Annotated in this window: 35 protein-coding genes (1 of these 35 running past the window's edge); 11 read left to right on the forward strand and 24 right to left on the reverse strand. The window is 59.1% G+C overall.

The genetic code is table 11. The features are described from left to right. From OS242_RS14380 to rsgA, 4 genes are all read right to left on the reverse strand, one after another. The coding region (locus tag OS242_RS14380) for a condensation domain-containing protein (protein ID WP_267152387.1) at positions 1-1,846 on the reverse strand (1,846 nt) is incomplete at its 3' end. Between the two features lie 38 nt (positions 1,847-1,884). Next, positions 1,885-6,837: a non-ribosomal peptide synthetase gene (locus tag OS242_RS14385; protein ID WP_267152388.1), complete on the reverse strand. Its 4,953-nt coding sequence runs from the start codon at positions 6,835-6,837 to the stop codon at positions 1,885-1,887. Positions 6,838-6,892: 55 nt separating this feature from the next. Continuing rightward, positions 6,893-16,741 (reverse strand): non-ribosomal peptide synthetase, encoded by a 9,849-nt coding sequence (locus OS242_RS14390; RefSeq protein WP_267152389.1) that lies wholly within the window; start codon positions 16,739-16,741, stop codon positions 6,893-6,895. 276 nt (positions 16,742-17,017) lie between these two features. After that, positions 17,018-18,085, reverse strand: coding sequence for a ribosome small subunit-dependent GTPase A (gene rsgA, locus OS242_RS14395; protein WP_267152390.1), 1,068 nt, complete (start codon positions 18,083-18,085; stop codon positions 17,018-17,020). Between the two features lie 312 nt (positions 18,086-18,397). Between rsgA and OS242_RS14400 the strand changes: the two genes are divergently transcribed. Continuing rightward, positions 18,398-19,405 carry an ATP-grasp domain-containing protein gene (locus tag OS242_RS14400; protein WP_267152391.1) on the forward strand — a complete coding sequence of 336 codons (1,008 nt, stop codon included), beginning with the start codon at positions 18,398-18,400 and terminating at the stop codon, positions 19,403-19,405. Between the two features lie 32 nt (positions 19,406-19,437). Here OS242_RS14400 and OS242_RS14405 read toward each other — a convergent pair whose 3' ends face one another. From OS242_RS14405 to OS242_RS14420, 4 genes are all read right to left on the reverse strand, one after another. After that, positions 19,438-19,980: a peroxiredoxin gene (locus OS242_RS14405; protein WP_323372956.1), complete on the reverse strand. Its 543-nt coding sequence runs from the start codon at positions 19,978-19,980 to the stop codon at positions 19,438-19,440. Positions 19,981-20,033: 53 nt separating this feature from the next. Beyond that, complete coding sequence (locus OS242_RS14410) at positions 20,034-21,311, reverse strand: FAD-dependent oxidoreductase (protein ID WP_323372957.1); 1,278 nt, start codon at positions 21,309-21,311, stop codon at positions 20,034-20,036. 57 nt (positions 21,312-21,368) lie between these two features. Continuing rightward, positions 21,369-24,185, reverse strand: coding sequence for an S-layer homology domain-containing protein (locus OS242_RS14415; protein ID WP_267152392.1), 2,817 nt, complete (start codon positions 24,183-24,185; stop codon positions 21,369-21,371). 112 nt (positions 24,186-24,297) lie between these two features. Next, on the reverse strand, positions 24,298-25,590 hold the full coding sequence (locus OS242_RS14420; protein WP_267152393.1) for a M48 family metallopeptidase: 1,293 nt from the start codon (positions 25,588-25,590) through the stop codon (positions 24,298-24,300). Between the two features lie 97 nt (positions 25,591-25,687). Here OS242_RS14420 and OS242_RS14425 point away from each other — a divergent pair, with 97 nt between their 5' ends. The 6 genes from OS242_RS14425 (at position 25,688) to OS242_RS14450 (ending at position 31,542) form a co-directional block, all read left to right on the forward strand. After that, positions 25,688-26,095: an acyl-CoA thioesterase gene (locus tag OS242_RS14425; protein WP_267152394.1), complete on the forward strand. Its 408-nt coding sequence runs from the start codon at positions 25,688-25,690 to the stop codon at positions 26,093-26,095. 184 nt (positions 26,096-26,279) lie between these two features. Next, positions 26,280-27,551, forward strand: coding sequence for a GNAT family N-acetyltransferase (locus OS242_RS14430; RefSeq protein ID WP_267152395.1), 1,272 nt, complete (start codon positions 26,280-26,282; stop codon positions 27,549-27,551). Positions 27,552-27,823: 272 nt separating this feature from the next. Then, on the forward strand, positions 27,824-28,627 hold the full coding sequence (cysT, locus tag OS242_RS14435) for a sulfate ABC transporter permease subunit CysT (RefSeq protein ID WP_267152396.1): 804 nt from the start codon (positions 27,824-27,826) through the stop codon (positions 28,625-28,627). Then, the gene (locus OS242_RS14440) at positions 28,624-29,436 is read left to right on the forward strand and encodes a sulfate ABC transporter permease subunit (protein WP_267152397.1); all 813 of its coding nucleotides are present in this window, start codon (positions 28,624-28,626) and stop codon (positions 29,434-29,436) included. The genes cysT and OS242_RS14440 overlap by 4 nt, the downstream gene beginning before the upstream one ends. Continuing rightward, entirely contained in the window at positions 29,423-30,526 is a 1,104-nt protein-coding gene (locus OS242_RS14445; RefSeq protein WP_267152398.1) for an ABC transporter ATP-binding protein, read from the forward strand. The genes OS242_RS14440 and OS242_RS14445 overlap by 14 nt, the downstream gene beginning before the upstream one ends. Then, positions 30,523-31,542 (forward strand): sulfate ABC transporter substrate-binding protein, encoded by a 1,020-nt coding sequence (locus tag OS242_RS14450; protein WP_267152399.1) that lies wholly within the window; start codon positions 30,523-30,525, stop codon positions 31,540-31,542. Before OS242_RS14445 ends, OS242_RS14450 begins: the two co-directional genes overlap by 4 nt. 57 nt (positions 31,543-31,599) lie before the next feature. Here OS242_RS14450 and OS242_RS14455 read toward each other — a convergent pair whose 3' ends face one another. Then, complete coding sequence (locus OS242_RS14455; protein WP_407702116.1) at positions 31,600-33,981, reverse strand: immune inhibitor A domain-containing protein; 2,382 nt, start codon at positions 33,979-33,981, stop codon at positions 31,600-31,602. A gap of 222 nt (positions 33,982-34,203) precedes the next feature. On the opposite strand from OS242_RS14455, the gene OS242_RS14460 reads away from it, so the two are divergent. Then, entirely contained in the window at positions 34,204-34,776 is a 573-nt protein-coding gene (locus OS242_RS14460) for a CHAP domain-containing protein (protein ID WP_267152400.1), read from the forward strand. 252 nt (positions 34,777-35,028) lie between these two features. After that, on the forward strand, positions 35,029-37,299 hold the full coding sequence (pepF, locus tag OS242_RS14465) for an oligoendopeptidase F (protein WP_267152401.1): 2,271 nt from the start codon (positions 35,029-35,031) through the stop codon (positions 37,297-37,299). A 37-nt stretch (positions 37,300-37,336) separates the two neighbouring features. Here pepF and OS242_RS14470 read toward each other — a convergent pair whose 3' ends face one another. The 5 genes from OS242_RS14470 to OS242_RS14490 all read right to left on the reverse strand — a co-directional run bounded on the left by OS242_RS14470 (position 37,337) and on the right by OS242_RS14490 (position 43,436). Continuing rightward, positions 37,337-38,281, reverse strand: coding sequence for an aminoglycoside phosphotransferase family protein (locus tag OS242_RS14470; protein ID WP_267152402.1), 945 nt, complete (start codon positions 38,279-38,281; stop codon positions 37,337-37,339). A gap of 88 nt (positions 38,282-38,369) precedes the next feature. Beyond that, complete coding sequence (locus OS242_RS14475) at positions 38,370-38,579, reverse strand: hypothetical protein (protein WP_267152403.1); 210 nt, start codon at positions 38,577-38,579, stop codon at positions 38,370-38,372. Positions 38,580-38,676: 97 nt separating this feature from the next. Beyond that, positions 38,677-39,615, reverse strand: coding sequence for a carbohydrate kinase family protein (locus OS242_RS14480; RefSeq protein ID WP_267152404.1), 939 nt, complete (start codon positions 39,613-39,615; stop codon positions 38,677-38,679). A 165-nt stretch (positions 39,616-39,780) separates the two neighbouring features. Then, a complete protein-coding gene (locus OS242_RS14485; protein WP_267152405.1) occupies positions 39,781-42,153 on the reverse strand; it encodes an immune inhibitor A domain-containing protein in 2,373 nt (790 codons plus the stop codon). 182 nt (positions 42,154-42,335) lie between these two features. Then, the gene (locus OS242_RS14490) at positions 42,336-43,436 is read right to left on the reverse strand and encodes a HupE/UreJ family protein (RefSeq protein ID WP_267152406.1); all 1,101 of its coding nucleotides are present in this window, start codon (positions 43,434-43,436) and stop codon (positions 42,336-42,338) included. 174 nt (positions 43,437-43,610) lie between these two features. On the opposite strand from OS242_RS14490, the gene OS242_RS14495 reads away from it, so the two are divergent. Then, complete coding sequence (locus OS242_RS14495) at positions 43,611-45,497, forward strand: DUF2334 domain-containing protein (RefSeq protein ID WP_267152407.1); 1,887 nt, start codon at positions 43,611-43,613, stop codon at positions 45,495-45,497. A 208-nt stretch (positions 45,498-45,705) separates the two neighbouring features. Beyond that, positions 45,706-46,923, forward strand: a complete 1,218-nt coding sequence (locus OS242_RS14500; RefSeq protein ID WP_267152408.1) for an FAD-dependent monooxygenase — start codon at positions 45,706-45,708, stop codon at positions 46,921-46,923. 64 nt (positions 46,924-46,987) lie between these two features. On the opposite strand, the gene OS242_RS14505 is transcribed toward OS242_RS14500, so the two are convergent. The 10 genes from OS242_RS14505 to OS242_RS14550 all read right to left on the reverse strand — a co-directional run. Then, positions 46,988-47,287 (reverse strand): hypothetical protein, encoded by a 300-nt coding sequence (locus OS242_RS14505; RefSeq protein WP_267152409.1) that lies wholly within the window; start codon positions 47,285-47,287, stop codon positions 46,988-46,990. A gap of 41 nt (positions 47,288-47,328) precedes the next feature. Beyond that, positions 47,329-47,757: an HNH endonuclease gene (locus OS242_RS14510; RefSeq protein ID WP_267152410.1), complete on the reverse strand. Its 429-nt coding sequence runs from the start codon at positions 47,755-47,757 to the stop codon at positions 47,329-47,331. 14 nt (positions 47,758-47,771) lie between these two features. Further along, positions 47,772-48,713: an ROK family glucokinase gene (locus OS242_RS14515; protein ID WP_267152411.1), complete on the reverse strand. Its 942-nt coding sequence runs from the start codon at positions 48,711-48,713 to the stop codon at positions 47,772-47,774. A gap of 106 nt (positions 48,714-48,819) precedes the next feature. Further along, positions 48,820-50,751 carry a glycoside hydrolase family 15 protein gene (locus OS242_RS14520; protein ID WP_267152412.1) on the reverse strand — a complete coding sequence of 644 codons (1,932 nt, stop codon included), beginning with the start codon at positions 50,749-50,751 and terminating at the stop codon, positions 48,820-48,822. A 4-nt stretch (positions 50,752-50,755) separates the two neighbouring features. Then, positions 50,756-51,598: a sugar ABC transporter permease gene (locus OS242_RS14525; RefSeq protein ID WP_267152413.1), complete on the reverse strand. Its 843-nt coding sequence runs from the start codon at positions 51,596-51,598 to the stop codon at positions 50,756-50,758. A 16-nt stretch (positions 51,599-51,614) separates the two neighbouring features. Further along, a complete protein-coding gene (locus OS242_RS14530) occupies positions 51,615-52,520 on the reverse strand; it encodes a carbohydrate ABC transporter permease (RefSeq protein WP_267152414.1) in 906 nt (301 codons plus the stop codon). Between the two features lie 72 nt (positions 52,521-52,592). Next, the gene (locus OS242_RS14535) at positions 52,593-53,864 is read right to left on the reverse strand and encodes an extracellular solute-binding protein (protein WP_267152415.1); all 1,272 of its coding nucleotides are present in this window, start codon (positions 53,862-53,864) and stop codon (positions 52,593-52,595) included. A 201-nt stretch (positions 53,865-54,065) separates the two neighbouring features. Continuing rightward, positions 54,066-55,175, reverse strand: coding sequence for an ABC transporter ATP-binding protein (locus OS242_RS14540; protein ID WP_267152416.1), 1,110 nt, complete (start codon positions 55,173-55,175; stop codon positions 54,066-54,068). Between the two features lie 99 nt (positions 55,176-55,274). Then, the gene (locus OS242_RS14545; protein WP_267152417.1) at positions 55,275-56,258 is read right to left on the reverse strand and encodes a PucR family transcriptional regulator; all 984 of its coding nucleotides are present in this window, start codon (positions 56,256-56,258) and stop codon (positions 55,275-55,277) included. Between the two features lie 102 nt (positions 56,259-56,360). Continuing rightward, on the reverse strand, positions 56,361-57,671 hold the 3' portion of the coding sequence (locus OS242_RS14550) for an MATE family efflux transporter (RefSeq protein ID WP_267152418.1). Its footprint extends 48 nt past the window's final position; the window shows 1,311 of its 1,359 coding nt (coding positions 49-1,359); its start codon lies beyond the right edge, outside the window; its stop codon occupies positions 56,361-56,363.

Below are 57,671 nucleotides of genomic sequence, written 5' to 3' on the forward strand. Positions count from 1 at the left end.
CTCCGGCGATCCGCTCCCATTCGCTGTCGAGACAGATCATTTCGGCGGTGTGGCCGGTGAGCAGTCCGCGCAGACGCTCTTGGGTGAGCAACACCGGGAACGCGGTGTCTTCCGCCACGTAGGTCAGACGGTCGACCGGGTAAGACGGGTCGAGCGGCACATAGGCCCCGCCCGCCTTCAAAATGCCGAGCAGCGAGACGACCATTTCGACAGATCGCTCCATCAGCACGCCGACCGCCACGTCAGCCCCGACGCCGCGTTCGCGAAGGACGCGGGCCAGTTGGTTCGAGCGGGCGTTGAGTTCGCGGAACGTGACGGTTGCCCGGTCGTCTGAAACGGCGACCGCGTCCGGCGTGCGCGCTGCTTGTGCTTCGAACAGTTCGTGCAGCACCGCGTCCTGCGGGTAGTCGGCGCGGGTGTCGTTCCATGCGCTGAGCACTTCGCTGCGCTCCGATGCTGTCAACAACGGCAACTCGCACAAACGCGTCTCCGGTCGTTTGACAATTTCTTGCAACAGAGTTTGGTAATGACCGAGGAACCGTTCCATCGTCGCTTCCTCAAACAGGTCGGCGCTGTAGGCGAGGCGCAATACCACACCCTCTTCACGCTCGATCGCCATCAAGGTCAGGTCAAATTTGGCCGGTTCATCGTCCGACTCAAGGATCTCCATCGACAGACCGGACAGTTGGAGCGACGGCAAAGGTGCATTTTGCAAGACGAACATGACTTGGAAGAAGGGCGAATCGTTGCGGCTCCGCTTCGGTTGCAGTTCCCGAACCAACACTTCGAACGGGATCTCTTGGTGCGCGTAGGCGTCGAGCGTCGCAGTGCGCACATCATGCAGAAGTTCGAGGAAGGAAGTCTCCGGTTCAAACGTCGCACGCAAAGCCAGCGTGTTGACGAAAAATCCGATCAGCCCTTCCACCTCTTCTTGATTGCGCCCGGCAATCGGTGTGCCGATGGTGATGTCGGTCTGTCTGGAGTATCGGAAGAGCAAGGCGTAAAACGCGGCCAACATCGTCATGAACAGCGTGCTGCCCTCGCGGCGGCCGAGCTCTTGGACAGGTTTCATCCACTCTTTTGACAGGGCCAGCGTCTTCACCGCTCCCTGATGTGTCGGTTGCGGTTTGCGCGGCCGGTCGGTCGGCAACTCCAGCACCGGCGGATCATCGCCCAAGCGTTGTCGCCAGTGAGCGAGTTGTTCGTCCAATACTTCCTCGCTCAGCCACTCCTGTTGCCATTCCGCGTAGTCCCCATATTGGATCGGCAGTTCCGGCAATTCCACCGGCCGCCCTTGCACAAAGCCTTCATATAATACGGCGACCTCGCGCACCAACACCCCGGACGACCAACCGTCCGAGATGATGTGGTGCATCGTCAGGACCAGCAGGTGGTCCTGTTCACCGAGTTGTACCAGCAAGGTGCGCAGCAAGGGGCCCGCTTGCAAATCGAAAGGACGGGCTGCCTCCTCCGCCGCGATCTGCATCGCGGCCGCTTCCCGCTCTTCAGCGGGAAGATGCAGCAGATCAATCCGGTTGAGCGGCACGTCGAGGGCGGGAGCGATGAACTGCATGAGTTCATCCTCTTCCCGACCAAAGACGGTACGCAGTGTCTCGTGTCGCCCGACGATCTCGGCAAAGCACGCGGCCAACGCCTCTGTGTTGAGGCTCCCGCGCATCCGTACCACTTTGGGAATGTTGTACAACGGGCTGCCGGGGTACAGTTCATCGAGCAGGTACATGCGCTGCTGCTGATGAGAAGCCGGGAACATATAATACTCGTGATCCGTTTGCTCGACTCGCTCCTGATCGTCATCCGACGAAGCGGTCCAGTTCGTTGAAGTCAATGCGTCTCATCCTCTCCCCAGAAATTTCGTAAAGGGAATTATCGTCTTACCCGGCGATCCGCACGGGAGCGGGCCGCGATCTTCGGTGCGGCGGAGGAACCGCCGTCCTGCGACTGCGCTTTGACGATCACTTCAGCCAAGAAGGCGACCGTCGGCTGCTCAAACAGGCTGCGCAGCGGCACGCTGACTTGGAACTCTTGCCGAATGCGAGAGATCACCTGTGTGCCGAGCAACGAATGTCCCCCGAGGTCAAAGAAATTGTCGAGCACGCCGATGCGCTCCAGACGCAACACGTCTGCCCAGATCCGAACGAGACGCTCTTCGGTCTCGTTGCGCGGCGCGACATATTCGGTCGCCAGTTCGTCGCGGCCGCCTTCCGGTGCGGGCAGCGCACGGCGATCGACTTTGCCGTTCGAGGTGAGCGGCAAGACTTCGAGCGGAACGAAAGCGGAAGGCACCATGTAATCGGGCAATTGTTCCTTCAATTCGCGACGCAAGGCCTGCAAGTCAGGCTCCACCCCTTCAGCCGGTACGAAATAGGCCACCAATCGCTTGTCGCCAGGCGCATCTTCGCGCACCAGCATGGCCACCTCGCGCACAGCCGCGCTGTTGAGAATCACCGAAGCGATCTCGCCCAGTTCGACGCGGAAGCCGCGGATCTTCACTTGGTCATCGATCCGACCGATGTATTCCAACTTGCCGTCCGGCAAATAGCGAGCCAGATCGCCCGTCTTGTACAGGCGTTCACCCGGTGCAGCAGCCAACGGAGAGGCGATATATTTTTCAGAAGTCAACTCGTCTCGACGCAGATAGCCGCGGGTCACCTGTGCCCCGCCGACGTGCACCTCGCCCGCGATACCGGGCGGCAACGGTTGACCGTTCGGATCGAGCAGGTACACCTGCACGTTCGGAAGCGGACGTCCCAGCGGCACGGTCGCCGAGCGGCGCTCTGCATCGAGCTCGACACGATGGGTCAGCACTCCGACCGTCGTCTCCGTCGGGCCGTAGTGGTTGTACACTGCCAGTTCCGGCGCGAGTTCACTGATCTGCTCGACCAGTTGCCAAGACAAAGCTTCCCCGCCGAAGATCAGCCGCTGCTTGGGCAGCACGCGTTGCAGCGCAACACTCATCAGCGCGGCAAAATGGGACGGTACGATCTTCAGGCAGTCAATCGGATGCCGCTCCATGTACTCCGCCATCGCATCGGCGTTCGACACGCGCTCTTGGGACAGCACATGCAGGGTGCTGCCTGTGCACAGTGCCGGGAAGATCGAAGTGTTTCCAAGGTCGGCTGCCAGCGTCGAGACGGTGGCATAGCTCGCCTTGGAAGGCAGATCGAGTGCGCCGATCACGCTCTGCACGTAGTTAAGCAAGTTGCGATGCTCGATCACAACCCCCTTCGGCTGCCCCGTGGAACCGGAGGTATAGATCACATAGGCAGCCTGTTGCGGCTCGACAGCGACTGTCGGTTCTGCTGCACTTTGTCCAGCCAGATCGTCGCCGTCGAGGAGCAGGATCTGTGCTTGGTGTGACGGCAGCGCGGCCAGAAGGCTCGATTGGGTCACGAACACCGGTGCAGCCGTGTCTGCCAACATGTAGGAGATCCGATCTTCCGGGAAGGACGGATCGAGCGACACGTAGGCAGCGCCCGCCTTCATGATGCCGAGCAGTCCGACGATCATGTCGCAGGAGCGTTCTACGCAGAGCGCGACGAGGTCTTCCGATCCGATCCCAAGCCCGATCAAACGGTGAGCCACTCGGTTCGCCTGCTCGTTCAGCTCGCGGTAGGTCAACTGCGCGTCTTCGTACACGACAGCGACCGCATCCGGCGTTGCCAGCGCCTGATTCGCGATCAGATGCGGGACCAACAGCTTTTGATCAAACGCACGCTCGGTGCGATTCCATTCACCCACCACCAGATGGCGCTCCGACTCGGTCAGCAACGAAAGCTGTCCGATCTCCGTCTCCGGCGCGTGCGCGACCTGCTCAAGCAGCAGCAAGAAATGCTCCGCCATCCGCTCGGCCGTCGCCGCATCAAACAAATCGGTGTTGTATGTGACCATGCCGAGCACGCGGTCTTCGTCCTCGACCAAGCTCATCGTCAAGTCAAATTTGGACGTGCCGCCGTCCGCCCGCAGCAGTTCCAGAGACAACCCCGGAACGTCCAGCCCGGCCAACGGATTTTTTTGCAGATCGAACATGACTTGGAACAAAGGCGTATAGCTCAAGTTGCGCTCCGGCTGCAATTCCTCAACCAATTTTTCAAACGGCAGATCTTGATGATCGTACGCCTCCAACGTCCCGCGGCGCACGCGATCCAACAGATCGGTAAACTTCATCTCGCCTGTCACGCCTGTGCGCAAGACGAGGGTGTTGACGAAAAAGCCGATCATCCGCTCGATTTCACTGCGGTTGCGGTTGGCAACAGGCGTGCCGACGAGCAGATCTTCCTGTCCCGTGTAGCGATGCAGCAGTGCTTTAAAAGCGGCCAGCAACGTCATGTGCAGCGTCGCGCCTGCGCTGCGGCTCTGCTCGTGCAAACGCGCAGCCAGAGCCGGCTCGATTTCAAAACGATGCATCCGGCCCTGCGAGCCCAGCACTGCCGGACGGGGGCGGTCTGTCGGAAGTTGCAGCACCGGCAATTGGCCTCCGAGCTGCTGTTTCCAGTACCCAACCTGCTCTTCCAGCACCTCGCCTTGCAGCCAGCCGCGTTGCCAATGAGCAAAATCGGCGTACTGAACGGCGAGCTGCGGGAGCGTCGTCTCGCGGCCTGCTTCTGCCGCTTGGTACAGCGAGAGCATTTCCTGCACCAAGACGTTCAGCGACCAGCCGTCCGAAATGATGTGGTGCATGGTCAAGAGCAGCACGTGTTCCTGTTCCGACAGCCGGACCAGACCGGCGCGCAGCAGCGGGCCTGACGTGAGGTCAAACGGCTTTTGCGCCTCTTCCGCCACCAGTCGACGCGCCTCCGTCTCCCGCTCCTCAGCCGCGAGGTCGATCAGGTCGACCACCGGCATCGCCAGCTCCAACTGCGGATGAATCACCTGCACCGGGTTCATGTTGAATTCGGTGAACGTGGTGCGCAGCGATTCATGACGGGCGACGACTTCGTTCAACCCGCGTTGCAGCAGATCGGTTCGCAGTGCGCCGCGCAGCACGACGGAGGTGGCGATGTTATAGGCCGGGTTGCCCGGCTCCAACTGATCGAGCAGCCACATCCGCTGTTGCGCGAAGGACAGCTCGCAGTTCGACCGATCCAAAAGCACCGGAATGGTCTTTTGCACAGCCGCTTGCTTGTCTCCGGAGAGATTGTCCACATGTTGAGCCAAATCTTTCAGTTTTGGATTGGCGACCATGTCCTGAATCTCTACCCGAATGCCGAGTTGCTCTCGAATGCGGGTCTGAACTTGGATCATGTTCAGCGAATCGCCGCCGAGATTGAAGAAATGACTCTGTGGTCGGACGTTGCGAGCGCCGATGACATCCCGCCAATAGCCTGCGATCACAAGTTCAGTCTCGGTCAGGTGTGCCGCTTCACCCGGATGATCCGCCTCGACCGGCATGACCTCGCTCGCGGCCGCCGTCTCCAACACGGCGCGGCTCATCGTGCGTTGCGTCTCGATCCAGTACGATCTGCGTTCAAACGGATAGGTCGGCACATGGACGCGCCGCCGTTTGAAATCAGCGTCAAACGCCCGCCAGTTCACATCGCCGCCCTGCGCCCAGTACGCGCCGAGATGCGCAAGGATCGATTGCCAGGCATCCTCGCCGCGGCGCAGCGAGCCGATGCACAACGCGCTGTCCGAAACCCCGTGATCGGCGAGCATCCGGCCGACGAGACGAGTCAAAACGGTGTGCTGCCCGATTTCAATATAGACGTTGACCCCTTGCTGCATCAGACGTTGCAATCCTTTTGCAAACCGCACCGGCTGACGGGCATGCTCGCACCAATAATCGGCATCGAGCGCGCGCCCCTTGATCACATCGCCTGTCAGATTCGAAACCAGCGGAATCTGCGGCTCCTGCATGGACACCGCTTCCAGATGGGAGCGAAACTCCTCCATCATCGGTTCGACCAGCGGGCAATGAGACGCCCGGGTACCGCCAACCCGTTTATGCACCACTTCCATCTGTTCCAACCGTTCGCACAACTGCTCGATGTGCTCTGGACGCCCTGAGACCACAACTTGATCGGATGCGTTGATGTTGGTGATCCACAGTTTCCCTTCAAAATCCCGCAGATAGCCTTGCACCGTCTCCTCATCGGCGAGCAGCGACACCATCACGCCCGGCTCACAGCGGTCATTCAGCAGATAGCCGCGGCGCATCACCAGCAGCAGCGCGTCATGCAACGACATCGAACCCGCGATGCATGCAGCGGCGAACTCACCGAGACTGTGTCCGATCAGCACTTCGGGCTGCACACCCCACGACATCCAAAGCCGTGCCAGCGCGACTTGCAACATGAACTGCAACGGTTGCGCGATGTGCATTTCCTGCAGCGACTCTTCGTGGCGTTCGTCGAACAGATACTCCAAAAAAGGTACCGGATAGTGCGTCCGCAAGATCTCCGCGCACTCATCGAATGTATGGCGGACCAGGGTCGAGCTCTCATAGAGGCTGCGACCCATCCCGCTGTATTGAGCGATCTGCCCGGTGAACAAAAATGCGACTCTTGCTTGCCCCTGCCATCTCGCGTCACCTGCCGCAAGACCTGCGCTTTGCGTGCCGTCCCACGGCGACACCGCCGCCTCGGCGAGCAGTTCATGCAGTTCGGAGCGGCTGCCCGCAACGACCGCAAGGCGGTGATCAAAGGCACGCTGCCCGACATGGAGCGTATGAGCGAGATCGCCGAGCGGCTGCTCCGGCTCAAATCCGAGATGCCGCTGGAGGTTCCGCGCTGCCTGCCGCACCGCCCGATCACTCCGGGCGGTCAGCGTAAACAGGTGGTGCGAGCGCTCAGGCATCCGCACATGATGATCGACTTTCACAAAGGTTCCTCCTCCGTCTGTGGAAATTTCCGCTCTTGCTTGGCCTTGGCTGCGATCACTCGACATCGCGCGGTGCCTCCTCCAAGATCACATGCGCATTCGTGCCACCGATCCCAAACGAGCTGACCCCGGCCCGGCGCGGGTGCGCTTCTGTCTGCCACGGCGTTGTCGCCGTGTTGACATAGAACGGGCTGTTCTCCAGATCGAGCTTCGGATTCGGCTCGGTAAAGTTCAGGCTCGGCGGAATCTCCCCGTATTTCAAGGCCAGCGCGGCTTTGATCAGGCCGGCGACCCCGGCGGCCGCATCCAGATGCCCGATGTTCGTCTTGAGCGAACCGATCGCGCAATACTGTTTACGCTCCGTCTGTTGGCGGAACACCTGCGTGAGCGCCGCCACTTCGATCGGATCGCCCAAGTTCGTGCCTGTTCCGTGCGCCTCGATATACGTGATCGTATCCGGGTCGACGCCTGCTGCTGCCTGCGCCTCTGCGATCACATCGATCTGACCTTGGATGCTCGGCGCAGTGTAGCCGATCTTCATGTTGCCGTCGTTGTTGATCGCAGAACCCTTGATCACGGCGTAGATCGGGTCTCCGTCATGCTGTGCGTCCGACAGACGCTTGAGGAAGATCACACCTGCGCCGTTGCCGCTGACCGTCCCGGCAGCCGATGCGTCAAACGCCCGGCAATGGCCGTCCGGCGAGTAGATAAAGTTCGGTTCATAGAGATAGCCGGTCTTTTGCGGCACTTGCACGGTCACGCCGCCCGCCAGCGCATAATCGCTGCGACCGGAGAGCAAACTCTCGCAGGCCAAGTGAATCGCCACCAGAGAGGTGGAGCACGCCGTGTCCACCAACATCGCTTCTCCCCGCAAGTTCAATTTATAAGCGACGCGAGTTGCCATAAAGCGCGGTTGGGCTGCCATGTACGCTTGGTACATGTCGCCGATCGACGTGCCGAGCGCATCCGGCTGCAGGTAGGTGGCATATCCGCTGCCTCCATACACGCTCACCTTCTCCTCGATCTCGTCCACGTTGTAGCCCGCGTTCTGCACCGCTGCCCAGGCACATTCCAAGAAAATGCGCTGCTGCGGATCGAGCAGACGCGCTTCCCGCTCGGAGATATTGAAGAACTCCGCATCAAACTTGTCGATGTCGTCCAGGAACGCCCCGTAGCGCAACAACTTGTCTTGGTTGGCCGGGTCTTGATTAAAGAAGCTCGGCTCCAGCTCTTCCATCGGGAACTCGCGGATGCTCGCTTTCCCGTCGCGCAGGTTTTGCCAGAACTCGTACACGTCGTTCGCATCGGGCAAACGCAGGCCGATGCCGATGATCGCGATGTCACGATCCTCCTCCGACGATTTGCGGATCGGACGCGCCGTCCGCTCTTTTTCCGCTTGTGCGGCGGACGGATCAAACGCCTCTGCCAGCGATTTGACTGTCGGGTAGCGGAACAGTTCGGTGATCGGAATGTCCAGACCGAGTTCCTTTTGCAGGGCGTCGCGCACCTTCATCACAAGGATCGAATGTCCACCGAGATCGAAGAAGTTGTCGTGCACCCCGACTCGATCCAGTTTCAAAATACGGGCCCAGATCGCTGCGATCTGCTCTTGCAACGATGTTTTGGGGGCTTCGTACTCCACAGACGCTGTTTCGCGGTGATCGGCGGCGATGCGCTCCAACGCTTTGCGGTCGATCTTGCCGTTTGGCGAAAGCGGGATCTCATCGAGTCGCACCAGCGACGGCGGGATCATAAAGTCAGGCATCGTGCGGGCGAGGAACTCTTTCAGCACGTTCGCCGTCACCGCTTGCTCTCCGGTGTAGAACCCGATCAGCGTCACGCCGCCATCAGGAGCTTTGCGGACGAGCACGGCCGCATGATCGACTTGCGGATGCTCCAGCAAGCCGTTTTCAATTTCGCCCAGTTCGATGCGATAGCCGCGCACCTTCACCTGATGATCGAGACGGCCGAGGTATTGCAGGCTTCCGTCCGGCAGGTAGCAGGCGAGGTCGCCCGTCTTGTAGAGGCGGCCGCCGGTTTGAACGAACGGATCGGCGAGGAAACGCTCCTCCGTCAGCTCCGAACGGTTGTGATAGCCGCGCGCGACTTGAATCCCGCCGATATGCAACTCGCCCGGTGTCCCCATCGGGACCGGCCGCAGCCAGCGGTCGAGCACATGCATCTGCGTATTGGCCACCGCATAGCCGATCGGCACAAAGCCGAGCGCATGGCCTTGCTCGCACGCCCAATACGTGACGTCGATGGCCGCTTCTGTCGGACCGTACAGATTGTGCAGTTCAACGTGCGGAAGTCGATCAAAGAAACGCTCTTGCAACTCGAACGGCAAGGCCTCGCCGCTGCACATCACGCGGCGCAGACTGCGGCATGCCTCCACCTCATCGTCCTCAAGGAACGCCTGCAGCATCGACGGAACGAAGTGCATCGTGGTGATCCCTTGCTCCTCGATCAGCCCGATCATGTAGCGGCTGTCTCGGTGCCCTTCCGGACGGGCCACCACCAACCGCGCACCGACGAGCAGCGGCCAGAAGAACTCCCAGACCGACACGTCAAAGGAGAACGGCGTTTTCTGCAAGACGGCATCCTCCGCCGTCAGCCCATACTCATCCTGCATCCACAGCAGGCGGTTGACGATCCCGCGATGCTCGTTCATCGCCCCTTTCGGCAGGCCGGTCGAGCCGGACGTGTAGATCATGTACGCCAGATTCTCGGCCACCACGTCTGTCTGCGGGTTTTCCGCCGATTCCGATGCGAGCGACTCCTGCGCCGTGTCCAAGCAGATCGTCCGTCCTTGGTAAGCGGGCAGTCCGTCGATCAGATGCGACTGCGTCATCAGCACCGAAACGCCGGAGTCTGCCAGCATAAACTCCACGCGATCTTGCGGATAGGTCGGGTCGATCGGCACGTAGGCAGCCCCTGCCTTCAACACGCCGTACAGGGCGACGACCATCTCCGGCGAACGCTCCATGCAAACGCCGACAAACTGATCCGCACCGACGCCGTTTTTCAGCAGATGATGCGCGAGTCGGTTGGCCCGCTCGTTCAACTCCCGGTAGGTCAGTTGCTCTTCGCCAAACACCACTGCCGTTGCGTCCGGAGTGCGTTCCACCTGCGCTTCGAACAGGCGATGCAGGCAGACGTCTGTCGGATACTCGCGATGCGTGCTGTTCCACGCGGCCAGTTCGGCCAACTCTTCAGCCGCCATCAGATCCACCGTCTGGTAATGTCCCTCCGGCTCAGCCGTCATGCCGGCAAATGCCCGTTGGAAATACCCGGCCATCGCCTGCATTTGCATATCGTTAAATTCTGCAGCCATCCATTGCAGGCGCATTTGCACGTCGCCTGCGCCGTCGACGCTGAACTCGACTGCGAACGGGAAATCGGTGTAGATAAAATCGCGCTGGTTCAGCACTTCCAGATCGCTCATCTCACGCAGCGAATCGTACACGTGGAAGTTGATGTAGTTGAACAGCGACTCAAAGAGAGCCTGTCCGCCGTGATCCTGTTGCATCTGCGCCATCGGATAGCGGCGATGCGGCAGCGCCTCCAGATCCTTTTCAAACACCTCGCGAATCAAATCGATCCACGTGCCGCCCGCCAATTCAAAGCGGTACGGCAACGAGTTGAGATGCAAGCCGATAACCCGCTCCCCGTCGGCCGTCTCCGGTCGACCGTTGGCGACCACGCCGGTTACGACGTCGGTCTGCCCGCTGACAAAGCTCATCACGCGCAGGTGAGCGGCCAGCAAGACATGCTTGAGCGGCACGCGAGCTGACTGCGCCAACTCCTGCAAACGGCGAGACACATCGGCTCCGAGCGGCACATCCAAGGTCAGCAATTGACCGTTCGCACCCTGTTGCTCGGCCGTCTGCGGCAAACGCGGCAGTTTCGTAAACGAGTACCCGGCCAGCCAGTCGCTCCAGTAGCGCTTCGATGCCTCCGACTGCAAAGCCGCTTGTTCCAAGTGGATGAAGTCACGGTACGACACGGTCGGCGCGTCGCCGATCGGCAACGCCTCCCCTTTTGCCAGCGCAAGATAGGCGCGGAAGAATTCGGTAAACAGGGACGCGATACTCCAACCGTCTGTGATCACATGATGTTCGGTGAATGCAAATTGGAACGTGTCCTCCGAGCGGCGATGAATGGTAAAGCGCTCCAGCGGTGCCTGACTCCAATCGAAATGGCGCTTGCACTCCGCATCGAACCACTCTTGCAAATAGATCTCCTGCTCTTCGTTCGACAGGTGTCGGATGTCTTCCACCACCAGCGGCAATTCAACCGACTCATGTACCAGTTGCAAAGACTGGCTGTAAGTCGTCAGATCGAACGAACTGCGCAGGTTCGGGTGACGGTCGATCACGAGCCGCACCGCCTCGGTCAGGGCTGTCTCGTCAAACGGCGCTTTCACTTGCACACTGATCACGTTGTGATAGACAGACGACTCCGGCGTCAGAGCGCTTTGGAACAACATCCCTTCCTGCAGTTTGGCGAGCGGGAACGCATCGACGATGCCGTCCGGCAACGCAGCGCGATCGGCCGGCAGCAACAAATCAAACGGTTTGCTCATCGGCGCGGATGCCGCACCCTGCTCGAAAGGACGCACGACCTGTGTCAGCTCGCGAATCGTCTGGTGCTGGAACATGTCTTGCAACTCAAATGTCAGTCCGCGCTCCTGAGCCTTGGACAGGACCTGAATGCTGCGGATCGAGTCGCCGCCCAGTTCAAAATAGTTGTCATCGAGACCGACGCGCTCCATCCCGAGCACCGACGCCCACACTTCGGCGAGCGAAGCCTCACGCTCATCGCGAGGCGCGACATACTCCACAGCCGCACGCTGGATCTCCGGTGCGGGCAGTGCCCGGCGTTCGACCTTGCCATTGGGCGAGAGCGGCATCTCCGGCAACGTCACGAAAGCGGACGGCACCATGTACTCCGGCAGAGTCGCGAGCAGATGTCGGCGCAGTTCGGACACCGGCACGTCGCAGCCCGGCGTGAACACCACGTAGCCGACGAGACGTTTGTGTCCCGATCCGTCGTCATACGCGGTGACGACCGACTGGAGCACCTCTTCATGCTGGTCGAGCACGGCCTCGATCTCGCCGAGTTCGATTCGGAAGCCGCGAATCTTCACTTGGAAGTCGAGACGGCCGAGGTATTCGATGGAACCGTCAGGCAGATAGCGCACCAAGTCGCCCGTCTTGTACAGACGCCCGCCCGACACGCCGCCGAACGGATCGGCGATAAACTTTTCAGCGGTCAGATCCGGACGGTTGTGGTACCCGCGCGCGACCTGAATCCCGCCGATGTGCAGTTCGCCTGCGACGCCGACCGGCACCGGTTCGAGGTGGCGGTCGAGCACATAGACCTGCGTGTTGGCCACCGGGCGGCCGATCGGCACCAGACGACGCTCATCCTCGCGGTCGCACGCCCAGTAGGTCACGTCGACAGCAGCCTCCGTCGGGCCGTACAAGTTATGCAGTTCAACGCCGGACAGTCGCTCAAAGAACCGCTCCTGCAGATCGTACGGCAACGCCTCGCCGCTGCACATGACGCGGCGCAGACTGGAGCAGCGCGTGATCGACGGCTCTTCGAGGAACACTTGCAGCATCGACGGTACGAAGTGCAGCGTCGTCACTTGCTCCGATTCGATCAATCGCGCCAGATAAGCGGCATCCTTATGCCCTTCCGGACGGGCGATCACCAAGCGGGCTCCAGCCAGCAACGGCCAGAAGAACTCCCAGACCGACACGTCAAAGGAGAACGGCGTTTTCTGCAAGACGGCATCCTCCGCCGTCAACCCGTACTCATCCTGCATCCACAGCAGGCGGTTGATGATCCCGCGATGCTCGTTCATCGCCCCTTTGGGACGGCCGGTCGAGCCGGACGTGTAGATCATGTAGGCCAAATGAGTCGGGAGCACACCGCTCGTCACATTCCCGTCTTCCTCGACGGCGATCTGCACCCAATCGGTATCCAGTTTCAACACGGTCGCTCCGTGCTCCGGCAGTCCGTCCGCCAGATGCGACTGCGTCAGAAGCATCGGCACGCCGGAGTCCTCCAGCAGATAAGCGAGACGATCCTGCGGATACGTCGGGTCGATCGGCACGTAAGCCGCCCCCGCTTTCAAAATCCCGTACAGTGCCACGACCATCTCCACGGAACGCTCCATGCAGACGCCGACCAGCACGTCAGGGCCGACTCCGCTCCGTTGCAGATGACGGGCCAATTTGTTAGCCCGGCTGTTCAATTCCCCGTAGGTGAGGCATTCCTCCCCAAAGACGAGCGCCGTCGCTTCCGGCGTGCGCGCCGCCTGCTGTTCGAAGAGTTGGTGCAAGCACACATCTCGCGGATACTCGCGAGCCGTGTCGTTCCAAACAGTCAGCAGATCTTGCCGCTCGACAGCGGTCACAAGCGGCAAACGATCCACCGTTTGCTCCGGATCGGCCGCGATCCCGGTCAACAGCGTGGCAAACCCCGTCGCCATCCGCTCGATGGTCGCCGCTTCAAACAGATCGGTGCTGTATTCGATCACACCGTGCAGTTCACCGTCCGCCTCACCCATCAACAGCGTGAGATCAAGTTGCGAGTAGCGCGTGCTCAACGCCTCCGACGTCATGCTCAAACCGCCGAGGTCGACCGTCACACCGGCATCGCCGAGCGCGAGCCGCGTCATGCGCTCATCCTCGCCCGCCTGTGCCCGTTGCATCGTAAACATCGCTTGGTACACAGGCGAGTGGCTCAAGTCGCGCTTGTTCTGCAATCTGTCAGCGAGCAGTCCAAACGGATACGCTTGATGCTCCATTGCCGCTAGTACCGTGCGCCGCACCTGATCGAGGAAGCGGCGGAACGGCAACGCTGCCGAGAGATCTCCCCGCAAAACGACCGGGTTGACAAAATATCCGACGACATCCGCTTCCTGCGCCCTGCTGCGACCGACGGTCGGGCTGCCGACAAGGATGTCATCCTGCCCGCTGTATCGATGCAACAACACTTGGAACGCGGCCAGCAGCGTCATGTACAGCGTCGAGCCGTTCTCCTTGGCAAGCTCCTTCAGAGCCGTTGTCAAAGACGGCGGCAGTTGGAAGCGATGCGCTGCCCCTCGATAACTCTGCACGGCCGCACGCGGACGGTCACTTGGCAAACTCAACACCGGCAGTGCTCCGCCGAGCTGTTCCCGCCAATAGTTCCACAGTCGCTCACCTTCCGAGCCGGCCAGCATCTCCGCTTGCCGCGCCGCATACTGCGCATATGAACCTGCCGCAGCCAGTTCCGGGGTCTCGCCGCGCTGCAACGCCTGATAGGCCGTCCCAAGGTCGCGGGCGAATACGCCGAACGACCAGAAGTCGGTGGCGATGTGGTGGACCGTCAACAACAACACCACGCCTTCAGAGCCGCGAAGATAGAGAGAAGCGCGCAGAGGTGTCTCCCGCTCCAAATCGAACGGACGATTGGCCTCCTCATCGAGTTGCGCCCGCAACTCCGCCTCGTCCCACAATCCTGCATCCACCTCTTGCCAATTCAAAACTGCCGACTCTGACACGCGTTGCACCGCGCCGCCGTCTGCCGCATGGTAGGTCGCACGCAGCAACGGGTGACGGCGCACGACCGCCTGCATCGCTTCGCGCAACAACTCCCTGTCAACACCCGCGTCGAGCCGCACCGCCCGCGAGATGTTGTACGGTGCGCGATCCGGCGCCAAACGCTGCAGGAAGAACAGCGACTGTTGCCCGCTCGTCTGCGGGAACTCACCCGGCTCGACCGTTTGAACCGCTTCGGTCACTTGCTGCTTCGAGACGGGGGTCTCCCCTGCCCGTGCGAGCACTTCCGCTGCTGCGCCCTTTAACGTCAGCCCGTCCAAAAACCGCGAAAGCGGCAGGTCAACGCCAAAGCGCTCTTCCAGATCATTTTTCAACTCCACCGCCATCAGCGAATCGATCCCAAGGGCGTACAACGGCTGCTCCAACAGCTCAGGAGCCGCTGCCATCCTCAACACTTCCGACGCCTTCGCCAGCAAATAACCGTCCAGCGCCGCCTCTCGATCCGATTCAGGCATCGCCAGCAATTCCGCCTGCGTCAATTCCGCTGCGACCGCGACCGTCGCCTCAGCAGCCGAAGCGGCTTCTTGCACATACAGATCGGCCGCCTTTGCAGCCTCGCCTTGCACACTGCGGTACACCTCTTCCAGCGTGCCGTCCCCATACTTTGCTTTGCAGGCATGACGCTGGATCTTGCCGCTCGAAGTCTTGGGAATGCTCGTCGGACGAATCAGCACGATCGCATAGACCGGCAGTTGATGTTGCTCAGAGATCGCGCGGCGGATCGCCTGCACAACCTCCTCCAGATTGGCTTTGCGGAACGAACGCTCAATCTCATGGACGATCACCAGTTGCTCCTCGCCCTCCGCTTCCACAGAAAAGGCGGCGCCGTTGCTCGACGCGACGGCCGGGTGAGACTCCTGCACAGTGAACTCCAGATCCTGCGGGTAGAAGTTTCGCCCGCGGATGATGATCAGGTCCTTCAATCGACCTGTCACATACAGTTCGCCATCCTGCAGGAATCCAAGGTCGCCCGTGCGCAGAAACGGACCTTCCCCGCTGTCTGCCAGATACGCGTGGAATGTGCTCTCCGTCTGCTCCACGCGCCGCCAGTACCCCTGCGCCACGCTGTCTCCCTTCACCCAGATCTCCCCGACCTGCTCTTCCGCGCAGGAAGTCAGCGACTCCGGATGCGCAATCACCACACGTTGCGGTGTCAAGGCCGGACGGCCGCTGCTGACCAGCGTCACAGCGTTCTCGCCTTCCGCCTCGGCCGCCACCGCACGGTGCAGTTCCAACTCATCCGCCGCAAAAGTGCGTTTGATCGGTTGTTCAGATGGCGAACCGCCGGAGACGAACAGCGTCCCTTCGGCCAGACCGTAGCAAGGGTAGAACGCCTCTTTGCGGAATCCGTTGGCAGCAAACGTATCGGCAAACCGTTCCAACGTCTCCGCCCGCACCGGCTCAGCCCCGCTGAACGCACTCTGCCAGGAACTCAAATCGAGTGCCGCTCGTTGCTCCGGCGTGATTTTACGCAGGCACAGATCATACGCAAAGTTCGGACCGCCGCTGACCGTCGCCTTCGTACGAGAGATCGCTTCCAACCAACGAGACGGCTTTGTAATAAAATCGACAGGCGCCATCAAAGTGACCGGATATCCGTTATACAACGGCTGCAAAATCCCCCCGATCAAGCCCATGTCATGATAAGGCGGCAGCCAAATGACACCCCGGCTCTCCCGTGACGTGGCAAAGCTCGCCGTGATGATCTCCAAATTATGTAACAGGTTGCCGTGCGACAAGACGACCCCTTTCGGCAGCGAGGTCGAGCCGGACGTATATTGCAAAAAGGCGATCGAGTCACTGTCGAGCGCAGGCTCTTGCCACAAGTCCGCCCCTTCCTCAGCCAGTTCGTCGGTGTTCACCCAGTGAAGCCCGGCGAGCGCCTCCGAGTCGGCAAAGCGGCGCACGATGCTGGCATGAATCGCGCCAGTGGTCAACGCAAATCTCGCCTCGGCATCTGTCACCACCGCTTGCAGGCGGTTCAGATTGCCGTTTTGACGCGGTGGATACGCAGGAACCGCATACACGCCCGCATACAGACAACCAAAGAAAGCGACGATATAGTCGAGCCCCGGCTGATAGAGCAACAGCGCACGCTCTTGCAGACCGCCCAAGCCGGCCAACCGCACGGCCAACGCACGCGCTTTCGTGTCCAATTCGCCATAGGTGAGACTTTCTTCACCTCCGTCCTCCAGCAGGAACGTATAGGCCAAACGATTCGGCTCACAGAGAGCGCGCTCACGGAGCAGGGCAACCAAGGTCGGGAACTGCCTCATCATCTCGTTCATTTACGAATCCCTCCATATCACATAAGACTTCTAATCAAAGAGAGTTTTGGAAAAGTAAGTAATATTCAGACTCGAGTTCATGAAAAGTAGAATCATCGATTCAACTCATTATATATTAATACTACTAGGAATTGAGTAATCCTTCTAGAATTATAAAACTTATTGTAAAATAACAATTCACCTACAAACATATTACATGAATATAAATAAATTTGCTTGAAAATACGAAAAACCCTGCAGAGTGCACTTTCCCTGCAGGGTTTAGTAAATTTAATGTTATTTTCGGTGTTTCATCTTTCGTTGGCTTTGGTTGATCTTCTTCCATTTCTCTTTCTCCGCCAGTTGCAGCCGCTGATCTTCTTTTCGAGCGAGGTAAGCCGCTTCTTTTTGCAACTTGACATAGTTGTTCCAGCGGCCCTGATCGAGCGTTCCGTCTGCCAGTGCGCCGCGAACGGCGCAGTCGGGCTCCTTGGCATGGGTGCAGTCGCGGTAGTAGCAGCTTTCCGCCAGCTCCTCGATGTCCTTGAAGCTCTCTTCAAAGCTGTCCCCCGTCTCCCACAGCTGCAGTTCGCGCATGCCGGGGGTGTCGATCAGGATGCCGCCTGCGGGCAGCAGGATCAACTCGCGGTGCGTGGTCGTATGGCGGCCGCGGTCGTCGTCTTCGCGGATCGAGCCGGTGTCCATGACCTCGTGGCCGTGGAGACGGTTGATCAGCGTCGATTTGCCGACGCCTGAGGAACCGAGCAAGGCGATGGTGCGGCCTTCGCCCAAGTACGGGCGCAGTTCGTCGACGCCGATGTTGTCCAGGGACGAAACGACGTGGATCGGCACACCGATGGCGACAGACTCCACCGCCCGCACTTTCTCCTCGACGTCGTCGCACAGGTCCGCTTTGGACAGGATGATCACCGGGTTGGCCCCGGACTCCCACGCCATCAGCAGATATCGCTCAATCTTGCGGACGTTAAAATCGCGGTTGAGCGCGTTGACGAGAAAGACGGTGTCGACGTTGGTCGCGACGATCTGCTCTTCGGTGACGGTGCCAGCCACTTTGCGAGAGAATTTGCTTTTGCGCGGCAGGATCGCGTGGACGGTCGCCTTGCCTTCTTCGGGGCGGGCACTCACGACGACCCAGTCCCCGACAGCCGGATAGTCTTCGCGTCCGAGCGCGTTGTGACGCATCTTGCCGGCGATCTCGGCGAGCAGTTCGCCGTGTTCGCTGTAGACGCGATAGATGTGCTTATGTTCCAATGCGACGCGCCCCACCGTGTAAGCCGTGTCCGCAAATTGATGGGCAAAAGGTTCAGCAAAAAAAGAATTCCAACCAAGTGTTTCCAGTTTCAACGCAGGATTCCTCCTCAAAATAGATGACCGGAAGAACCCCCGTTAAGAGGTGCCAATGTTCTTAAAGGAGGACTTCCTTGACTTTCCTTGCCAATATCTCGTACCGCACACTCTGCTTGTTGTTCACCATATTCCATCACTCCTTTAGAAAATAAAAACATGCATGGCATCCCTTATTTTACCACAAAACGAAGTGCGAGCACACGCCCAACTTTGTATTTCTTCGCCCAACGTATTGACATGAGAACAGTTCTCACTTAATATGTCTCTAGAAGCAGTGAGAACGATTCTCACGATAGGGAGGCTGTCTCAGTGAAAAATTTACATAATAAGCTGATCGCCAAACGGGCGGCGGAGCTCGGGTATTCCTGCCGACCGCTGGTGGAAGGCGAAGAGGACTTTCTGGAGATCTCCAACGGCGAAACGACTTTGATCATCAACAAAACCCGCTCGCACCGTCTGACGGTGGTCGCCGGGATGATCACCAAAAACAAGGCGGTCTGCTCCGCCCTGCTGTCCCGCGCTGGACTTCCGGTGCCGGAGGAGATCACCGTTTCGTCGCTCACTCCGGAGGCAGCCGCGTTTCTCCGGGAGCACGACGTGGTGGTGGTCAAGCCGAACGACACCAACCGAGGCGTCGGGATCACGATGGACATCCGCAGCGAGGCCGAACTGGCCGAGGCGATTGAGAACGGTCTGACCTACAGCAAAAACCTGCTCTTGCAACGTCAGGTCGAAGGCCGCGACTACCGTGTGCTGGTGATCGACGGCGAAGTGGTCGGCGTGCTGGAAAACTGCCCGCCCTGCGTGATCGGCGACGGCGAGTCGACGGTGGAGACGCTGATCCGCCGCCTCAACGCCGACCCGCGCCGCACGGCCGACAAAGATGAGTTTCTGCCGATGCTGCAGGTGCAGATCGACGATGAAGTCCTGCGCATCCTGGCCCACCAAGGCTGCGAACTGGACAGCGTCCCGATGATCGACGAGGTCGTCTATCTGCGCAAAAACGGCAACGAGTACACCGGCGGCATGAACGTGGACCGCACCGACGAGATCTGCCCGGAAAACATCGAGATCGCACTGGCGACCGTAAAGGCGCTCGATCTCGACGTCGCAGGTCTGGACATCCGCACCGCCGACATCGCCGTGCCGATGTGCGAGACGCGGGGCGCGATCATCGAGGTCAACGTGCTGCCCGGCATGAACGGCCACATGGCCCCGGCTCTCGGCAAGCCGCGCGATTCGATCGGAAAGTATTTGCAGTATTTGTTTAAAGAGACCGTGACCCACGAGAAAAAGGCCTATGCGCAACACGCATAGGCCTTTTTCTTTATCGCACCTCAAACCTCAAACTAGGCGTTGATCGTTTTGAGGACATCGAACAACTCATCGTTATCCGGCTGCTCCCCAATCGGGTGCACGTCGATGAAGCGGATCTTGCCTTCCTTGTCGATGATGAACAAGGCGCGTTCCGACATGCCTTCATTGCGCAGAACGCCGTACGTTTCCGCTACGGCACCGTGGGGGTAGAAGTCCGAACACAGCGGATAGGTGATCCCGCCGACCGACTTCTGCCAAGCCTCATGACTGGGGATGCTGTCGACGCTGATACCCAGAACCTGGGTATTGTGCTCTTCGAAACGAGAAAGGTCATCCTCGTACGAAGGCATTTGCGCGCCTCAGACCGGGGTCCAGTCAAGAGGGTAGAACGCGATAAAGACGTTCTTGCCGCGGTAGTCCGAGAGCTTGATCTCCCGGTCGCCGTGTGCTTTCAGGGTGAAATCAGGCGCCATGTCGCCGACTTTCAGCGTTTTGGTCTCCGTTGCACCTTTCGGCATAGCGTTTCCCTCCTTCCTTTCTTTCGTAACATGCATTGGTTGGTGAAACAATCCCATCCACCAGTATGGCACGACGGATGGGATGTCATACTTCGGACGGATCAGCCTTTTTAGCTGTATTGCGGGATCATCCGTTTGCGCTTGTTGACGTACTTATCCGCGCCCTGTGCCGCCACCGCGCCGTCTGCCGCTGCGATGACCGCCTGTTTGACGATGGTGCGTCGCGCATCGCCGCCGGCAAAGACGCCTTCGACGCTGGTCTGGAGCGCGTGGTCGACCTCGATGTAGCCGTCTTCGTCGCGCTTGACCGCGTCGCCGATGAAGTCGGTTGCCGGTTTGTTGCCTGCGACGTAGAGGAACACGCCGTCGACATTGAACGTCTTCTCCCCCTCGTCCGTCTGCACAAGCACGCCTTCCAGCTTGCCGTTCTCTTCCCCGACGATCTGCTTGGCCTTGTGCCCCATCAGCACTTCGATGTTGCCGTGCCCGTCGAGGTCGTCGAGGGAGGCCTGTCCGCTGAGTTTTTTGCCGGGGATGAGGAAGTAGACCGTTTTTGCAAATTGCGCCAGCGACGAGGCTTCCGAGACGGCTTCCTCGTTGTCACCGACGACGGCGATGTCCCGCCCTTCAAAGAACGCAGCGTCGCAAGTCGAGCAGTAGGACACCCCGCGCCCTGCAAACTCTTCCTCGTTTTTCAGCTTGTTCGTCCGGCCGCGAGCCCCGACGGCGATAAAGATCGTCTTGGCCTTGATCACGCCGTCCGGCAGTTCGACATGCTTGACTTCGCCGTCCAGTTTCAACCCTTGCACGTTGCCTTTGACGAACGTGGCGCCGTACTCCTTGGCCTGTCTGCGGATGCGGTCGACCAACTCCAGACCGGTCAGCTCTTCGTGGACTCCGGGGTAGTTGGCGATCTTGTGCGTGATCGCCAAGGCGCCGCTGGCCGGGGCTTTGTCGACGACGAGCGTCTTGAGCTTGCCGCGTGCCGCGTACACGGCGGCCGATGCGCCTGCCGGGCCGGAGCCGATGCAGACAAGGTCGTATGTTTCGTCCAGCATCTCTTTGGACAGATCGGTGAAGATCTGTTCCTGCTCCTTGAGTTCCTCGGTGATCCCCGCTTTGTCTCCGCCTTCGACGTTCGAGCCTTTCAGTTTCTCCTCGTCGACGCCGAGGATCTGCTTCATTTTGTTCGGACGATAGCCGATGACCGCTTGGTCGTCGATAAACGTGACCGGCGTGGAATAGATGCCTTTCTCATGCAGGTCGTTGAAGTACTCTTTGTTCTCGATGACGTTGCGCTCTTCGTAGTCATAGCCCCATTGTTTGAGTTCCGCTTTGATCTTGGCGCAGTAGTTGCAGCCAGTCGATGTGTAGACGACGATTTTCAATGAGATCGCCTCCTTGCAGAGTACGTTCTGATCTAGTATGGGTAAAAAAAAGACTGCTCATGAGAGCAGTCCTGCGTATTTCAGCATGTTGTGGATCATGTATGCCGATTCGACGCGGGTGGCCGTCTTGACCGGACGCAGATAGCCGGTGCCGTCGCCGACCATCAGACCGGCTGCCGACAGCGCGTCGATCTCCGCTTTTGCCCAGGACGCGATGAGATCCGCATCCTTGAACGCCAGCGGGGTGCCGCCGGTCGGTGCCTTGCCTTGCGTCTTCAGCGCGTGGTAGATCATTTTCGCCATCTGGTTGCGGTTGACCGGCTCGTGCGGGGCAAATTTGCCGTCGCCCACGCCGTTGGTGATGCCCGCCTTGACCGCTGCGCTGACGGTGGAGGCGTACCACGCGTCAGACGGCACGTCGGAGAAGGTCGTGCCGGTGTCGCTCGGCAGGTTCAGCGAGCGCACGATCAAAGTGACCGCTTCGGCGCGGGAGAGCCCGGCGTCCGGATCGAAGTGATCTTTGTCGCGGCCGTTGATGATGCCTTTCGTAGCAAGCGTTTCCACGACGGTCCGGCCCCAGTGGTTCGCGATGTCCGGGAAGGTGACCACCGTCGGTTGCGGCACGACGACTTCTTTTTCTTTGTAGGTCGTCGGGTTGAAGAGCACCTGCAGGTCGCTGAAGTACAGCGTGCCTTTCACTTCGGCGGTCGGAGAGTCGACATACGCGTCGAGGTAGTCGAGCTTGACCGGGAACGGAGTGCCGGCCGGGATCTTGAAGGAGACAAATTTCCAGCCGCTCCAGGTGACAGCCGCCGTGTCTGTGCTGCGGACGAAGGTACCGTCCGGCTTTTCAAAGTTGGCGAACAGACGCACGCCGCTGTTGTTGCCGTACACCCACATGCCGATGCCGATCGGGTCGACAGCCGCCTTGTCGGTCGGATGCGGGATCGACATCGTCTCTTTCGGGTAGAAGACGAATTGCTTCAGCCCGCTGCCTGCCGCGAATCGGTAGTTCATCGTCAGGAACTGCGTCTTGTCGCCGATCTGAGCGGTCGTCGATGTGGTCAGCGTGCCGACATCGCCCCAGCGGTCGGTGCGCGTCCATTTGCCCGCGTCGGTGAGTTGGTCGAGCGTGTGGCGCACATAGCCGATGTCAACCGTCGCACCGACGCTCTTGCCGCCAAAGCTCGCCGTCACCGTGGTGCGTCCGGTCTTGTCACCGGAGACGGCGGTAAAGCGGCCGTTGCCCTCGACGGTGCCAAACGCGCGGTCTGCCGTCCAGTTCAGATCGGCCGGATCGAGCGTGAAGCTCTGGCCGAGCACGTTGCCCTTGACGGTGAAAGTCACGCTCTCATCGTTGCCGATCATCGCGCTCGCCGGAGAGATCGTCAGCGAGTCAACGGTGGTGATGACGTTGACTGCGACCTCGCCTTTCGCGCCGTTTGCCGTCGTGGCGATGATCTTGCCCGCACCGCCGTTCACGCCTGCGGTGAAGACGCCGTTTGCGGTGATCGTCCCGAGCGTCGCCGGCTCGACCGTGTAAGTGACCGGTGCGCTCGGGAGCGGGTTGTAGTTTTGGTCGCGGATCGCAGGTGCGGCCAGCGTCACCGAGCGACCTTTAAAGACGGTCACGTTCTGACCGTCGTTGACGTGCACGTGCGTCGGCTGACCGGACGGCGAGGTGCTGTAGACAAACAGCCCGTTTGCCACGCGGCGTTCCCAGCCGTCGGACGGTTTGCTGATCACCTTCGCCTGCGTGTCACCGACATCGCGGATCACCATGTCGGAGGAGCCGCCGCCGTCGAACAGCATCGCGTCCGAAAGGTTGCGGTGGGCAAAATAGTTGGCCATCTGCCCATAGGTCAGGCCGATGCTCTCTTTGCTGCGGCCGTCGACGACGACCTGCATCATCCGCTTGCCGTCGGCGGTCACCCCGACGCCGGTCAGCGGCATGCGAGTGTTTTCCACGCCTTTAAGCGGCGGATTGGGATCTTTGTAGGAGGACCCGCCTTTGAGCAGGATCGGGCCGCCGCCGATTGCGTATTTCAAGTGACTGGAGCTCGGGTTGGTGCCCCAGCCCAGTTTGATCGTATCGTCTTTTTTCACGTTGGCGGTGACATAATTGATCGCGTCCACGCCTTGTGCCAGCACTTTCAGGTACGGCTTGACCGGCGCTTCGACCACCGTCTGAGCCGGTTGGATGCCGATGACTTTGTAGGCGTCGCCTGAGACCGGCTCCAGCGTGACGACCGTTGCGTTGGCCGCCATCTCCCAGAAGCCGAGCTCCGGTGTCAACAGCACCATGCCGTTCGGGAAGGTCACCGGATGCCCGTTGACCGAGGTGATCGCGCTCGTCTGCCCGTTTGCCGTCATCTGTGCGGTCAGCGTGTAGTGCCCCATCACGATGCGGTTGGTGTAGTCGATGCCGAGCACCGCGGACGGAGACGGGCTGTGGATCAGCTTGCCGTTCTCAACGCCCATGCCGAGCGCCATGCCCGAGCCTTGCGATTCGAAGAAGTCGCCGTTGGTCCCGGCCACCGCTCCTGTGCGGCGTGCCATTTCGCTGACCGTCTCGTTTTTCTCGTTTTCCAGTTTGTCATGCGACAGGACAGCTTTTACTTCAACATTCGGATCATCGAGCTGCGTCCATGTCTCGTGAATGACAATCGGCCCGCTCGACGTCTGGAAGTTGAAACGCTGATAGGTCACACCCTTGGTCACGATGATCGGATCGGTCGCCGTTTTGGACAAGATCGTCGGCCAGCTGTAGATCTGCTCCGAGGAGGCTTTCGCTCCCAGCGGAGTGCTCCCAAAGACCATCGACAGGCTCAAAATCCAAGCCCCGGCAGCCTTCAGGCGTTTGCTTACTTTCATCCCGTCTTCCCCTCTCTTACTCCTAGTACAGTACTTCATAGGGTACTAGAATTTTACAGAGAAGACTATAGGGAGATGGTCATAAATGCGAACTTTGTCTGTTAACAAACGATCATTTCCTGGGAAATTCGACGTTTTGCTCTTGTGCCTTTTCCAGCTCTTCCAGATACTGAATCCGTTCAGAAATCGTCGGGTGCGTATAGCGGAAGAACTTGACAATCGGCGACGGATTGGGGTTTGAGAGGGAGAGGCGCGACAGTTTCTGGAACGAACGGATGCCCGCTTCCGCATCGCCGGTGATCTGCACGGCATATCGATCGGCTGTCAGTTCGTGGTGACGCTGCACGTAGTTGTCGAACGGCGACGTGGCAAACGACAGCATCGACAGCAGCAGCAGCGCGGCCGGCAGGGCGGCCAGGTCGTCGATGGAACGGATGCCCCAGTGCGAGCCCATGAAGCGGATCACGCCGTTGGCAGACTTGGCCAGTACCCAGAGCAGGACGAACAGGGACAGCAGGGAACCTCCGAGGCCCCACAGGATGTGATTTTTCACGTAATGGCCCATCTCATGGCCCATGATGAACAGGATCTCGTCGTTCTGGAGCTTGCTCAGCGTCGTATCCCAGAGCACGATGCGGGCACTGGGGCCGAGGCCGTTGACGTAGGCGTTGAGGGCGTTTGTCTTTTTTGACATGTCCACTTCGTACACGTCGTCGCTCGGCACATCCGCTTTGTGCGCGAGATCGAGGATTTCCTGTTTCAGCTCCTGATTTTGCAGCGGCTTGAAGTCGTTGTAGAGCGGGTCGAGCACGATCGGCTGGATCACGACGAGGAACAGTAACAAGGGGATCGTCGCCGTCCAGAACCACAGCCACCAGCGTTGCGGGCTTTTGCGCACGATCAGCATCGCCAGCCAAATCACCGGGATCGTCATCAGCGTCGAGACGACAAAGTCGAGTCCGAGCTCGGAAAACCAATCGGATGCTGTCATCGTCGAGATGCCGTAGTTGACGTCGACCATGTGGCGGAACCACATCAGAGGCAGTTCGATCAGCGTGATCGCCAGTTGCAGGAGCGCGGTGTAGACGGCGACCTGACCGAACGAAGAACGCTTGAAAGCACGCACAGCCGTGTCCCGGAAGCGGGACGAAAGCCCTGCGGTCAGCAGAAACAGATAGATCACCCATTCAAACCCGACGGAAGCAAAATAGAGAGCGTCTTTCAATTTGGAATAGGCCACCGTGCGCTCCCATTCGCCCGCTGACATAAACGACAGCGGATGGGCCGGATCGCCTTTTGCGACCTGCGTCACTTGGCTGGTGTCGGTATAGACCATGTGCGCCATCCAAAAGCTCGCCAACAAGATCAGCGCGCAGATCGGCAGCGTCCAGTTGAGTTTTCTCATCGCACCCTTCTCCCCTTTCTCACTTGTCCACAGTTTCATGTCTATGTGGTAGGATAAGGGAAAGAGAACCGCAGATTTGAAGGAGGTTTTATCGGGAATGGCAGGCAAAGAAATCGCGCTCGACATCATCGTTCGCTCCACCGAAATCGACGTCAACGGCCACGTCAACAACGCGAAATACCTCGAATACCTCGAATGGGGACGTGAGGAGTGGTACGAGCAGCATGACCTCCACTACGACAAGTTTGAAGCGATGGGCGTCAACACCGTGACGGTCAATATCAACATCAACTACAAGCACGAGTGCCTGCAAGGCGACAAGCTCACGATCAAGACCCGCCCGGAAAAGATCGGCCGGACCTCGTACGTGCTGAAGCAGGAGATCTGGAATCAAAACGGCGTGCTGTGCGCCGATGCGCTGGTGACCAGCGTGGCGATGGGGATCGAGACGAGGAAGAGCACGGAAGTGCCGGCGGAGCTGCGCGGGTTGTTCGGGGCGTACTAGCAGACGCAAGACCCCTACGATATAAAAAGAGTCAACCAATGAGGGCTTGCCAGGTACAAACGTACAGGCAAGCCCTCTCTTCACGATCTTTGCTGGGAGACAAAGTCAAACCCTCAAAGGACTTCACTATCTGTGTAGCGAACATGATATACCAGATATTTCAAAAAGGAGCGACTATCCCCTCATGACCACCTTCCAAATCACCCAACTCACCGAGGAGCATCTCCCTCGCTTGGTTTATCTGATGTCGAAAGCCTATCCCGGCCTGAAGATCATCACCGAAAAAGACCGCGAGTTTCGCGTGGAACTTCACCGCAACATGATGCGGAATGCGGATGATGTGCACTATTTCGGCTATTTCCGCGACGACGAGCTGCTCGGGGGCTATGCGCTGTTCGACTTCGTGATGACACTGTTCGATCAGCCGATCACCGTCGGCGGGATCGGCATGGTCTGCGTGGATCTGCTGCACAAAAAGGAGCAGATCGCCAAGGAGATGCTCTCCCATTATCTGCACCATTATCGCGAGCAAGGCGTGCAGATCGCCGCGCTCTATCCGTTCCGCCCGGACTTCTATAAAAAGATGGGCTTCGGCTACGGCACGAAAAACAACCAATACCGCATCAAACCGGCCAACCTGCCTAAAGGTCCGTCGAAGGCAAACGTTCGAGAGTTGAGCAAAGACCATCTCAGCGAGATCACAGACTGCTACCACCGCTATGTCGAGAAGACACACGGGATGATGCGCAGAAACAAAGTCTCCGCTGAGAGCCTGTTTAAAATGGAGCAGCGCAACTTCATCGGCGTCTATCAGGACGGCGTGCTGCGCGGCTATCTGTGGTACGTGTTCGAAAACATCGACCCGACCCACAACACGATGCGCAACAACATCATCGTCGAACAGATGATCTACGAAAATCCGGCCGCTCTCTCCGAGATGCTGACCTTCCTGCACAGCCAGGCCGATCAGATCGAGACGGTCGTCTTCTCCACGCAGGACGAGAACTTCCACTATCTGCTCAGCGACCCGCGCGACGGCAGCGACAAACTGATTCCGTTCATCTCCCATCAGTCGAACACGGCAGGCGTCGGTCTGATGTACCGCGTGCTCGACATCAAAGGGCTGTTCGAGACCCTGTCCCGGCGCGGCCACGACTTTGGCGGCCAGACCCTGCGCGTGTTGTTGACGGTTCGCGACTCGTTCTTGCCGGAAAATGACGGACAGGTCACGCTCGATGTGCAGCAGGGTCAGGTTCAGGTCGCAGCTCAGGACAGCGAGTACGACGTGGAACTGCGCCTTGACATCGCCGACCTCTCCTCGCTGGTGATGGGCGCGGTCGACCTGAAAAGCCTCGTCCGCCTCGGCGTGGCGAGTCTCTCCGACGACGCGCACCTCGGCGCGGTGCACAAGATGTTCCGCGTCGATCAAAAGCCGATGTGCCTCACCGCTTTTTAATACTCACAATAAATCCCGGTTCCCGATCAGAGGAGCCGGTTTTTTTGTCTTGACAGATCGTGGAGAGCATAGTAATTTCTTCTCATGGGTAAAACCGTGTATCCAAACCATATTACTCGGAATTATTTCTTCCGGCAAGCCGTCACCACTCCCCATCTTTCGCAATATTGTAAGGTAGGGCTCGGGCGGATGCCTGCGGGCAAAAGATAACAAAATCTTATAACGCCCATAAGAGTTTCTTATCATTAAGACAACACAAGGGAGGTCTCCGCATGAATCAACGATTGCTGCAGGGCAGCCTGCGCAGTCTGGTTTTGCTCTATTTTGCCGTGTTGGTCGCCCTGCCGGTCTTTGCCGTGTACGGCAAGGGCTTGTCCCTCGGTTGGGAGCCTTTTTGGCAGAGCGTGACCCATCCGCTCGCACTTGACGCTCTCTGGCTGACGGTGCAGTTGGCCCTGCTGGCCGCGCTGATCAACGCCGCCCTCGGGACGCTGACCGCTTGGGTGCTGGTCCGTTACTGCTTCCCTGGACGCCGTTTTTTGAACAGCCTCGTCGACCTGCCGTTTGCGCTGCCGACAGCAGTAGGCGGGCTGATGATCCTGCTCTTGCTCGGGCCCAATTCGTGGCTCGGACAGACGCTGACCAGCATCGGCTGGGAGATCGTCTACCGGCCGCCAGCGATCGTCATCGCGATGGTGTTTGTCACCTTCCCCTTCGTCGTCCGCAACTTGCAGCCGCTGCTGGAAGAGCTCGACCCCGCTGAAGAGGAAGCCTCCTACACGCTCGGCGCTTCCAAAGCGCTGACGTTCCGGCGAGTGATCCTTCCCGCGCTGCTGCCTGGTCTGTGCGGCGGCACGCTGCTCGCCTTTTCCCGCGCCCTCGCCGAGTTTGGCGCGGTGGTGCTGATCGCCGGCAATCTGCCCGGCCAGACGCTGGTCGCCTCCGTCTATATCTTCGGCCAAGTCGAGAGCTACAACCCGCAGGCCGCTGCGGCTGTGTCGGTCGTGCTGCTGACGCTCTCATTCCTGCTCCTGTTCACGATGAACGCGCTGTTTGGAAGGAGAACCGCACGATGAGGAAACTTTCGATCCTGCTCGTCTACCTGATCTTTTTCGTCCTGATCCTCGCCCCGCTCGGGCAGATGGCGCTCGGTGCGTGGGAAAACGGCTGGCAAGGGTTCGCCGACGTGTTCGCACGTACCGATGTCCAGCACGCCTTCTGGGTCTCCGGCGTGATCGTCGTGATCGTCACCGCGCTCAACACGCTGTTCGGTGTCCTGCTCGCTCTCTTGCTGGTGCGCGGCACGTGGCTGGGTCGGCGAGTGCGGCAGTTTGCCAACGCGCTGGTCGATCTCCCCTTCGCCGTGTCGCCTGTCATCGGCGGGCTGATGATCATCCTCCTGCTCGGGCCAAACACCGCGCTGGGCACCTTCTTTGAAAGCCACGGCATCAAAATGGTGTTCGCCCTGCCCGGCATGGTGCTGGCGACGCTGTTCGTCACCTTTCCGCTGATGGTGCGCGAGGTCGCCCCGCTGCTGCAGGAGATCGGAACGGAGCAAGAAGAGGCCGCCTACACGCTGGGAGCTGCGCCGTGGATGACGTTCTGGCAGGTGACATGGCCCTCGATTCGCTGGGGTGTGATCTATGGTGTGGTGCTGACGGTCGCCCGTTCGCTCGGCGAGTTTGGCGCTGTGCTGGTCGTCTCCGGCAACATCATCAACAAAACGCAGACGGCGACCACGCTCGTCTATCAAGAAGTGGAAAATTTCAACTTTGTCGCAGCCAACGCGGTCGCGCTGGCTCTGGCTGGCTTGTCGGTTCTGATTCTACTCGGGCTGGAAACTGCCAAACGGCGAAAGGAAGTGCGCAAACATGCATCATCTTGAAGTCCGCGATCTCAATAAAAAGTTTGGCTCCTTGCAGGCTGTTGAAGGGGTGAGCTTCTCGGTGGAACAAGGCCGCCTCATCGGTCTGCTCGGCCCGAGCGGCGGTGGCAAGACGACGCTGCTCCGCATGCTGGCCGGACTCGAACGCCCGGACGGCGGGGCGATCTCCATCGGCGGCCGCAACGTGGACGCTCTGCCGCCGCAAGATCGGGGCATCGGATTTGTCTTTCAAAATTATGCGCTGTTCAAACACATGACGGTCGTGGAAAACATCGCGTTCGGCCTGAAAGTGAAAAAGTGGGAGCGAGCCCGCATCTACCAGCGCGTCGCCGAATTGCTGGCTCTGACCGGGTTGATCGGTCTGGAACGCCGCTACCCGCATCAACTGTCAGGCGGGCAACGCCAGCGCGTCGCCTTTGCACGCGCCCTCGCTCCGGAGCCGCAACTGCTGCTGCTCGACGAACCGTTTGCTGCCATCGATGCGAAAGTTCGCAAAGAGCTGCGCACCTGGCTGAAAGAGATGATCTCCCGCGTCGGCGTGACCTCGCTGTTCGTCACACACGACCAAGAGGAAGCGGTAGAGGTCGCCGATGAGATCTTGATCATGAGCCAAGGCCGCCTCGAACAAAAAGGGACGCCCTGGGAGATCTACCGCGCTCCGAAGACACCTTTTATCGCCACTTTCATCGGCGAATCGACGGCGCTGCACGACCTGACCACGCTCGCTCCGTTTGCCGAAGCGGCCGTCTCCATCGCCAACAAAGCATCCCTCGAAGGCCACGACGAACTGCAAGCTTTCGTCCGCCCGGAGTCGATTGAGATCAGCCGCTCGCACGAACGCCAGCCGAGTTCCGCCGCGCTGCCGGGCGTGGTCAGCCACGTGCAGTTCCGGGGCGATGCGTGGCACGTCGAAGTCCAAGTCGGCGCACAACGCCTCACCGCCCGCCGTCCGCTCGCCTATGAGCCGCTTTCGCTCGGTGAAGAAGTCTCCGTGCTGGTGCACAGGCTCTATCTGTTCGCCGGTCAACAGAGCTGGATCGTGGAAAACCCATTCTTATCGCTGCAAAGAGAAAAGGAGCGAATCGTATGAAGAAACGAGTTCTGACCGCATCTGCACTCCTCCTCAGTCTATTCACGCTGACCGCTTGCGGTACTGATTCATCCGCCCCCGCGTCCGGCGAGAGCAAAAAGGAGATCACCCTGACCCTCGGGGCGTACACCGTTCCAAAAGAAGCATTTGCCAAGATCATCCCGGAGTTCCAAAAAGAATGGGAGAAAAAGACCGGGCAAAAGGTTAATTTCCAAGAGTCATACGAAGCGTCCGGCGCACAAGCACGGGCCATTGCAGGCGGATTTGAAGCGGACATCGCCGCTCTCTCGCTGGAGGGCGACATCGACACGCTGACGGATGCGAAACTGATCACTCATGATTGGAAGAACAAACAGCACGGCGGCATGATCACCACGTCGGTCGTCGCCCTCGGCACCCGCGAAGGCAATCCGAAAAACATCAAGGACTGGGAAGACCTGACCCGCCCCGGCATCTCCGTGCTCTACCCGAATCCGAAGACGTCTGGCGGCGCTCAGTGGGACATCAACGCGATCTACGGCGCCGGGCTCAAACGCTCGGACGAAGCAGGAGCCAAAGACCTGCTCGCCCGCATCCATAAAAACGTCAAAACGATGGACAAAAGCGGCCGCGCTTCGATGACCACGTTTGAAAACGGCACCGGTGACGTCGTTGTCACCTATGAAAACGAGCTGCTCCTGCGCAACATCGAAGGAGCGAAATACAACGTCGTCGTCCCGAATGACACGATCAAGATCGAAAACCCCGTCGCCGTCGTGGACAAATATGTGGATAAGCACGGCACCCGCGAAGTGGCCGAAGCGTTTGTGGACTTCCTGTGGACAACAGAATCGCAGCGCGCCTTCGCCAAAACCGGATACCGCCCGGTCGACCCGCAGGTCGCCGAAGAGTTCAAAGATCAATACAAGACCCCGCCCGGCCAGTTCGACATCTCCTTCCTCGGCGGCTGGGACAAAGTCCGCAAAGACCTCTACGCCGACGGCGCGATCTGGGACCGAGTGCTGATGGGCAAATAAAAACAAAAAAGCTGCCACCCATGACGGGTGGCAGCTTTTCTTTCATTAAATTGATCCTTACTTGTGCAGCCAGACTGCGCCGGCGGAGTTGTCTTTCGACTCGCCGATGACTTCGAACTTCAGGCCGTAGTTCGGGATGTTGCGGCCTGCGTCCGGGATGCGGGAGTCGAGGTACGACTTGGAGTCATCGAAGCCGCGAACGCCTTTGCTGCCCGGGGATGCGATCGAACCCCAGGAGGAGTGGGTGTAGTTCCATGCCGGAGCGTCATCGAAGGAGAACGCTGCGTCGGCGATTTGGTAACGGCTGGAGTTCGCCGTGGTCTTGGTGCCGTTTACGTCGAAGTACAGCACGTCGTTTACGTGGGAGTCGACGACGCCGAAGAAGCCGTCGCCCGGGTGCACGCCTACCCAGTTGTCGTAGTAGGACTCATCCGCGTACCACACCAGCATGCCGGTGTTGTAGGTACCACCGCGAGCGTAGCGCAGTGCTTTGTCAGCGCCTGCGTAGTTGCGCCATTCGAGCATGTAGTAGTGGTTGTAGAAGTCGAAGCCGTTGGAAGTTTCGAAGCCGTCCAGCGTGACCTGAGCCGCGCCTTCTGCGCCGTCTTCAAACACGACTGCGCCGTCAACGGTGAGCTTCAGTTCATCCATTGCAAAGCCGTTCATCGCCAGGCCGCCGTCGGTGATGTAGGAGAAGCGAAGTTGGACTTTTTGACCGGCGAAGGAGGACAGGTCGTAGGACTTGTCAACCCATTGGCCGTTGGTGGAGTCGGAAGCGCCGCCATCTTGCGTTTCGTCGCCGAGGGTGTCCACAGCCGACCAGGTGTTGCCACCGTCGGTGGATGCTTCGACGTACAGGAAGTCATAGTCGTACTCGATTTGGTACAGGGTCTTGAAGTCGAAGGAAGCGGACGTTGCGGAGGTCAGATCGAACTCCGGCGTGGTCAGCGCGGTGTGCAGATCGTCGCCCTTCGTGGAGTAGTAGTACTGGGAACCAAACGCCGGCTCGATGCCTTTGACCGGCTTATCCGGCAGGTTGACGCGGACGATGCCCGGGTTGTTGGTCTTGGTCACCGATTGGTCGAGGACCGTTGCAAAGCCGGTTGCATCGATGTCAGCCTGGTCGACTTCTTTGATGTTCGCCCAGTTGCCGCCCATGATGTTTTGGAAGAACTGCTTGTTTTGCGGAGAGAAGGAAGTCGGCTCGGTGCCTGCGATCTTGCCGGCCCAAGAGCCGCCGGACATGATCGACCAGACGCCGACCGGTTCGCCTTGGCCGGTGTACTGGGTGTCGTACTCATCCGGCAGACCGAGGTCGTGGCCGAATTCGTGCGCGAATACGCCGACAGCGCCGTCTTCCGGTTGGATCGTGTAGTCGAACGCCGCCATCTTGCCGCCCCAGTAGTCGACTTTCGCCGTGGTGTTCGGAACGGAGTAGACGCCACCGAGGGTCCAACGGTGCGACCAGATCGCGTCGTCGCCAAGGCGACCGCCGCCCGCTTCTTGACCGGAGCCTGCGTGGATGATCATCAGGTGGTCGACGAGGCCGTCCGGCTCGTTTTGGTCGCCGTCGCCGTCGAGGTCATACAGGTCAAACTCGTCGTATTCCGCCAGATCGATGCCGGAAGCCGCCGCTGCGTTCAGCGCGTCCTTGACGAGATCGCGCGGACCTTTCGGAGCGAGGTTGTCGTTGCCGCCGTTCGGGTTGTCGTCGCCGTACTCTTTCGCGGTGCCCGGAACGGTCAGCCACTGGGAGACCGTGCCGTCAACGGAGTAAGAACCGCCCGACTGCTCTTCATAATATTGTTTGAACGTCTGCGTCATGGTGCCGTCGTACAGTTCGAACTCTTCGTCGCCAAACATGATGTCTTGATAATGTTGTTGGGAGAAGTCGTCTGCGTACATGTAGCCCTGACGCGGGTCGATGTTGTTGTGTTTGAAATCGGAGAATTCAGTCAGCAGAACGAGCACTTTGTCGGTGCGAACCGGGCCGTTGTAGTCAACAGCTTTCGCGTCCTTGACTTTGACGCCGTCCTTGCCGTCTTTTTTCAGCTTGTCATTGCCCTTGCCGGTTTTGAGCATCTCTTTTTGCTGGGTCTTGATTCTCTTCGCTTGTTTCTCGATCTCGGTGAAGCGCTGTCCGCCCGGAGTGGTCAGTGCTTTGCCCTTGATCGATTTTTTCGCGAGGTAGTTTTGGTACGCAGCTTTCACTGCGGACTGCGAAGCGCCGGTAGGGATCACACCGCGCTCTTGGAGGCTTTTCGTCAGCAGTTCCTCCGGGATGGTGTGCGGGTCGATCGGATGCGACTCCAACACGGACGCATTCGTGTCCGTCTTCAACGCATCTGCCGCTTCAACGCTCACAACCGGAAGCCCGAGCGTGCTTCCAGCCAGTGCCAGCGTCAGAGCGGAAGCCAAGATGGTCTTCTTGTTCTTCACTGTAAATCCCCCTTGCTAGTCTTTTTGAACTACATTTCAAGAATATTGCAAGTTGCTCAAAAACTCCAGTGATAAAAACCCCATTTTTACGACAAAATCCGATAATTTCACTCTTATTCACACGAAATGCGATGTTTCTTAATCATAGAAAGTTGTAACTGTGCAGATACTGGTAACGACAAATAACGGTACTGACACAAAAGAAAGGAAGATGCGTTTTTCATGCGGCTGTTGATCTCCTCCCTCGTTTTGCTGGCCTTGCTGATCGCCGTCCCGCGCGCGACGCCCGACCTGCTCCCGGAGTCCCGGGCAGGCGGTGTGCGTGACATATCCGTGACGGCGACAGGACTTGTGACCCCGCTTGGCGAGGGGCTGTATACCTACAAAAATGTCGAGACGAGACGCGGTCCCCAATGCGTCGACTATGCAGAACGATTTTATGTCACCCATTATCCAGGCACGTTTCCGCAATACAACTCCGGACCGGGCGCGTTTGATATCTGGGAAGGCATCGCCGAGGGCAAAGACGTCGGCGGCTGGGCGACGCACCGTCGGCATTTTGCCGCCCATGAAAACGGCACCGCTCTCCCCAAGCCGGACGACATGCTGCTCTATGACCGGACGCGCGGCGGGGGCTGGGGACATATCGCGATCATCACCGAGGTCTACCCGGACGCAGTCGTGATCCTCGAACAAAACAGCGGCTATGACACGCGCAGGGTCTTGTCACTGGAAGGCAACCGCATCCTCGACCACGGAGTCAAAGGCGTAATCCGGCTGAAAAAAAACGACTAAGGCACAAAGCGAGGAATGCGACGCACACGCATTCCTTCTTTGTCCCTGTTCCTAAGTAATAGACAAGCAAATTTTCACTGATTTTTAATATCTCGATCATGTTTAGTCTAAACTAACGATCATGTTATAAACCAGACTTTTCTGTTTTTTCATACTAGTTCTTTTTGTCGATCTATTGTAAGATAATGTTGGCTGGTTTGGTCGAACTTGCCATTCGACCGATTTTCTGGAAGAAGGGGAGATTTCGTTTTGATGAAAAAGAAATTGCTCGTATCCGCGACTGCTGTTGCAATCGCACTGGCAGCACTGAACGCACCGTTCATCCCGCTGAACACCAACACCGTTCTGGCAGCGGCTGCTGAGACCGCTGCGGCTCCGAACTACACCAACCGCACCGAGATCCCGGCTGCGTACAAATGGAAGACTGAAGATATCTATGCAAATAAAGCCGCTTTTGATGCGGACGTGAAGAAAGTGGCTGAGCTGGGCAAATCCTTCACCGCCGCCTACCAAGGCAAACTGGCCGATTCCGCTGCGACTTTGAAAGCAGCGCTTGATGCATATACCGAACTGAACCGCGTCGCGGACAAAGCTTACGTTTACGGCAACCTCGTGTTCGACGTCAACCAAAACAACTCCGAACTGCAAGCGATCTATGACGGCGCAAGCGACATGTACAACAAGCTCAGCGAAGAGACCTCTTGGTTCGCTCCGGAACTGAACGCGATCGAAGACGCAAAGCTGGCTTCCCTGCTGGCTGATCCGTCCCTCGCAACCTACAAACACTTCGTCGAGGACAAAGTCCGCACGAAGAAGCACACCCTGTCCAAAGAGTTGGAAGAAGTGCTGGCTCAAACCGGCCCGCTGCAATCCAACCCGGAAGACACCTTCAGCATGCTGCTCAAAGACATCAAGTTCCCGATGATCAAAGGCGAAGACGGCAAAGATGTGCAACTGACCCGCGCCAACTTCATCTCCCTGATGGGCAGCAAAGATCGCAACGTTCGCAAAGCGGCGTTTGAAGCGTACTACAGCACGATCGGCAAGTTCCAAGACACCTTCTCCCAAACCCTCGGCGGCGAAGTGAAGGCCAACAACTTCAACGCGAAAGTCCGCAACTACGACTCCGCGCTGGCAGCAGCTCTGACCCCGAACAACGTGCCGACCGAAGTGTATGACAACCTCGTCGACACCGTCAACGCCAACCTGCCGCTCCTGCACCGCTACATGGAGTTGAAGAAGAAGCTGCTCGGCGTGGACGAGTTCCACATGTATGACATGTACGTCTCCGTCGTCGAAGGCGACGAGTCCTACATCCCGTTCGAAGAAGCGAAGAAACAAGTCCTCGAAGGCCTCGCACCGCTCGGCAAAGAGTACCAATCCTTGCTGGAAAAATCGTACAACGAAGGCTGGATCGACACCTACTCCACCGACGACAAGCGCGGCGGCGCGTACCAGTGGGGCTCCTATGACACCCATCCGTTCGTCCTGCTGAACTACCAAGGCACCTATGACGATGTGGCGACCCTCGCGCACGAACTGGGCCATGCGATGCAGTCGTACTACACCAACAGCAACCAGCACTACATCAACTCCAACTACCCGATCTTCACCGCGGAAGTCGCTTCCACGATGAACGAGACCCTGATGTTCAAGAGCCAGTACGCGAAAGCTGACAAGAAGCAAAAGCTGTACCTGCTCAACCAATACCTTGAAAACTTCCGCGGCACGATGTTCCGCCAAACCCAGTTCGCTGAGTTTGAGCGCGCGATTCATGAAGCGGGCCAAAAAGGTGAGTCCTTGAACGCAGACGCGATCAAGAAGATCTACCACGACATCAACAAGAAATACTACGGTCCGTCTGTTGTTTCTGACGACGGCATCGCGATGGAGTGGGCGCGCGTGCCGCACTTCTACTACGGCTACTATGTGTACCAGTACGCGACGTCGTTCGCAGCGTCCGCCGCTCTGGCGCACCAAGTCCTCACCGAGGGTGAGCCGGCTGTGAAGCGCATCACCGACAACTTCCTCAAAGCGGGCAACTCGGCAGCACCGATCGAGGTGCTGAAGGCAGCGGGCGTGGACATGTCCACCTCGAAGCCGATCGAGCAGGCGTTCGAAGTGTTTGAAGAGACCCTCGTCGAGATGGAAAAACTCGTTGCGGAACTCGAGAAAGAAAAGATCAAGATCAAAATCAACGGCACCGCTCAGACCTTCAAGCAAGCTCCGGTCAACATGAACGGCTCCGTGCTGATCCCGGCTCGCGGCGTGTTCGAAACCCTCGGCGCAACGGTCGGCTGGAACGAAGCGGCGCAACAAGTCACCGTGACCAAAGGCGACAAGAAAGTCGTCCTGACGCTCGGCTCCGACGTGGCGACTGTCAACGGCCAGCAAGTCACCCTGCAACAAAAAGCACAACTGATCAACGGTTCGACGATGGTACCGGTTCGCTTCGTCTCCGAAGCGCTCGGCGCGAAAGTCGAATGGGATGCGGAAAACGCAACCGTCGTGATCACCCAGTAACACGCCAAAAAACCCTCGGCCATCGCCGGGGGTTTTTTTATGCTTGCAACGAAAGCCAACACGCCCGTATCCAGCGCAGTTTGGTCTCGACGATGTGATCGATCTCGTCTTTGCGGAGATAGCCGTTTTTGTATTTGCCGATCTCCCAACCGAGCATCATGATCGTGTTGTCGAGCAGGCTGGCGGAAAAACCGCGGCGAAACGATGCGATGTCGAGCGACCAGCCCCGCCGTTCCAACTCCTGTCTGTACGTCTCCAGCACAAACGCATGCAACTCGTCGTCCAGCACGTCTTGCAACAAGATCGCCACATCGCGCTGCGGCAGGCCGAGCGACGCGTATTCCCAGTCGATCAGGCGCAACTGCCCCCGGTCGAGCAAGATGTTCTCCAGATGCGGGTCACCGTGCGTGAACGTCCACCGCCCGGTGATCCACTCACGCAAACGCGGATAAAACGCCTCGGCGATGCCGCGCACCTCTTGCAGAGTCTTGGCCTCGACATGTCCGGCCAGTTCCTGCAACGCCTCCGCCGCCCATGCTTCCGACGAGTGGAACGGATACTCGGTCGTCCGGCCCTCACGCAGCCACACCGCTCCCCGCTCTTCCAGCGACACGTGCATCTCCGCCAACAGCGATGCCGCCTTCGCCAGCACCAGTCGCTGCCCCTCACGATCCGCTCCTTGAAAATGCGCCTTCAACACCTCGCCTGCAGCCTCGATCAGCATCCCGCGCTCCTCCGGCTCTTCCACGACCGCATACAGAGCCGGCGCCCCCTGCGGCAACCAAGGCACCACCCGCTCATACAACGCCACTTCCTGATCGCGTCCGGGAGCGAATCGCTTGTACACCGCCCGTATCGGCTCTCCCTGCCCGTCCGACGCTTCCACCCGGTACAACTGAGCCGCATAGCCGCCCACGATCTCCTGACAGCTTGTGAGCGTCCAGCCGAGTCGCTCCAGCGCCTTGCAGAGTCCTGTCGTCATGCTGCCGCCCTCCCTTCCTCTCTCCCCAGCATAAAAGAAAAGCCCTCCTGCCGCAATCGGGCAAGAAGGCTCTGTCAAACCGGATGTGCTATTCGTAATGGCGACGGTCGCCGCCCTGATGGGACTCCGCCCATTGCAAGAAATCTTTGCCGTTCACAACTTCTGTATCATCGGTGTAATGGGAATCAAGCTGCCCCCGATGCACCAAGTCTTGCAGCTCTGCCACACGCAGGCCGGAACGGTCTGCCAGCTCAAACAAGGTGTAGGTTTTGTCGCGGTGAATACTGTTACGTTCCATCTTCGCCAAGCTCCTTCCGAGGATTTGTTGCCCTTGCCTCATCCTGTCTACGCTTAACATATCTAGATGGAGAACGTTTTATACCGAGATCCTGCCCTTACTTGCTGCCGACCGCCGGTGCAAAGTACGGCGAAGTCTTGACCCCTTCCGAGATCTGCGGGCAGACGTTATGTTTGGACGAGATCGTCCAGGCTGCCATCTGCGTGCCGCAACGAACCGCTTGGTCCAGATCGAAACCGGACGTCAGCCCGTACACCGTGCCGGAGAAGAACGAATCCCCCGCCCCGGTGGTATCCACGACGGTGACTTTTTCGCACGGCACATGGCCGGAGGTCTGCGTGCGGCTGTCATAGTAGACGCTGCCGTGCTCGCCCATCGTCACCACGGCGATCTTCAGGCCGTTCGCCGTCAGTTCACGCGCCGCTTGCAGGCAGTCATCGGTGCCGTTCAACGGGCGTTTGAAGTATTCTTCCGCCTCGCCCTTGTTGCAAATGAACAGATCGAGTTGGTCGATCATCGAACGGCGCTGCATCAAAATCTCCAAATTGCCGACGATGCCGTAGACCGGCTTGTTATATTGTTTCGCCCACGCCATCATCTTCGAGACGACCTCATCGCTGAGGTCAAACTCGATCACGATTGCGGACGACTGTTTGACAATGTCTTCCCCTTGCGTCAGGAGCATCGACTGAAGGCCGTTCAGATCGGGCTTTTGCGAAACGGACGCGACCAGTTCGCCGCCGCCGTCCAGCACCGCCAGCCACATGCCCATGCCTTGGTTGCATTTGATCACACGGTCTGTCTTGACACCGATGTTTTGCAGGTCTTTGACCACAGCCGCCCCTTGCGCCGTCTCATCGACCGAAGAAAGAAATTCCACCGTGCCGCCCGCGCGGCCGATCGCTTCCGCCACGTTGCGGGCAACGCCGCCGTTGGCAAATTCGATCAACCCTACGTTTTTCGTTTCCGCGTTGATTTTGGCATTGCCGTAGCCCTTGATGTCCACGAAGACAGTCCCGATCACTGCAATCGTCATTGTACTCCCTCGCCTCCCGTAATTAGACCCAGATCCCAACTACCTCTATCGTTTGTCTACTCTTCATTATACTCGAAAATTGCAACTCCCCAACCTTTTTTTACACGATGCTAAAAATAGGTCAATAAAAAGACCTCGTCCCATAAGGAACGAGGTCTTTTGGTCTTATTTGTAGAGAACGACTGCGCCGACGGAGTTGTCTTTTGCCGCGCCGTTTACACGAACTTTCAGGCCGTAGGTGTCAAGCTTCTTACCTGCGTCCAGCAAGAACGGGTTGGTGTAGTCGCGGGAGTCGTCGAACAGGGAGACGCCTGCTGCCGACGGAGCGGTCAGTGCGCGGCCGTCCGGGTACAGGATGTCGAGGACGGAGGTCGGCTTGAGGCCGAACGCTGCGTCACGAACGTGGAAGCGGGTGTCCGCTTTCGCACCGTTGCTCCACACGAGGTCTGCATCGGTGTGCGCATCGACGACGCCGAGGAAGCCTTCGCCCGGATGCACGCCTACCCAGTTGTCGGTGTGGGTCGGGTCGACGTACCAAACGACGAGACCCGGATCGAAGCTCATGACCGAACCGCCGCGGTTGATGTGGCCGAGGCCCGCATCGACACCCGCGTGGTTACGCCACTCGAGCAGGTAGTAATGATCTGCGTATTTGTTGCCGTCGAACTTCTCGAAGCCGTTCAGGGTGAACTTCGGCGTACCTTCCGCGCCGTCTTCGAACAGGGTTGCGCCGTCAGCGGTCACCTTCACGTTGTCCGCGAAGAAGCCGGTCAGCGTGGTGCCCCAGTCGGTTGCGTAGCGCATGCGCAGGTCGATCTTCTTGCCAGCGTATGCGGACAGGTCGAACGATTGAGCGGTCCAGCCGTTCGAGTTGCCGGTGAAGCCCGGCATCGAGTTCAGGATGGTCGGGTAGCCTTCCGGAACAACGTCGGAACGGGTGTTGCCGTTGCCGATCGAGGTCCAGGTAGCGCCGCCGTCTTCAGAGACTTGTACGAATGCGAAGTCCCATTGCTCTTCGATGTCGTACCATGCGTCGAAGGTCAGCTCTGCGGAAGCTTTGCCGGTCAGGTCGAGGGAGACAGCCATGTTGGTGTCGATCTCGTCTTGTTGGCCGGACCAGAACTCATAGGAGCCTGCTGCCGGAGTGTTGATCGGAACTTTCTTTTGCGGCAGGTTGACTTGGAGCGCTTTGTTGTTCTTGCCCAGCGGCGAGTTCGCTTGGTCAAGCAGGAACTGGGAGCCGTTTTTGGTGATGTCTTCCCACTTCACGACGGTCGGCTTGGTCCAGTTGCCGCCCATGACGGATTGGAAGTACGCTTTGCCCCACGGAGAGAAGCCGGTCGGCTCGGTGCCGCCAATCTTGCCCGCCCAGGAACCGGAGGACATGATCGACCAGTAGGAGACCGGTTCGCCTTTGCCGGAGTAGACGGTGTCGTACTCGTCCGGCAGACCGAGGTCGTGGCCGTATTCGTGTGCGAAGACGCCAGTAGCGCCGTCTTCCGGCATCATGGTGTAGTCGTAGAAGCCCGGTTTGCCCGCGCCCAGACCGTCGAGGTCAACGAACTTCGCGGAACGGTGCGACCAGATCGCATCGTCGCCGAGGGAACCGCCGCCCGCTTCTTGACCCACACCGGAGTGGATGATCATCAGGTGGTCGACGAGGCCGTCCGGCTCGCGGAGGTTGCCGTCGCCGTCAAGGTCGTGCACGTCTTCTTGGTCATACTCTTCCACCGGTACGCCGGCAGCCAGAGCTGCTTTGTACGCGTCGATGACGAGTTGCTTGGAGCCGCCCGGAGTCACGTTGTCGTGGCCGCCGGTCGAGCGGTCTGCGCCGTAGAACTTCGCGGTGCCCGGCATTTTCAGCCAGCCGTACGCTTTGCCCTCAACGGTGTAGGAGCCGCCGGATTGCTCGAGGTAGTATTGCTTCATGGAGACGAAGTCTTCGCCGTTCGGGCCTACTACGCCGTCTTCACCGAAGATCATGTCTTCGAAGTGGTTCAGGTTGTAGTCCTCATAATAGTTATCGGTTTCATCCGAAGTGATGTTGTTGTGTGCAAAGTCGGAGAATTCAACGTTAAGTACGAGCACCTTGTCCTTGCGAACCGGGCCGGAGTAGGTCGATTCTTGAACCGGGTCCGGTTGACCCTTCAGGTGACCTTTCTTTTTGCCGTCGCCGTTGAGCAGGCCGTTGTTGAACTCTTTGAAGTTCTTTTGCTTATCTGCTGCTGCTGCCTTCACCTGAGCCGCGAACTGGTCGCTTTCTTTCGCGCCGTCGGACTTCCCTTTCAGGTTGAGATAGGTTTGCAGAATGCCTTTCTTTTGCGACTCGGTCGCGTTCGCCGGGATGACACCGCGTTTTTCCAGTGCGGTGATCAAACGGTCTTCGTTGATGATCGCGAGGTCGAGTCCCCCATGTGCATGATTGTGCTCGACTGCTGCGCCTTCAAGCGGTGCAGCAACTTGTGCGTTGGCGGTACCGAACAGCGTGCTCGCCAAGAGCGCGCCGGTGACGCCAGCTGCCAGAAACTTCTTTTTCATAGCAGTAGATCCCCCTTTTGGTTTCTATCTCTCTCACATAATTCAGTATAATTGACAGAAAGTTCGAATGTCAATCATTTTTCATTAGGTTCCCGAAACTTTGAAATAAACAACTAGGGATAATGAGCATAATAAAGAGCGCCTCCTCACTTAAGATGAAGGCGCCCATTTACAAAGTCTGCTCAAACAAGAAAAATTCGTTGAATGAGCCAGAACAATCCAAGCAGGAAGATCAGTCCGGATCCGACCCGCACAAAGGCGGCGTGCCAGGAGCGACGGCTCAGATAAAACAGGATCGGCAACACGAGCAGGACGATCGCCAGTTGGCCGGCTTCGACCCCGAGATTGAACATCAGGAGCGACAGCACCATCCGCCCTTGCGGCAACGCTGTCTCCGCCAGTACCCCGGCAAAACCAAATCCGTGGATCAAACCGAAAGCAAACGTCAGCAACCAGCGGTATTTATAGTCCGATCTGAACAGATTTTCCGCCGCCACATAGCAGATCGATGCGGCGATCATCGCTTCGACAAACAGCGAGGGCAACGTGACCGCCCCGAACGCAGCCAGCAGCAGTGTGATCGAATGCGCCGCCGTGAACGAGGTGACGATGATCGCGATATCTTTGAAGCGTCGCACGACAAGCAGGAGCGCGAGCAGGAAAAGGAGATGATCATAGCCGGTCAGGATATGCTCCACGCCCAATTTCAGAAACTGCTTGACGATGGCACCGGCGGAAAAAACCTCCTCCGCCGTCTTCAGCTCACCGACCTCGCCGAGGCGAAACGTGCGCTCTTCCTCTTGGAAGATAAACGTGGTGGTCTTCTCCCCCATTCGGATATTGGCAAAGTTGGTGTGCGTGTGTTTGTTGTTGCGCACATACAGGTCGTTGGTGATCGCAATGCTTTTTATCGCGGACTCCGACGGGAACGCATAATCGAATTGGACCAGCTCGACTCCGTTGCGGTTGGTCAATTTCAGCCCTTCCGGTTGCGGCTGCAGCCGGACGCCGTTCGCTTCGACGATCAGCTTGGCCGCGACGGCGGGCACCATTTTCTCCTTGTGCTCCGCGAGATAGGCCTCGGTGAACGGATCGCCGTTCCACGGTGTTTTCGCCACGTCGAGCAGAAAGATCTGTTCGAGGAAGACGGTCATCATCACGCGGTTCGGTTCGATCAGGATATCCGAATACCCTGGGCTGTTGTCATGTGCCGAAGCGGGCAAAGGAAGCAAGAGCGCAAGGCAAACGAAAAGACACAGGAACATTCGAAATATTTGATTCACAGTCAAATTCCCCTTCAGTCTAATTTTCCACCAACTAAACATGTACCACACTTGATTGATTTTTGACAAGGATTGTTTCTTCATTTTCGTGCGGTTTTTCTTGACGAATCGGGCTTGGCAGGGCAAAGTGAGAAGAGAGATTTAACGAACGTGCAGAAGGAGATATTTATTGAAATGAAAAAAGCGCTGCTCGCTCTTCTGTTGGCCGCCGCACTCGCCGTACCAGTCCCCCATGACGCGCGCACCAACTCCTTCCCCAACCATGACAAGCAACATGCGATGCTGCGACTCGAAGACGTCGGCCCTGGCGGATCCTACGAGACGCCGGACGACCTCGGCAAGCTGCGAGCGATTTTTGATTACTTATATGAAGCAAAAGTTCCTTATCACGTCACGGTGATCTCCCGTTCAAAACACCTGCAGGCGGACGGCACGTGGTATGACAAAGGGATCGACGATCCGACTCCGGACGAAAACGTCCGGCAGTTTATCCGCCTGCTCCGGACAGCGGAGGGGCGTGGCGCGGTGCTCGGCATGCACGGCTACTCGCATCAGTACGGAGATCGGGAGCGCAGCGATGCGAACCACATCACCGGCACGGGCAACGAGTTTAACATCGAAGACGCGCCTGAGACGCAGACGGCCGCCTATGCGTCCGACCGGATCAACAAAAGCCTGCACGCGTTTCAAAAGGCAGGGTTTACTCCGGCGTTTTTTGAGGCGCCGCACTACCACGACACCCGCGAGCAGGAAGAGGTGTTCCGCTCGCACATCGGCATCCTCTATCAGCCGGACTTCCGCTCGTTGCGTGCGCTCAAGGACATCTCCGTCTACGAGACGATCAACGTCCACGGCCGCACCACGCTCGGCTCGGTATATGTGCCCGCTCCCTTGAAGTACATCGCCAACAACGACAGCGTCGCCAAGGTGCTGGATCGGCTGGACACGTACAAGGGGCTCGGGGCGATGTATTATCACCCGTTCCTGGAGTTCCATTTCCTCGAACCGGTGCTCGACGACAGCGGCCAGCCGGTGCTGCGCGACGGACTGCCGGAGTACCGGTACAAAGCGGACACGCCTTCCGTCTTGCACACGCTCGTCGAAGGGTTTCGGGAGCACGGCTATGAGTGGAGGTCGCTCCACGACATCGTGCCGTTCACCCCGGCGCATCGCGTCGATCTGCCGCCCGGCTTGCAAGCGGATGATCTGCTGATCGGCGATGTGACCGGCAACGGCCATGATGATGTGGCGTTTCGCGATCAGAGCGGGCAGGTCTCGGTGATCTCCGGCTCTTACACCCTGCCGCGCAACCGCGCCCAACGTCCGGCGAAGGAATGGCTGCGACGGTCCTTTGATGACGTGTACCGCCTCGCTCTCGCCGACAGCAACGGGGACGGCCGCGACGATCTGATCGCCTACCACCGGGACAGCGGCGAAGTGCAGGCGTTCGAGTCGGACGCGCTCTCCTTTGCGCCGAACGGCACGCTGCTCGGCTCGCTGCCCGCCGGGATCGACCGGCTCTATCCGGCGTCGATCAACGGTGATACCGAGATCGACCTGTACGCCCTGCGCGACCGGGACGTATACGCCACCTTGCTCCAGTCGGGCAAATGGGGCGGGTCGGAGAGGCTGTTCACCTTGCCGGACGATGCCACGCTGTTGATCGGCGACATCGACGGGGACGGGGCTGCGGAGCCGTTCTACTACGCTCCGGATGATGAGTCGCTGCATCTCTTCCGCCGCGATGGCGACCGGTTCGTCAAAGCGGGCACGTTCCCGGTGCCAGATCCCCGCCACATCGGGCAGGTGCTGACGGGCGACACCAACGGCGACGGACGGGTCGACGTGATCCTCGGCGATCTGCGGGCCGGGATCTGGGAAGTGCTCGAAGGCCAGTCGGACCTCACATTCCGACCGCTCGCCAACCGCTACGGACCGTGGGCCAGCGGCGCAGAACGGGCTGCGATGACCGCCGATTTCGACGGAAACGGCAAAGCGGATCTGGCATCGTTCGATCCGGAGCACCGCTCGATCGATCTCTCTCTTTCCTTCCGCAAATGATCGACAACAGGCGATTCGAGGCGTCCCCTTCGGATCGCCTGTTGCTTTTTGCGTCCAAACGCATAAACAGTCGAAATAAGCAGGAAAAACGAGCCATTCAGCGGAAAAATCGCCTCTCCTTTCACTTGGAGATATTTAGGAGGTCTTGTATCTTTCTGGAGATCGCTCTACAATATGAGTAAGTACTCAATCTGTCGAGGTGATCGGAATGGAAACGGTACAAACGGACGTTTTGATCGCAGGCGGCGGCCCCGCCGGTATGGTGCTCGGATTGTTGCTTGCCAAACGCGGGATCGATGTCTTGGTGTTGGAACAGCAGGCCACTTTTGATCGGGAATACAGGGGCGAAGTGTTGCAGCCGCGCTTTGTCCAGATGATGCAACAATTGAATCTGCTCACTCATTTGGAGCAATACCCGCACATGCGGTTGGAAGCGGCCGAGTCGTATCACAAAGACCGCCGGCTCGGCCATGTGGAGTTTCGCGATGTGTCGCCCGAGATCCCGTACGCGATCTGGATGCCGCAACCGATCCTGCTCCAAGCTCTGCGTGACAAGGCGCAGACGTTGCCTTCCTTCCGCCTCTGGTTCCATGCCTCGGCCAAACGACTGGTGCAAGAGAACGACTCCACGGTCGGTCTCGTCGTGGAAAAAGACGGAGCGGAGATCGAAGTGCGCGCCAAAGTCACCGTCGGTGCTGACGGACGTTTTTCCACCGTTCGACGGTTGGCGCAGATGGAGTTGGAATACGAGCATTATGAAAACGACCTGATCTGGTTCACTTCGCGACGCCCGCACGGAGAGCACCCGACCTTACAGATCAAGCTGTCCGACCGCCACGCCTACATCGTGCTGCCAAAGTACCCGGACGCCGTTCAGGGCGGAATGTTCTTGAAAAAAGGCGAGTGGAAAAACCTCCAATCCTCCGGGCTGGAGCCGATTCGAGCGGAGTTTCTGGCAGCCAGCGAGGCGTTTGCCGAGTTTGCCGGGCGCGTGCAGAGCTTCCGGGAGTTTTTCCTGCTCCAAGCGCGGATCATGTACGCGAGGGAATGGGCCCAAAACGGGCTCCTGCTGATCGGAGACGCCGCCCATTGCGCGTCTCCTGCCGGTGCGGTCGGCGTATCCCTGTCGGTGGCCACCGCGATCCTCGCAGCCGATGTGATCTCGCGCGCACTGGCAGACGGCGATGTGTCAGCCGCTCGATTGCGGGAGGTGCAAGAGATGCGCTCACCCGAGATTCGCCGCGTGCACGCCCTGCAGATGCGAGCGGAAAAGGGGCTGATGACCCGCAACAAATGGGTCTATCAGATTCGTCCTTACGTGATCCAATTCGCGATGAAGAGCGGCCTGTTCAAAGTTTTCGCTCGCCGCCTGCTCCTGAACGGCGCACCGTTGCCGATCTCGAAAGAATTTACATTTGAAACATGATCCATGCCAAAAAAGCCTGCGTCGAATCGACGCAGGCTTTTTCTCGTTTCTTTGCTGTTACCGTTCAGCGATGCAAAACGCCGGTGTAGTCTTCCCAGCCGGATGCGTCTTTCGCCGTTTGCCATTCCTGTTCGTCGAGGATGTCCCGCAGCGTGTACCAGCCGTCACCCAGATCGTCGAACGTCATCAGGTAGCCTTCCTGTTGCGGAGTCAGACGCAGAGCGAGAAGATACGCCCGCTCTTGGATGAAAAAGAGCTTTGCTCCCTCGTAATCAAATACGCCGTGCCCTTCGATCTCCAAGTGCAATTGTTGACCGACCACGTTTTCCAGACAGTCTTCCATGAGTCCGATTTCGTTTCGCATCGAGACACCTCCGAATCTGTACCCTGCTTGGCACTAAGGTATCAGATGGTGGAGGATGCGTCCAGAACCAGTCCGCACCCGGAGGCGCAACGTCCGTCCTGCAGCTCACCGCCGCACCGACAGAGTCGCCCGTTCTCCGGCAGCGGGTCGAGCCAGACATACTGCCCAGAATCGGTCAGCCCGTAGCGAGGCAGCAGCACGCGCTCCCGATAGCGGCGCAACGTCGCCTCCACCGTCTTGGATCGATGAGCCTGATGGTGACATTTCGGATCGAGGCAGACCCCGTTGTCTGCTGTGCCAAGGCCCCCTTGACTGCGAGGGATGATGTGGTGCACCTCGCGACCCGGTCGGCCGCACAGCACGCACGATTCGCCGTCGCGGGCGCGGACATGTGCGCGGACGAGGGTGCTGAAATCATTTCGCTTGCTCTCCGCCTGCCGCCGCTCCCACGTCTCGCGCCGTGTGCTCATCCGCGTTCCTCCCTCTACTGCCCGATGTGCAGCAACGCCGCCCCGATCACGCCCGCATCATTGCCGAGCTCCGCCAAACGGATCGTCGTGCCCCGGTGGACGCGGGGGAGCGTATAGCGTTCAAACGCAGCTCGGAGCGGTTGCAGCAACGCATCGCCCGCTTTCGACACCCCGCCGCCGATGACGACGCAGTGCGGATTGATCGTGATGCACATGTTCGACAACGCAAATCCGAGGCGGTCGACCGCATAGTCCAGCACCTCTTGCGCCAACGCATCGCCTTTGGCCGCGTGTTCAAACACATCCTTTGTCGACAGCACGCTCACCTCGCCGAGCGTCGTGTGATGCCCCGCCTCGATCCGGGATTCGGCCGCAGCGACGATGCCGGTCGCCGAAGAGATCGTCTCCAGACACCCCAGCCGTCCGCACGCGCACGGGCGTCCGTTCGACTCGATGGTGACATGCCCGATCTCCCCGGCCATGCCGTTCGAGCCGTGGACGATCTTGCGGTCGATCACCACCCCGCCGCCGACGCCGGTGCCGAGCGTGATCGCCAGCACGTCCGGGAAGCCCTTGCCGCCGCCCGCCCACGCTTCGCCGAGAGCGGCTGCGTTTGCGTCATTTTCCAGTGCGATCGGCAGGTCGCCCAGCCGCTTTTTCATCTCGTCCTGGAGCGGCACGTCCCGCCAGCCGAGGTTGACCGCCTGCTCGACCCGGCCCGTGCCAAAGTCGATAAATGCAGGCACGCCGATCCCGACGCCGCTGATCTCCTCCCACTGCCAGCCCGCCTCCGCCGCCACGTCGCGGCAGAGCTGCGCCATCGTGTCGAGCATGACCGCCGTGCCTCGCTCCGCCTGCGTCGGGCGCTCCGTTTTATACGCGATGGAGCCGTCCTCCCAGACGGCAGCCCCCTTGATCGTCGTGCCGCCCACATCTATGCCTACCCACTTGCGCATCTGTCGCTTCCCCTTTCTCCTCATCAAGCCTCGTCAATCTCATGAAAAACGCTCGCTATGGAAAACGCCACATGATCGCTCATGTGACGTTTCCTCTTCTTCCTTATTATGCACCGAAATGCTCCAAGATCGTCAAGACATACATCGCGTGCGACCACGTCAGCGGCACGACCCACACCGGGCCGCCGTTTTCCTTGTCGACCTGCTCCGGGAGCAGACCGGTCGCGCATTGATGCTTCAGCACCCATTCCAGCATCTCCTGCACCGTCTCGTTGTCACCGCGGCGGTTGGCATCCAACGCCAGCCACAGCGTGCCGAGCACCCACGGATTGCCCCCGACGTAGTGGTCGTCCTCGTAGCGGCGGATGCCGCCGACGCCCGGCTGCCAGCAGGACTCCCGCACCGCTTTCGCCGTGGCGACGACCTTCTCGTCGTTTGCATCGATCAGTTCAAACGGATAGGAAATGCCGAGCAGCGACACGTCGACAATCGGATCATACGCTGCCACATAGCGGTCATAGCCGTGCTCATCCTGCTCGACCGATACTTGCTTGCCTTCCGCTTTCAGCCGTTCGTGTTGTTCGGCCGACACGCGCAGGTTCACGCCGCGATACCAACTCTGCTTCTCTTCATTGTACAGCCCGGCCACTTCGCCGAGGATCTTTTGCCCGGCCGCGCGGTACCCGGCCGCCTTGCCGTCGCCAAGGTGCTCCGCCGCATCGGCGACGGCCAGCAACGCCGCCGCCACCGCCGCCGAGGAATACGTGTGTTGGGCATAGCGCTCTTCCCACAGGTCCATGCTCGGGCGCGGGAACCGCTGCTCCCCGTCCAGCGTCGTCAGCAGGTGATCCGCGCCTTTTTCCATCGCGGTCCAGCAGACTTTCAGGAACGCCTCGTCCTTGGTGATCAGGAAATGTTGCCACATCCCCCACAGGATCGAAGCCGGTTCGTCCGCCTGATAGCCCCACGACGGCGCAAGGTCCCCGTTCATATAATGGCGGTGATCCCACGCGCCGTCCGGGTCTTGCGCCTTGATCGCCCACTCGTAAAACTTGCGGCCGATGTCGGTGTAGCCCGCTTTGTCGATCGCCGTGGTGATGTACCCGGCATCGCGACCCCAGCAGTAGCCGTAGCCGCCGCAGCGGGTCCAGTGCGGATCAAACTCAGGAGCTGCGATCAGCCCGCCGTGTACCGCGTCCGCCATCAGGGAGAACACAAGCAGCGAGCGGCGGTACATCGTATCGAGCCGCGCATCGCCCGTCTGGATCTGCTTGCCGCGCGCAAGGAATGCCCCTGCAGCTGCCTCCGCCTGTTTGCGCAGGGAGTCGGCCCCCGCCGCACGCGCCTCGGCCAGCACCGCGCTCGCCGCCTGACGAGACTCGCCAAACGCGAGGTAGACCGGGAAGTGCGCCTCAGCACCCGCCGCCACCGTCGCCGTCCAGACTTGCGCCGCGTCCGCACCGAGCGACACGTCACCGCCGTTGAACCGGCGCTGATGCAGGTGGTGCTGCACGCCGGTCACTTGGAAGCCGAACGGCGCGTCCTGCCCGCCGACCATCGCCCAGTAGGAGCGCTTGAAATGCGCGATGGCGCTCGCGTCGCGGTCGTAGAGCACCGAGTTGTACAGCGCGTTTTCTTCCATGTGGAACTCGGTGAAGTAGAGGAAGTCAACCTCCACCGCTTCCTCGCTCCGGTTGATCACGCGATAGTGGCGCACGATCACATCCGCGTCCGGCGTGACAAAGTCGTACGAGGCGATGGCAAACGGCAGATGCGCGTGTTCGTACGTCGTCTCGACGATGTTCGTGTCTTCGAGATAGCGGTGAGAATGCGTGAACTCCTCGCTGGAGAGGCGGTAGATGTGCCCGCTTTGACCGGGAACCCGCACAGCCGCTTCCGTTTTGTGCACATGCTGCGCGTAGTCGATCGTCGGCCAGAAAGCACGGACGAGTTCACCGTTTGCGGTGAGGCAGGCCAAGATGCGGCCGTTGCCGATCACCGAGTCGATCAGATAGGGTTTGCCCATGTATTCCGTCATGATATCAACCTTTCGAGCCGCCCGCCGTCAGACCGGAAACCAGCCAACGCTGAGCGACAGCAAAGAATAAAAGCACAGGGATCGTGATCAGCACAGCACCGGCCGACATGTAGTGCCAATCGGTGCGGAACTGGAAGACAAACGTGCGCAGACCGACCGGGAGCGTGTAGGCCGACTGTTCGCTCATGAACGTCAAGGCGAACAAAAACTCATTCCACGCCGTGATGAATGCGAAAAATCCGGTCACCGCAAGCCCGGGAAGCGCCAGCGGCAACACGATGCGGTAAAACGTACCCCACGTGTTCAGCCCGTCGACCTTCGCCGCTTCTTCCAACTCGACCGGAATCGAATCAAAATAGCTCTTCAACATCCACACGCAAAACGGCAGCGCCGTCGTCATGTACGCGAGGATCAGTCCGGTGTACGAATTGAGCAGTCCGAGATTTTTGATCAGGTTATACAGCGGCACGATCAAGATCGCCGCCGGGAACATCTGGGTCAGCAGGAACGAGTACATCACGCCGCGCTTGCCGGGAAAATTGAAGCGGGAGAGCGCGTAGGCCGTCGTCGCCGACAGAAACACGGCCAGCACCGTCGTCAGCAACGCGACGAACACCGAGTTCCAGATCCATTTGAGAAATAGGTTATCCTTCATGGCAAATAAGTATTGGTAGTTTTCCCAAGTGAACGTCTCGGGTACCAGATGGATCTCCGAAGTGAAGATCTCCGCCGCCGGCTTGAACGAAGTGGACAACAACCACAGGAACGGGAAGACGGCGATCACAGCAAACAGGATCAGCACAGCGTGCACCAACACGCGCTCCGTCCAGGAGATGCGATTTATCATGAGTCGTACCCTCCTCCTATTTTTCCTCGGTCATCTTCAGCACCCGGCTGTAGAAGAAGCTGAACGCGATCAACAGCGACAGGATGATCACCCCGTACGTCGTCGCCTCGGCCAACTGCCAGTTGTTGAACGCCTTGACATAGGCAAATGTGACGAGGATCTGCGTCGAATTGTACGGCCCGCCCTCTGTGATCAAATAGATGACGGCAAACAGATTGAACGTCCAGATCACGCCGAGCAGCGTCGCCGTAAAGATCGTCGACTTCATCTGCGGCAACGTGATGTGCAGGAACTGTTGGAAGCGGGAAGCGCCGTCCACATAGGCGGCTTCGTACAGATCGCGCGGGATCGACTGCAGTCCGCCAAGGAACGTGACCATCATAAACGGAAAGCCGAGCCAGACGTTGGTGATGATCACCGCCGTCATCGCCCAGACCGGGTCGGACAGCCACGCCACCCCTTCAAAGCCCATCTTGCGAAGCACCATGTTGATAAAGCCAAACTCACCGTTGAACATCCATCTCCACGCAAACGCCGAGATGAACGACGGCACCGCCCACGGGATCAACAGCAGCATGCGGTACAGCCCGCGCCCTTTGATGTGACGGTTGAGCAACAGGGCCAGACCAAAGCCGAGAATGAAGTGGAAGAACACGTTCGTAAACGTCCAGATCATCGTCTGTTTCAGCACCCCGAGAAACTCGGCAAGCCCCTCGCCGGCCAGCACCCGTTTGTAATTGGCCAGCCCGATCCATTCATAGCTCGCCTTGACGAACTTGTTGCCCATGTTGTACTGATCCATGTTGGTGAAGGAATAATAAATCCCCTGCAACAGCGGAACGAACACGATCAGCAGCATCAGCAACAACGCAGGCAAAATGAACAGGTAGGCGGCCTTGTTGCGTCGGATCGCCCGAAGCATGGCAGGACCTCCTCTTGCGGATAAAAGGAGGGGAAGGCCCGTAGAGCCTTCCCGTCTCCTCCATATCGGCCGTTATTTTTTCAGCAGAGTCTTCCAAGCGGTTTCAACAGACTTGAGCGCCTCAACAGGCGTCTTTTCCCCTTTGACCGCCGCTTCCAGAGCCGGGGTGAAGGCGGTGAACAGTTGGCCGCCTTCCGGGATCACCGGACGGTTGGTCGCTTTGTCGAGCTGTGCTTTGAAGCCTTGCAGGATCTTGTCGTCTTTCAGCGCCGCATCGTCATACGCGGACTGACGGGTCGGGAGCAGTTTGTTCTCTTTGGCGAGCAAGACTTGGTTTTCTTTTTTGTTCAGGAACTCGATAAACTTGTACGCCTCATCCGCATGCTTGGTGCCTTTGTAGATGACGAGGTTGTGGCCGCCGACCGGCGAGCCTTGGCCCTTCGGACCTGCCGGGATCGGCGCGATGCCAAAGTTGTCCGGGTTGCTCTTGAACTCTTTGCCGCTGAGGATGTCAGCCGTCGCCCACGGACCGTTGATGATCATGCCGACCTTGCCTTCTTTGAAGTCGGTCATCTGGTTGTTGTATTGGTTCGGGAAGTCGAAGTTTGCCTGCGAGAGCTTGTCGTTTTTCAGCTTCAGCAGGAATTCGAGACCTTGAACCGACTCCGGCTTGGTGATTTGGATCTCTTTGGAGTCGGTGACGGTGCCGCCGCCAAACGCCCAGAGGAACGGCTGGAGGAAGTAAGAGTCGGCCGACACGTAGTAGCCGTATTGCCCTTTGTCCGGCTGGGTCAGCTTTTTCGCCGCATCGTAAAATTCATCCATCGTCTTCGGTGCGGTTGCGACGCCCGCCTCTTGGAGCATACGCTTGTTATAGAGCAAGGCCGGCGCATCGGTCACTTGCGGGATGCCGTACGTCTTGCCCTCGTAGATGTTGTAATTCATCGGCGCTTTCATGTAATCGGCTTTGTCGGCCGCCGAGATCTTGTCATCGATCGGGAGCAGGAAGCCGAGCGCCGCAAATTCCGGCGTCCAGGCGATCTCCGCCCGGATCACGTCCGGCGCGTCGCCGCCTTGAGCGGCCGTCTTAAATTTGTTCTGCGCGTCCGTGAAGGGAACCGGTTGCATCTCGATCTTGATGTTTTTGTTGGCCGCTTCGAACTCTTTGACGATCTTTTCGAGCGTCTTGGTCTCTTCGGGGTTCATCGTCTGCCAGAACTTGATCGTCACGTTGCCGTCCTTCGACTGCGCGTTTTCCTCTTGTGCGCCGCTGCCGGAACAGCCCGCCAATGCTGTCATGGCGAGAATCGCGGCCATCGACAGCCCCAGTGCTTTTTTCTTCATTTCTGTGATCCCCCTTTATATCGGTTGCGCTTACATCTTGATCAAATCTTTCCAACTACACCAGATCTTCTGAATACGGCACTATCATACATCCAAAACGAAATTTGTGCAACCGCTTGCATGTCCATTTTTTTGAGAAAAAGAAAACGCCTCCCTGTGCGGGAGACGTTTCTCTTTGCCGTATCGTATGCGGGTGAAGTGTTAGAAAATCGCTTGTTCCGTATCCGCGTGGAACACGTGGATCTTGTTGATGTCGAGTGCCAAGGAAACTTTGGTCAGCGGTTTGATCTCCGAACGAGCTGCCACTCGCGCCACGAGCGACTGACCCGCCAGGTTCAAGTAGACATACGATTCAGCGCCGAGCAGTTCGACCACTTCGACGTCCGCTTGGACGGTGGAATCAGGGAATGTATCGAGCACCATCGGCTCGTCATGGACGTTTTCCGGACGGATGCCGAGGATTACTTCTTTGCCGACGACGCCCGCTTCACGCAGCGCCGCGTAACGGCCTTCCGGGAGACGGACGTTTGCGCCTTCCGCGCGGAAGAACAGCGCGCCGCCTTCTTCGACGAGGTTGCCGCGCAGGAAGTTCATCGACGGGGAACCGATGAACGACGCGACAAACACGTTGTTCGGATGGTTGTAGATCTCTTGCGGCGTGCCGACCTGCTGGATCAGGCCGTCCTTCATGACGACGATCCGGTCGCCCATCGTCATCGCTTCCGTCTGGTCATGGGTGACGTAGATGACGGTCGTTTGCAGGCGTTGGTGCAGCTTGGCGATCTCGGCGCGCATCTGCACGCGCAGTTTCGCGTCGAGGTTGGAGAGCGGCTCGTCCATCAGGAACACTTGCGGTTCGCGGACGATGGCGCGGCCGAGTGCGACGCGCTGGCGTTGACCGCCGGACAGCGCTTTCGGTTTGCGGTCGAGCAGGTGCTCGATGTCGAGGATCTTTGCCGCGTCGCGGACGCGCTTGTCGATCTCCGCTTTGCTGACTTTGCGCAGTTTCAGGCCGAACGCCATGTTTTCATAGATCGACATGTGCGGGTAGAGCGCGTAGTTTTGGAACACCATCGCGATGTCGCGGTCTTTCGGGTGCACGTCGTTGACCAGACGGTCGCCGATCAGCAGTTCCCCTTCCGTGATCTCCTCCAGACCCGCGATCATCCGCAGCGTGGTCGATTTCCCGCAGCCGGACGGACCGACCAACACGAGAAACTCGCGGTCTGCGATGTCGAGGTTGAAGTCTTTGACGGTCGCCACATCAGCGGTGTAACGCTTGTAGACATGCTTGAGTTGAACGCGTGCCATTGTCATATCCCCTTACCGAGTAGATTTGCTCTTAGTATATCGTTCCTGCCCGCTTTCGACGATTGGACAGATTGAACAAAAGGTGCGGGGTGCGCTTGTTCAGAGTGACCGACAGAGCGTCAACGCCACCCACAGCGTCCAGCCCTGAATCGGCTTGCGAATGTCATAACCGGTCAGTTCCGTCACCCGGTCCAGCCGATAGAGCAACGTGTTGCGGTGGATATACAGCGACCGAGCCGTATCGGCCACCTGTTGCCCGTGCTCCAAAAACGCAAAGATCGTCTCGCGAAGCTCGGCCGACAGCGACTCCAGCACCTGACCCGGCAGCACCTCCGCGAGAAAATCATCGCGCATCTCCGTCGGCAGTCCGTACAGCAGCCGGGCGATGCCCAGCCGGTCATAGCGATGCACCGACTCCCGGCTGCGGTACAGCCGTCCGGCAGCCAGCGCAAACTCCGCTTCATAGCAGGCCGGCGCCAGATCGCGCAGCCTCTTCACAGCCGACACGCCTGCCACCGCGGGCGCGTACAGCTCCGCCTCCAGCGTCCCCAACACCGCCCTCAGCCCGCCGTCCGCCTCCTCTTCGATCCGCTCCGGCGGCAGCAACAGCCGAATCGTCGACGACCCCGACCGCACGAGCAGCCCCGCCTGCCCCTCGCCTTCCTCCTGCTCTTCATGCGCCAACAGTTCGCCGAGCAACGCCATCGCGTCGCCGAGCAACTCCTCCTCTGCATCGCCCCGCAGTTCCACCGCCACCACGACCGCCGCATCGCCCGGCCAGCCGATCTGAGGCAACACCTGAGCCAGCCGTTCCGCCGACACCTCGCCCTCGCCGCCGAGCCACGAGAGCACCTCCTGCCGCATATGCGCCGACTCTTGCTCGACGCTGCTGTACACATACAACTCCAGCAGTTGCGCCATCTCCGGCGGCATCGCCGCGACCGGCACGCGCAAACGGTTTCGCCCCCCCGCCGGTATCCACCACACTCCGTCTTCACACAGCGGCCGCGTCATCGCGCCTTCCTCCATCGTTCCGAACGAACGTAAAATCTCCGCCAGCCTCACCTGTTCGATCATCTTCATCCTCACTTTTCCCGAGCGTCATGTGCTTCTACTGTACCCGAAAACGGCAAAAAGGAGCAACGCCGTCTCCCGCGCTGCCCCATCTGTCGTTTTTCCTGTCAATCAAGCCTGTGCCGCTTCCGAACGCGGCTCCTTCGTCACAAAGCCCATCTTCTCCCAACGTCTGGAACGCCAGCGCCACAGCATCAGCAGACCGCGCAGCCACTCATCGCAGGCAAACGCGATCCACATCCCGGCGAGTCCGAGGCCGAAGTGAATGCCGAGAATGTAGCAGAGCGACACCGACACGCCCCACATCGAGAGGATGCCCATATACACCGGAAACTTCGCATCGCCCGCCGCCCTCAGCGACGAGATGATCACGAGATTGAACGTGCGTCCCGGCTCCAACAGGATCGTCAGCAGGATCAACGTCCCGCCGAGCGCGATGATCTCCGGATTGTCGGTGAAGATCGACAGCAACCGCTCGCGGAACAGCGAGAACAGCAACGCCATCAAAAGCGACACGACCAGTGACAATTTCAGTGATCGCATGCACGTCTGATACGCCGCCTCCTTGTCGCCCGCGCCGATCTGATGCCCGACGAGGATCTGCGTCGCCTGACCGACCGCGACCGAGAACAGGTAGATGAACATCATGATGTTTTGCACATAGATCTTCGTCGTGATCGCTTCCGCCCCGAGCATCGCCACAAACGTGACCACCGCGATCTGCGAACCGTTGTACGACAAGACCTCCCCCGCCGCCGGCACGCCGATACGCAAAATGTTCTTCAGCACCTGCTTCGGATAGCCTGTCAGCAGATGCCACGGCAGTTGCATGTCAACGCGACGCACCAAGATCCACATCAACACCGCCGCCCCGACGATCCGCGAGATCACCGTCGAACAGGCCACCCCGGCGACGCCTTCCACCGGCAGATCAAACGGCCCGAACAGCACAAACCAGTTGCCGACCACGTTCAGGACGTTGACGCCCATCGTGACATACATCGCGTCCTTCGTATATCCGTACGAGCGCACCACCGTGCCGGCCGTCACCGAGATCGCCTCAAAGAAGAGCAGGCCGCCGACGATGGCGAGGAACATCCGTCCCGGCTCCATCAACTCGTCCGGCAACCCCATCGCCGAGAGCAGAAACGGTCCCAAGAAATACAGCACCGCCGCCAAGACGATGCCAAAAATCAAATTGACTGCCAGCGACACGACGACCACTTCGGCCGCCTTTTCCCGCTCTTTCGCGCCCAGATACTGCGATCCGACAATCCCGGCTCCGAGCGCGACAAATCCCAACATCACAATCGCAAATCCGATCAATTGATTCGCCACACCGACAGCTGCCACCGCATGATCCGAATAGCCGCTGAGCATCAGCGTATCCGCGTTGCCCATCAGCATCCGCAGCGAGATCTC

The organism is Tumebacillus lacus (genome assembly GCF_026410385.1).
In the GTDB taxonomy this organism is placed as follows: Bacteria; Bacillota; Bacilli; order Tumebacillales; family Tumebacillaceae; genus Tumebacillus; species Tumebacillus lacus.

Coding starts and splice junctions, on each gene's coding strand:
- OS242_RS14390 (WP_267152389.1), bottom strand. CDS start 16,741: ATGAACGAGATGATGAGGCAGTTCCCGACCTTGGTTGCCCTGCTCCGT.
- OS242_RS14415 (WP_267152392.1), bottom strand. CDS start 24,185: ATGAAAGTAAGCAAACGCCTGAAGGCTGCCGGGGCTTGGATTTTGAGC.
- OS242_RS14420 (WP_267152393.1), bottom strand. CDS start 25,590: ATGAGAAAACTCAACTGGACGCTGCCGATCTGCGCGCTGATCTTGTTG.
- OS242_RS14425 (WP_267152394.1), top strand. CDS start 25,688: ATGGCAGGCAAAGAAATCGCGCTCGACATCATCGTTCGCTCCACCGAA.
- OS242_RS14430 (WP_267152395.1), top strand. CDS start 26,280: ATGACCACCTTCCAAATCACCCAACTCACCGAGGAGCATCTCCCTCGC.
- cysT (WP_267152396.1), top strand. CDS start 27,824: ATGAATCAACGATTGCTGCAGGGCAGCCTGCGCAGTCTGGTTTTGCTC.
- OS242_RS14440 (WP_267152397.1), top strand. CDS start 28,624: ATGAGGAAACTTTCGATCCTGCTCGTCTACCTGATCTTTTTCGTCCTG.
- OS242_RS14445 (WP_267152398.1), top strand. CDS start 29,423: ATGCATCATCTTGAAGTCCGCGATCTCAATAAAAAGTTTGGCTCCTTG.
- OS242_RS14450 (WP_267152399.1), top strand. CDS start 30,523: ATGAAGAAACGAGTTCTGACCGCATCTGCACTCCTCCTCAGTCTATTC.
- OS242_RS14460 (WP_267152400.1), top strand. CDS start 34,204: ATGCGGCTGTTGATCTCCTCCCTCGTTTTGCTGGCCTTGCTGATCGCC.
- pepF (WP_267152401.1), top strand. CDS start 35,029: ATGAAAAAGAAATTGCTCGTATCCGCGACTGCTGTTGCAATCGCACTG.
- OS242_RS14470 (WP_267152402.1), bottom strand. CDS start 38,281: ATGACGACAGGACTCTGCAAGGCGCTGGAGCGACTCGGCTGGACGCTC.
- OS242_RS14475 (WP_267152403.1), bottom strand. CDS start 38,579: ATGGAACGTAACAGTATTCACCGCGACAAAACCTACACCTTGTTTGAG.
- OS242_RS14480 (WP_267152404.1), bottom strand. CDS start 39,615: ATGACGATTGCAGTGATCGGGACTGTCTTCGTGGACATCAAGGGCTAC.
- OS242_RS14485 (WP_267152405.1), bottom strand. CDS start 42,153: ATGAAAAAGAAGTTTCTGGCAGCTGGCGTCACCGGCGCGCTCTTGGCG.
- OS242_RS14495 (WP_267152407.1), top strand. CDS start 43,611: ATGAAAAAAGCGCTGCTCGCTCTTCTGTTGGCCGCCGCACTCGCCGTA.
- OS242_RS14500 (WP_267152408.1), top strand. CDS start 45,706: ATGGAAACGGTACAAACGGACGTTTTGATCGCAGGCGGCGGCCCCGCC.
- OS242_RS14505 (WP_267152409.1), bottom strand. CDS start 47,287: ATGCGAAACGAAATCGGACTCATGGAAGACTGTCTGGAAAACGTGGTC.
- OS242_RS14510 (WP_267152410.1), bottom strand. CDS start 47,757: ATGAGCACACGGCGCGAGACGTGGGAGCGGCGGCAGGCGGAGAGCAAG.
- OS242_RS14515 (WP_267152411.1), bottom strand. CDS start 48,713: ATGCGCAAGTGGGTAGGCATAGATGTGGGCGGCACGACGATCAAGGGG.
- OS242_RS14520 (WP_267152412.1), bottom strand. CDS start 50,751: ATGACGGAATACATGGGCAAACCCTATCTGATCGACTCGGTGATCGGC.
- OS242_RS14525 (WP_267152413.1), bottom strand. CDS start 51,598: ATGATAAATCGCATCTCCTGGACGGAGCGCGTGTTGGTGCACGCTGTG.
- OS242_RS14530 (WP_267152414.1), bottom strand. CDS start 52,520: ATGCTTCGGGCGATCCGACGCAACAAGGCCGCCTACCTGTTCATTTTG.
- OS242_RS14535 (WP_267152415.1), bottom strand. CDS start 53,864: ATGAAGAAAAAAGCACTGGGGCTGTCGATGGCCGCGATTCTCGCCATG.
- OS242_RS14540 (WP_267152416.1), bottom strand. CDS start 55,175: ATGGCACGCGTTCAACTCAAGCATGTCTACAAGCGTTACACCGCTGAT.
- OS242_RS14545 (WP_267152417.1), bottom strand. CDS start 56,258: ATGAAGATGATCGAACAGGTGAGGCTGGCGGAGATTTTACGTTCGTTC.